This is a genomic window from Paenibacillus sp. FW104-T2 (assembly GCF_058789975.1).
The window spans coordinates 1-57,671 of sequence record NZ_JBYTCE010000005.1 but is presented as its reverse complement, the minus strand read 5'-3'; the positions used below and the strand labels follow the sequence as shown (position 1 = coordinate 57,671).

The 57,671-nt window shown below is 47.6% G+C and carries 48 protein-coding genes, 1 tRNA gene and 2 other annotated features (1 of these 51 running past the window's edge); of the genes, 47 read left to right on the top strand and 2 right to left on the bottom strand.

The features are described from left to right. Positions 1 to 3,194: the 3' portion of a S8 family serine peptidase gene (locus AC3WQ3_RS08120; protein WP_492471938.1), read on the top strand. 766 nt of this gene lie to the left of the window's left edge; 3,194 of the gene's 3,960 nt are visible here — the last part of the coding sequence; the start codon falls outside the window, past its left edge; it ends in the stop codon at positions 3,192 to 3,194. 297 nt (positions 3,195 to 3,491) lie between these two features. On the opposite strand, the gene AC3WQ3_RS08115 is transcribed toward AC3WQ3_RS08120, so the two are convergent. Together AC3WQ3_RS08115 and AC3WQ3_RS08110 are read right to left on the bottom strand one after the other, a co-directional pair. Next, positions 3,492 to 4,730, bottom strand: coding sequence for a CynX/NimT family MFS transporter (locus AC3WQ3_RS08115; protein WP_336782771.1), 1,239 nt, complete (start codon positions 4,728 to 4,730; stop codon positions 3,492 to 3,494). 424 nt (positions 4,731 to 5,154) lie between these two features. Continuing rightward, positions 5,155 to 5,228: transfer RNA gene (locus AC3WQ3_RS08110), tRNA-Arg, on the bottom strand. A 326-nt stretch (positions 5,229 to 5,554) separates the two neighbouring features. Between AC3WQ3_RS08110 and AC3WQ3_RS08105 the strand changes: the two genes are divergently transcribed. The 46 genes from AC3WQ3_RS08105 to AC3WQ3_RS07880 all read left to right on the top strand — a co-directional run bounded on the left by AC3WQ3_RS08105 (position 5,555) and on the right by AC3WQ3_RS07880 (position 57,134). Continuing rightward, positions 5,555 to 6,397, top strand: a complete 843-nt coding sequence (locus AC3WQ3_RS08105) for a hypothetical protein (RefSeq protein ID WP_127541051.1) — start codon at positions 5,555 to 5,557, stop codon at positions 6,395 to 6,397. Between the two features lie 135 nt (positions 6,398 to 6,532). After that, positions 6,533 to 7,873 carry a trigger factor gene (gene tig / locus AC3WQ3_RS08100; RefSeq protein ID WP_127541053.1) on the top strand — a complete coding sequence of 447 codons (1,341 nt, stop codon included), beginning with the start codon at positions 6,533 to 6,535 and terminating at the stop codon, positions 7,871 to 7,873. Positions 7,874 to 8,249: 376 nt separating this feature from the next. Continuing rightward, positions 8,250 to 8,840, top strand: coding sequence for an ATP-dependent Clp endopeptidase proteolytic subunit ClpP (gene clpP, locus AC3WQ3_RS08095; RefSeq protein ID WP_091001992.1), 591 nt, complete (start codon positions 8,250 to 8,252; stop codon positions 8,838 to 8,840). A gap of 12 nt (positions 8,841 to 8,852) precedes the next feature. Further along, complete coding sequence (gene clpX / locus AC3WQ3_RS08090) at positions 8,853 to 10,106, top strand: ATP-dependent protease ATP-binding subunit ClpX (RefSeq protein ID WP_095293292.1); 1,254 nt, start codon at positions 8,853 to 8,855, stop codon at positions 10,104 to 10,106. 121 nt (positions 10,107 to 10,227) lie between these two features. Next, the gene (gene ispG / locus AC3WQ3_RS08085; RefSeq protein ID WP_095293293.1) at positions 10,228 to 11,325 is read left to right on the top strand and encodes a flavodoxin-dependent (E)-4-hydroxy-3-methylbut-2-enyl-diphosphate synthase; all 1,098 of its coding nucleotides are present in this window, start codon (positions 10,228 to 10,230) and stop codon (positions 11,323 to 11,325) included. Positions 11,326 to 11,493: 168 nt separating this feature from the next. Continuing rightward, positions 11,494 to 13,251 carry an ATP-dependent protease LonB gene (lonB, locus tag AC3WQ3_RS08080; protein WP_154896293.1) on the top strand — a complete coding sequence of 586 codons (1,758 nt, stop codon included), beginning with the start codon at positions 11,494 to 11,496 and terminating at the stop codon, positions 13,249 to 13,251. A gap of 87 nt (positions 13,252 to 13,338) precedes the next feature. Next, the gene (lon, locus tag AC3WQ3_RS08075; protein ID WP_336782764.1) at positions 13,339 to 15,678 is read left to right on the top strand and encodes an endopeptidase La; all 2,340 of its coding nucleotides are present in this window, start codon (positions 13,339 to 13,341) and stop codon (positions 15,676 to 15,678) included. A 161-nt stretch (positions 15,679 to 15,839) separates the two neighbouring features. Continuing rightward, complete coding sequence (gene yihA / locus AC3WQ3_RS08070) at positions 15,840 to 16,499, top strand: ribosome biogenesis GTP-binding protein YihA/YsxC (protein WP_127541107.1); 660 nt, start codon at positions 15,840 to 15,842, stop codon at positions 16,497 to 16,499. A 268-nt stretch (positions 16,500 to 16,767) separates the two neighbouring features. After that, positions 16,768 to 17,355 (top strand): non-ribosomal peptide synthetase module, encoded by a 588-nt coding sequence (locus AC3WQ3_RS08065; RefSeq protein WP_127541059.1) that lies wholly within the window; start codon positions 16,768 to 16,770, stop codon positions 17,353 to 17,355. Between the two features lie 336 nt (positions 17,356 to 17,691). Continuing rightward, positions 17,692 to 18,090 (top strand): adenosylmethionine decarboxylase, encoded by a 399-nt coding sequence (gene speD / locus AC3WQ3_RS08060; protein WP_095293297.1) that lies wholly within the window; start codon positions 17,692 to 17,694, stop codon positions 18,088 to 18,090. A gap of 322 nt (positions 18,091 to 18,412) precedes the next feature. Then, entirely contained in the window at positions 18,413 to 19,801 is a 1,389-nt protein-coding gene (gene hemA, locus AC3WQ3_RS08055) for a glutamyl-tRNA reductase (RefSeq protein ID WP_095361417.1), read from the top strand. 15 nt (positions 19,802 to 19,816) lie between these two features. After that, on the top strand, positions 19,817 to 20,644 hold the full coding sequence (ccsA, locus tag AC3WQ3_RS08050) for a cytochrome c biogenesis protein CcsA (RefSeq protein ID WP_419720052.1): 828 nt from the start codon (positions 19,817 to 19,819) through the stop codon (positions 20,642 to 20,644). Between the two features lie 5 nt (positions 20,645 to 20,649). Continuing rightward, positions 20,650 to 21,300: a precorrin-2 dehydrogenase/sirohydrochlorin ferrochelatase family protein gene (locus AC3WQ3_RS08045; protein WP_492471936.1), complete on the top strand. Its 651-nt coding sequence runs from the start codon at positions 20,650 to 20,652 to the stop codon at positions 21,298 to 21,300. A 2-nt stretch (positions 21,301 to 21,302) separates the two neighbouring features. Next, on the top strand, positions 21,303 to 22,259 hold the full coding sequence (gene hemC, locus AC3WQ3_RS08040; protein WP_336782758.1) for a hydroxymethylbilane synthase: 957 nt from the start codon (positions 21,303 to 21,305) through the stop codon (positions 22,257 to 22,259). A 4-nt stretch (positions 22,260 to 22,263) separates the two neighbouring features. Continuing rightward, positions 22,264 to 23,826: a uroporphyrinogen-III C-methyltransferase gene (gene cobA / locus AC3WQ3_RS08035; protein ID WP_336782756.1), complete on the top strand. Its 1,563-nt coding sequence runs from the start codon at positions 22,264 to 22,266 to the stop codon at positions 23,824 to 23,826. A gap of 136 nt (positions 23,827 to 23,962) precedes the next feature. After that, positions 23,963 to 24,964, top strand: coding sequence for a porphobilinogen synthase (hemB, locus tag AC3WQ3_RS08030; RefSeq protein ID WP_336782754.1), 1,002 nt, complete (start codon positions 23,963 to 23,965; stop codon positions 24,962 to 24,964). Between the two features lie 159 nt (positions 24,965 to 25,123). Further along, positions 25,124 to 26,428, top strand: a complete 1,305-nt coding sequence (hemL, locus tag AC3WQ3_RS08025) for a glutamate-1-semialdehyde 2,1-aminomutase (RefSeq protein ID WP_336782752.1) — start codon at positions 25,124 to 25,126, stop codon at positions 26,426 to 26,428. Next, complete coding sequence (locus AC3WQ3_RS08020; protein WP_336782750.1) at positions 26,425 to 27,330, top strand: RluA family pseudouridine synthase; 906 nt, start codon at positions 26,425 to 26,427, stop codon at positions 27,328 to 27,330. The genes hemL and AC3WQ3_RS08020 overlap by 4 nt, the downstream gene beginning before the upstream one ends. Before the next feature lie 138 nt (positions 27,331 to 27,468). Then, positions 27,469 to 29,007: a LysM peptidoglycan-binding domain-containing protein gene (locus AC3WQ3_RS08015; protein WP_336782748.1), complete on the top strand. Its 1,539-nt coding sequence runs from the start codon at positions 27,469 to 27,471 to the stop codon at positions 29,005 to 29,007. Positions 29,008 to 29,167: 160 nt separating this feature from the next. Then, positions 29,168 to 29,456 (top strand) — a binding site (T-box leader). A gap of 58 nt (positions 29,457 to 29,514) precedes the next feature. Continuing rightward, positions 29,515 to 32,181, top strand: a complete 2,667-nt coding sequence (locus AC3WQ3_RS08010; protein WP_336782746.1) for a valine--tRNA ligase — start codon at positions 29,515 to 29,517, stop codon at positions 32,179 to 32,181. Positions 32,182 to 32,259: 78 nt separating this feature from the next. After that, complete coding sequence (locus AC3WQ3_RS08005; protein WP_095361444.1) at positions 32,260 to 33,636, top strand: bifunctional folylpolyglutamate synthase/dihydrofolate synthase; 1,377 nt, start codon at positions 32,260 to 32,262, stop codon at positions 33,634 to 33,636. 5 nt (positions 33,637 to 33,641) lie between these two features. Further along, positions 33,642 to 35,012 (top strand): UDP-N-acetylmuramate--L-alanine ligase, encoded by a 1,371-nt coding sequence (gene murC, locus AC3WQ3_RS08000; protein WP_127541081.1) that lies wholly within the window; start codon positions 33,642 to 33,644, stop codon positions 35,010 to 35,012. 133 nt (positions 35,013 to 35,145) lie between these two features. After that, positions 35,146 to 36,318, top strand: a complete 1,173-nt coding sequence (locus AC3WQ3_RS07995; protein ID WP_492471935.1) for an SPOR domain-containing protein — start codon at positions 35,146 to 35,148, stop codon at positions 36,316 to 36,318. Positions 36,319 to 36,462: 144 nt separating this feature from the next. Continuing rightward, the gene (locus AC3WQ3_RS07990; RefSeq protein ID WP_095293309.1) at positions 36,463 to 36,705 is read left to right on the top strand and encodes a DUF4321 domain-containing protein; all 243 of its coding nucleotides are present in this window, start codon (positions 36,463 to 36,465) and stop codon (positions 36,703 to 36,705) included. Positions 36,706 to 36,796: 91 nt separating this feature from the next. After that, the gene (locus tag AC3WQ3_RS07985; RefSeq protein WP_154896282.1) at positions 36,797 to 37,408 is read left to right on the top strand and encodes a Maf family protein; all 612 of its coding nucleotides are present in this window, start codon (positions 36,797 to 36,799) and stop codon (positions 37,406 to 37,408) included. A 35-nt stretch (positions 37,409 to 37,443) separates the two neighbouring features. Next, positions 37,444 to 38,133: a RadC family protein gene (gene radC, locus AC3WQ3_RS07980; RefSeq protein ID WP_095361429.1), complete on the top strand. Its 690-nt coding sequence runs from the start codon at positions 37,444 to 37,446 to the stop codon at positions 38,131 to 38,133. Positions 38,134 to 38,318: 185 nt separating this feature from the next. Beyond that, positions 38,319 to 39,353: a rod shape-determining protein gene (locus tag AC3WQ3_RS07975; RefSeq protein ID WP_095293312.1), complete on the top strand. Its 1,035-nt coding sequence runs from the start codon at positions 38,319 to 38,321 to the stop codon at positions 39,351 to 39,353. Positions 39,354 to 39,538: 185 nt separating this feature from the next. Beyond that, positions 39,539 to 40,414 (top strand): rod shape-determining protein MreC, encoded by an 876-nt coding sequence (gene mreC / locus AC3WQ3_RS07970; protein ID WP_154896280.1) that lies wholly within the window; start codon positions 39,539 to 39,541, stop codon positions 40,412 to 40,414. Then, entirely contained in the window at positions 40,414 to 40,947 is a 534-nt protein-coding gene (mreD, locus tag AC3WQ3_RS07965) for a rod shape-determining protein MreD (protein ID WP_095361431.1), read from the top strand. The genes mreC and mreD overlap by 1 nt, the downstream gene beginning before the upstream one ends. A 74-nt stretch (positions 40,948 to 41,021) precedes the next feature. Then, entirely contained in the window at positions 41,022 to 41,684 is a 663-nt protein-coding gene (gene minC, locus AC3WQ3_RS07960) for a septum site-determining protein MinC (protein WP_095293315.1), read from the top strand. Between the two features lie 3 nt (positions 41,685 to 41,687). Further along, the gene (gene minD / locus AC3WQ3_RS07955; protein ID WP_024633965.1) at positions 41,688 to 42,482 is read left to right on the top strand and encodes a septum site-determining protein MinD; all 795 of its coding nucleotides are present in this window, start codon (positions 41,688 to 41,690) and stop codon (positions 42,480 to 42,482) included. Between the two features lie 236 nt (positions 42,483 to 42,718). After that, a complete protein-coding gene (locus AC3WQ3_RS07950; protein ID WP_492471934.1) occupies positions 42,719 to 43,597 on the top strand; it encodes a peptidoglycan DD-metalloendopeptidase family protein in 879 nt (292 codons plus the stop codon). Continuing rightward, on the top strand, positions 43,590 to 44,450 hold the full coding sequence (locus AC3WQ3_RS07945; protein ID WP_336782735.1) for a M50 family metallopeptidase: 861 nt from the start codon (positions 43,590 to 43,592) through the stop codon (positions 44,448 to 44,450). Before AC3WQ3_RS07950 ends, AC3WQ3_RS07945 begins: the two co-directional genes overlap by 8 nt. 106 nt (positions 44,451 to 44,556) lie before the next feature. Beyond that, complete coding sequence (locus AC3WQ3_RS07940; protein WP_492471933.1) at positions 44,557 to 45,807, top strand: Rne/Rng family ribonuclease; 1,251 nt, start codon at positions 44,557 to 44,559, stop codon at positions 45,805 to 45,807. A gap of 56 nt (positions 45,808 to 45,863) precedes the next feature. Next, positions 45,864 to 45,948 (top strand) — a sequence feature (ribosomal protein L21 leader region). Between the two features lie 14 nt (positions 45,949 to 45,962). Continuing rightward, positions 45,963 to 46,274 (top strand): 50S ribosomal protein L21, encoded by a 312-nt coding sequence (gene rplU / locus AC3WQ3_RS07935; protein ID WP_095293319.1) that lies wholly within the window; start codon positions 45,963 to 45,965, stop codon positions 46,272 to 46,274. Between the two features lie 13 nt (positions 46,275 to 46,287). Next, entirely contained in the window at positions 46,288 to 46,617 is a 330-nt protein-coding gene (locus tag AC3WQ3_RS07930) for a ribosomal-processing cysteine protease Prp (RefSeq protein WP_095293320.1), read from the top strand. Positions 46,618 to 46,640: 23 nt separating this feature from the next. Further along, entirely contained in the window at positions 46,641 to 46,952 is a 312-nt protein-coding gene (rpmA, locus tag AC3WQ3_RS07925; protein ID WP_095293321.1) for a 50S ribosomal protein L27, read from the top strand. 160 nt (positions 46,953 to 47,112) lie between these two features. Continuing rightward, positions 47,113 to 47,850, top strand: a complete 738-nt coding sequence (locus AC3WQ3_RS07920) for a Spo0B domain-containing protein (RefSeq protein WP_336782730.1) — start codon at positions 47,113 to 47,115, stop codon at positions 47,848 to 47,850. Positions 47,851 to 47,865: 15 nt separating this feature from the next. Continuing rightward, positions 47,866 to 49,176 carry a GTPase ObgE gene (obgE, locus tag AC3WQ3_RS07915; protein WP_251643254.1) on the top strand — a complete coding sequence of 437 codons (1,311 nt, stop codon included), beginning with the start codon at positions 47,866 to 47,868 and terminating at the stop codon, positions 49,174 to 49,176. Positions 49,177 to 49,420: 244 nt separating this feature from the next. Next, the gene (locus tag AC3WQ3_RS07910) at positions 49,421 to 49,858 is read left to right on the top strand and encodes an ACT domain-containing protein (RefSeq protein WP_024633956.1); all 438 of its coding nucleotides are present in this window, start codon (positions 49,421 to 49,423) and stop codon (positions 49,856 to 49,858) included. Between the two features lie 107 nt (positions 49,859 to 49,965). Then, positions 49,966 to 51,252, top strand: coding sequence for a homoserine dehydrogenase (locus tag AC3WQ3_RS07905; RefSeq protein ID WP_095293333.1), 1,287 nt, complete (start codon positions 49,966 to 49,968; stop codon positions 51,250 to 51,252). A gap of 125 nt (positions 51,253 to 51,377) precedes the next feature. Further along, the gene (gene thrC / locus AC3WQ3_RS07900; protein WP_492471932.1) at positions 51,378 to 52,448 is read left to right on the top strand and encodes a threonine synthase; all 1,071 of its coding nucleotides are present in this window, start codon (positions 51,378 to 51,380) and stop codon (positions 52,446 to 52,448) included. Continuing rightward, positions 52,445 to 53,413: a homoserine kinase gene (gene thrB / locus AC3WQ3_RS07895; RefSeq protein WP_492471931.1), complete on the top strand. Its 969-nt coding sequence runs from the start codon at positions 52,445 to 52,447 to the stop codon at positions 53,411 to 53,413. The genes thrC and thrB overlap by 4 nt, the downstream gene beginning before the upstream one ends. Further along, on the top strand, positions 53,410 to 54,291 hold the full coding sequence (gene pheA, locus AC3WQ3_RS07890) for a prephenate dehydratase (protein ID WP_390586742.1): 882 nt from the start codon (positions 53,410 to 53,412) through the stop codon (positions 54,289 to 54,291). Before thrB ends, pheA begins: the two co-directional genes overlap by 4 nt. 142 nt (positions 54,292 to 54,433) lie before the next feature. Continuing rightward, positions 54,434 to 55,318 (top strand): branched-chain-amino-acid transaminase, encoded by an 885-nt coding sequence (gene ilvE / locus AC3WQ3_RS07885; protein WP_095293327.1) that lies wholly within the window; start codon positions 54,434 to 54,436, stop codon positions 55,316 to 55,318. Positions 55,319 to 55,511: 193 nt separating this feature from the next. Beyond that, a complete protein-coding gene (locus AC3WQ3_RS07880) occupies positions 55,512 to 57,134 on the top strand; it encodes a LysM peptidoglycan-binding domain-containing protein (RefSeq protein ID WP_492471930.1) in 1,623 nt (540 codons plus the stop codon). The last annotated feature ends 537 nt before the right edge of the window (positions 57,135 to 57,671 follow it).

Genomic DNA, 57,671 nt, shown 5'->3' with positions numbered 1-57,671 from the left:
GAGGAAGTTCCTATTATACATCCCACGGAACTCACGTAGCAGGAACGATTGCCGCTCGTGAAGCTGGGGATTATGGAGTTATTGGTATTGCTCCTGAAGCTGAAATCTATGCTTACCGTGTATTAGGGCCTTATGGCAGCGGACAAACAGCTTGGGTATTAGGTGGAATTGATCGCTCGGTGAAAGATGGGATGGACATCATCAACCTCTCACTGGGGAATACAGCAAATGATCCGAGCTACATTACTTCAGTTGCCCTCAATAATGCCATGCTGTCAGGTGTAACTGCAGTGGTAGCAAGTGGTAATGAAGGTCCGAACCGTTATACATTAGGTTCTCCGGGAGCATCGGCTATGGCAATCACGGTCGGTAACTCTACGGGACCTAGCCAGACGATTACAGCCAATACGCATTTTTGGATTGGTGAGGAAGGCGAAGGTACATTGCCTGAAGAGTTGCCTGTACCTGAAGTAGAACAAGCGCCAGAACTGGGAATAGCACCAGGAGCTGAAGCTCCAGAAAATCCAGAGCAAGACATTCCTGCTGGAACACCAGATGAAGAAGAGCCAACCGTTGAAAAGCCTGAATCATCAGGCGAAGATGCGTTACCACAACTAGAGCAAGCAGAGACTACTTTGGAAACAACACAAGATACAACTATTCCTAGTACGGAAGAAGAGGCACCTGCTGAAGAGGAGGAAGCTGCAGCTCCAACGGAAACGGACACCCATCCACTAACCGTTACAGAGTCAGTCTATCGTCTGGACGTGATGGGCTGGAATCTGGCGGAGGATCCAGAAACGGTATTGAATGGACAATACGATTTGGTGTACGCCGGCCTGGGCAAACCAACTGATTTTGAAGGAAAAGATATGAATGGCAAGGTTGCTTTCATCCAGCGCGGTGAGCTGGCATTCGTTGATAAGATTGCCAATGCCAAAGCGGCTGGGGCGATTGCCGTTATTGTTTACAATAATATTCCTGGGCCAATTGGCGTTAGTTTGGGGGATGATTTTGAATTTATCCCTACTCTGAGCATGAGCAAGGAAGATGGAGAAGCGATCAAGGCTCAGCTCGATGCTGGTCAAGGCGTTGAAGTCAGCTTCAGTGATTTCGTCAAAGATACGACAGAGGGAGATGAGGTATATTCATCGAGCTCCCGAGGACCGGCCAAGGTAACCCTGGACATTAAACCCGACATCGTTGCACCGGGAACAAGTATCTTGTCTACAATTCCTGCATATGGAAAAGATGAGCCGGAAGCGGAGTACGGGCAAGCCTATGGACGCAAAACGGGTACAAGTATGGCTACTCCGCATGTAGCGGGGCTGATTGCATTGTTGATTGAAAAACACCCGGATTGGACACCTTTCGACATCAAAGTTGCACTTATGAACAATGCCAAGGTACTAAATACAGAGAACTTTGATGTATTCGATCAAGGTGCTGGCCGTATACAGGCAGTAGAGACGATTGATCCCGACACTTTCGTTAAAGTCATGGACGTCACGAAATATACTGAAAACGGCGAGGCAGTAGAAAAAGAAAACATTACAGGAAGTGTCAATTTCGGCAACTTCCTAAGTACAGACGAAAAAACGGTCAGCAAAACGCTCAAAGTACAATCACTAAAAGGGACAGGCGGGGAATATTCTGTATCCGTTAATCCTACTCGTACCATTAATGGTGTCTCAGTTTCCGTGGATAAGACGTCCTTTGAATTGAACGGAGAAGAAGAGGTAACGGTGACGATTACGGTTCCAAAAGGCGTGACGACTGTTGGAGAAGCCCAAGGGTATCTTCAGTTCAGTCATGGAGCGAAAACGTACAGCTTACCGTACGTGGCTCACTTCAATGTTACAGAGGCTGGCGTTAAATACATTGAAACGAAGTATGGTAATGAGACAAATCCATTCCATTATCCGTTAAAAGCTGACGGCACACTGGATACGTTAAATGTAGCGATGGAGTTCCACAATCCCATGAACTTTGCACTTATAGAAATTTTTGATGGTCTGAACCCGGATGGTGGTTTTTATCAGGATGGGTACATTGGAAGTATATTTGGAGATTACTACGACTTCAATGCCAATGCCCGATATAACCTGGCTTGGACCGGAAATTACTTGGATTACGCTACAGAAGAAGCAACGAAAATACCAGATGGTTTGTACACCGTTGATATCACAGCTTTAGGTACAGACGGCAAAAAGTATATTGAAGATACCCCTCCATTCTTGGTGAAAACAGAAGCACCGGTGGTAACCGCTCCAGAGAAGCTGGAATTTAAAAACGAAGAGTCTGCAGTTATTAACGGAAAAGTAGAAGATTTGTACTTCGTTGTCGCTCCTGCGCTCCAAGAAGGGTGGAACATTGAGTTTGACCCTGCAGCATCCCTCGAAGCATCGTATGTTGTGAAAAAAGAGGGTGATTCGATCGTTAAAGAGGGTGAGTTTGAAATACAACAGGATGGTAGCTTTGGGCTTGCTTTAGAGGACATTGAATCCGGCGAATATGTCGTTGAACTGACGGTGAAGGACCAACAGGGGCTTTCGGGTACAGCCAACACATTGTTGAGCTTGGAATCTACGGAGCATGAACCGGAGACTCCGGCAACCAAAGCACCTGGCACGCCTGTACTTTCTCACAATAACGGACATGCTAATGGTCTGCTCGAAGGCTCCTATACCGTGAGCATGAACTTATGGTGGGGCGAAAATGCGACCAGCTATAAACTTTATGAAGACGGAGTATTGATTGACACGCAGAAGTTGACATACAATGCGCCGATGGCACAGTTTGCTCAGACGAAGATTACAGGAAAAACAAACGGCACATATACGTATGTAGCTGAGCTAACGAATGACAAGGGAACAACACGGAGTCAAACGCTGACTGTTCGGGTTACCAATGCATCTCCTGGAAAGGCAGTGCTTTCTCAGGATAATTGGGATGGCGATGGTAATTATAAGGTCACCATGAACTTATGGTGGGGAACCAACGCCACAGAGTACCGCCTTTACGAAAATGATCAGTTAATTGATACCCAAGCACTCAATGCGGCTACACCTTATGCCCAAAGTGCGGTCAGTACGATATCTGGACGCTCTTCAGGCACGTATAAATATCGTGCAGAGTTAAGTAACTCAGCTGGTATTACAAGTACCGAAACGATTACTGTAAAGGTCAAGTAAGTCCAATTATAAGATTCATGTAAGATAGCAGATATAATAAACTATCTATACATGTTGAGTGATGTATTGTATTAGAACTTTGTTCGTTCTCTTAAGAGGCCTTTACCCAGATTTAATAGGGTGAAGGCCTCTTGTTTTGGAGTTTTTAATAAACAGTAGGTTAAATGAAGTATTTATTCTGATTGACAATATTGCATTTACTTGTGATATAAAAGACTCCCCTTATAGTGACTGGTATCTTATCCTGTCATCACAAGGAGAGCAAAATTCAAAAAGATCTGCAATCGAATCAAAATTTTATTTTGAATCACCAATCAAACGATTTTTACTGGCCATGATACCTGTAATCAGCAATACGAAGGCGAGTGCAACCTGTAAAAGCAATGGAATGGTCCAGCCATGCGTCCAATCATGAATTAGTCCGAACAACAAGGGGCCTCCCGCTGCCAGCATATACCCGAACGATTGAGCCATTCCCGATAATCCTGCCGCTTGTCTTGCGTCCGCAGTCCGAAGTACAAAGAACATCGTAACCAGACCGAATGAAGCCCCGCCACCAATACCAGCGAGAACCACTCCGATAGTAACCAGTGAGGAGATCCCGCTTAAGAGGAACGCATACCCCAAGATGAGGCAAGTACAGGTGATGGCTGTCAGAACGCGCTGATCCTTCATTCGCCCAGCCAGGATGGGGATAACGAACGTCACTGGAACGCTGACCATCTGCATCATGGACAACATCAATCCTGCAGAAGATGGGTTAAAACCCTGCGTAGACAAAATTTCGGGCAGCCAGGTAATGGTCGAGTAAAAAATCAACGACTGTAATCCCATAAAAAGCGTGATATACCAAGCGAGTGAAGATGAGATGAGTCGTACCGGTTTCTCGGTATTCCGGGATGCTACATAGACTTCTCCGCGGCGTCCGTTACGAACATGAGGCAGCCACAAGATAAGAGCCAGGATGGAGAGCACAGCCCACATTCCAAGTGAAGCATGCCAACCCATAGAGGTGAATCCTGCTGCCGGAACGCTAATTCCCGAGGCGATGGCACCCCATATGTTCATGGATACGGAATATAGGCCAGTAACCAGTCCCACTCGTAATGGAAAATCCCGTTTAATCAAACTGGGGAGCAACACGTTACTCAGTGCGATTCCACATCCCAGGATGGCTGTGCCTGCAAAAAGTGCAGGGACAGACGGCAAAAAACGCAGTGCAATACCAAACGTTACAATAATGATTGCGGTCAGCAGTGCGGCCTCCAAACCAAATCTTTTTGCCAGCTGCGGAGCAAAGGGGGAAATTGCCGCAAAAGCAAGCAGTGGTAGTGAAGTGAGCAATCCCGCCATGGTATGACTTATCCCTGTATCGGCACGAATTAAATCAACGATAGGCCCTGCCGCTGTAATGGGCGATCGCATCGTGGCTGCAATCAGGATGATGCCTGTAAGGAGAAGTCCGAGTTTCACGGACGCTGTAGAGTTATCCGCAACTGCATGATCAGGCGAATGTTGATGTAAAGAGGATGGCATAGGTAAATCTCCTGTTATTTATTTTTTTCTAATATGTATACTTTGATACATACGTATACCAACAAGCATAACATTCGGTGTCAACATTGGGCAACGAAGTGGAATGAACATATCCCCAGAACGCAAAAAAAGCTTCCCGAAGGAAGCTTTTCCTAATACGTCCCAGAAGGGATACTCTCCTTGCAGTCAAGACTGCGAAGTGGTGCTAACGAAGAAGATGCTTCGACGAACCTTTGGGGTTCTCATCCCCAGAATGCAAAAAAAGCTTCCCATAGGAAGCTTTTCTTAATGCGTCCCAGAAGGGATACTCTCCTTGCAGTCGAGACTGCGAAGTGGTGCTAACGAAGAAGATGCTCCGACGAACCTTTGGGGTTCTCATCCCCAGAATGCAAAAAAGCTTCCCGAAGGAAGCTCTTTTTTAATACGTCCCAGAAGGGATTCGAACCCCCGACCGACGGCTTAGAAGGCCGTTGCTCTATCCAGCTGAGCTACTGAGACATGAATTTTTTCAAGCAAAAATGATTTTATCATAAATAATGATGAATATCAAATATTTTATTTAAATAACTTATTCGTATATGATATTTGGCGGCAGGGAACGTTTTTTTCATTATATTTAAGGTTATGTTAGAATATCAGGAGAACTCAGAAAATAGATCGACACTCGTTTAATATACATCTATTTATGGTTGATTCCGACTGGAGATTAAGGATATAGAGGAGGTGCTCCTATCAAGGAATCCACGACCCCGGAAAACGAGCACAGTAACAATATTGTTCTGTTTCCTAAGACGCTGGACTATTACCAGATTCAATTAACTGTCATGCTTGAAAATGAGCGATATGGGGAAGCCATGAATCTGCTCCGCTTCTTGCTGCAATGTCAGGGACAGGAAGAACGTCATTATGATGAATGGCGGGCTCTGCTGGAGTGGCTTGAAGCTGCCTTCCCTCATTATGCGGAAGATTCCTCTATTGCCCCGGATGTACAAGAAGAAGAGGAAATCAGTGAGGAAGATATGGCACGTCAGCACGCCAGGTCCAAGCTGGAGCAGGATCAAGGATATGCGGATAAGCTGCTTCGAACAGTAATGGAAGAACCGCTATCCGAACAAACGATGCTTGCCTTGGAGCAGCTGGCCTATCTTGAACTTCCGGAGATCGATGAGGCACTCAGTAGCTGGTTGACCGATAAATCTCTTCATCCACTGTTGCAGTTCCGGGTGTTGCAAACCTTGCGGCGTCGCGGTACGCAGGGCTTCATCACGTTCACAAGAGGGGAAGAGCAGGTTGAAGTGGAGATTGATACGGTCCCTCTGCGTCCGGAGGATTTTCCGCTTCAGATCGTGCGCATTCTCGAGCGAGTGGCCGATCAAACGGAAGTTCACGAACCGACACTCTTTTATTTTGCACAGGAACTTTGGATCCAGTTTGTCATGGCGGTGTATGGAACACGAGATTACGATTCCATGCTGGAAGATAATGATTCCATGACAGATATATGGGCAGCAGCACTACATATGACCGTTGCAGACAGCCTGGGAGGCTCCCACGACGAAGAAGATACCCGTTCCATGTATGCTGTAACTGGAGCGATGCGCTTCCGTCTGGAGCAGGCATATCGTTCGATGAAGCAGTTTGTTTCTGCAGGTTTGGGGGGCCAATAAGGGCCGGAAACGTTTACCTCAAACCGCATCAAGGGATTCCCCTTGAAAAAGAATGTAATCTTGTTTATACTAAAATGGTTATTTTGTACGTGATCGCCTACGTGAACATGTGAATTTTGGAGGGGAAAGTATACAATGAAAGCAACTTGGGAAAAGATAGAGAAGAACCTTGGGGTTCTTGAAGTTGAAGTTGGTGCAGATCGTGTAACTGCAGCACTCGACAAAGCTTTTAATAAAGTAGTAAAACAAGCGAACGTGCCTGGATTCCGTAAAGGTAAAGTGCCACGTCCAATTTTCGAAGCTCGTTTCGGTGTAGAAAGCTTGTACCAAGAAGCAATCGACATTTTGCTTCCTGAAGCTTACACAGAAGCTATCGACCAAACGGATATTTTCCCGGTAGATCGTCCGGATGTAGATATCGAACAATTCGCTAAAGGACAAGCATTCAAGTTCAAAGCGAAAGTAACAGTGAAACCTGAAGTTACCCTGGGTGACTACAAAGGAATCGAAGTTGCTGTAGCTAAAGGCGAAGTAACAGATGCAGAAGTAACTGAAGAGCTTGAGCGTCTTCAACAACGTCACGCTGAACTCGTTGTAATTGACGAAGGTTCTGCACAAAACGGTGACGTTGCAGTTATCGACTTCGATGGTTCCGTTGATGGCGTACCATTCGAAGGTGGACAAGCTGAGCGTTATTCCTTGGAACTGGGTTCCAACACATTCATCCCAGGATTTGAAGAGCAAGTTGTGGGTCTGTCCACAGGCGACTTCAAAGACGTTGAAGTAACTTTCCCAGAGAGCTACCACGCAGCAGAACTTGCTGGCAAACAAGCGGTATTCAAAGTGAAAGTACACGAAATTAAACGCAAACAACTCCCAGAACTGGATGATGAGTTTGCAAAAGATGTCAGCGAATTTGATACTCTGGAAGAGTACAAAGCTGATCTGAAAACACAACTGGAATCCCGCAAAGCAGATGAGTTCAAAGCAGCTCAAGAAAATGCGGTAGTAGAAAAAGTAGCAGAAAATGCTGAAGTGGACATCCCTTCTGCAATGGTTGACAGCGAAGTGCAAAACATGATGCGTGATTTTGACAATCGCCTACGTAACCAAGGCATGAACCTGGAAATGTTCCTGAGCTTCTCCGGTCAAACACAAGCTGACCTGAGAGGACAAATGCAAGACGATGCTTCCAAACGTGTTCGCAACAACCTGGTTCTTGAAGCTGTAGGTAAAGCGGAAAACATCGAAGTATCTGATGAAGAAGTGAACCAAGAACTCGAAAAAATGGCTGAATCCTACAAGCGTCCTGCTGAAGAGATTCGTGGCATTCTGGAGAGCAATGGTTCCCTCGACAGCCTTCGCGATGAAGTTAAACTGCGCAAAACGATCGATGTTCTCGTTGAGAACAGCAAAGTTGTAGAGCCAGTTGAAGCTCCTGCTGAAGAAGCTGCTGCAGAATCTGACGAAAAATAAGACAAGCTGTAAGGCAACAAGCAGCTGAATAAAGGATAAGGCACGTGAATCATTGCGTGCCTTATTTTTAAATTATGGCATCCATTTTATAGATGATTCAGTAATAATATGGATGGTTATAATGTTGGGAAGGGTTATACTGTTTCAAGCTCCTATGTACTTTATGCAAATAAAATAAGGTTAAACGGCATAGGATTCCTTCGATTTGCACATACATAGAAAACATGGTTAAATATGATCAGGCTAAAAAGTAAACTAACTTATGCTTGACACTACTTGTGAAAAATGACATTGTCACAGGAACGTGTTAGAATGAATTTGGGTTTGCTTTACAGGTAGCCTATGTCTAATTACATGTAGAAAAGAGGTTGGTCTCATGAGTCTGGTGCCAATGGTTGTGGAACAAACCAATCGAGGCGAACGGTCTTACGATATATATTCGCGTTTGCTGAAGGATCGCATCATTTTTCTAACCAGTGCGATTGATGACGATGTAGCCAATCTTGTCATAGCACAGCTTTTATTTTTGGCAGCCGACGATCCTGAGAAGGATATCAGCTTGTACATTAATTCACCTGGTGGTTCTGTCACCGCAGGGATGGGTATATACGATACGATGCAGTATATCAAGCCGGATGTATCTACCATTTGCGTTGGGATGGCAGCAAGCATGGGTTCGTTGTTGTTAACGGCCGGTGCGCCTGGTAAACGATATGCGCTGACTAACAGCGAAGTGATGATTCACCAACCGCTTGGCGGCGTTCAAGGACAGGCTGCGGATATTAAAATCCACGCCGAATGGATTATCAAAACACGTCAGAAACTGAATCAAATATACGTCGATCGTACAGGTCAGCCCCTTGAGAAAATTGAGCGGGATACGGACCGTGACTTTTTCATGAGTGCGGAAGAAGCCAAAGCGTACGGCATTATTGACCAGGTGCTCAGCAGACCGATCAATTCCTAAAGGGGTGGTTTCATGTTTAAATTTAACGATGAGAAAGGGCAACTGAAATGCTCTTTTTGCGGTAAATCTCAAGAACAGGTGCGCAAGCTGGTCGCTGGACCGGGCGTTTACATTTGTGATGAATGTATCGAACTTTGCACCGAAATCGTTGAGGAAGAGCTCGGTCATGACGAAGAACTGGACCTCAAAGATATACCGAAACCAAAAGAAATCCGCGATATTCTGGATCAATACGTTATTGGGCAGGATCAAGCGAAGAAGTCTTTGTCTGTAGCGGTTTACAATCACTACAAACGGATTAATACACAAAGCAAGATTGAGGACGTTGAACTGCAAAAGAGTAACATTTTGCTACTCGGACCTACAGGTTCCGGTAAAACGTTGCTTGCACAAACGATGGCCAAAATCCTCAATGTTCCTTTTGCTATTGCTGACGCGACTTCATTGACTGAAGCCGGTTATGTCGGTGAAGACGTAGAGAACATTTTGCTCAAGCTGATTCAGGCTGCTGACTATGATGTGGAAAAAGCAGAGCGCGGTATCATTTATATCGATGAAATTGACAAAGTAGCCCGCAAATCCGAGAACCCGTCCATTACACGTGACGTATCGGGTGAAGGGGTACAACAAGCATTGCTGAAAATCCTGGAAGGAACGGTTGCTTCTGTACCACCACAAGGTGGCCGTAAGCATCCACATCAGGAATTTATCCAAATTGATACAACAAATATCCTGTTTATTTGTGGTGGTGCCTTTGATGGTCTGGAGCAAATGATCAAACGCCGGATCGGTAAAAAAGTCATTGGCTTCAATACCGTTGCGGAACAAAAAGACCTCAAACCGGGTGAGTACTTGGGTATGGTCCTGCCGGAAGACTTGCTGAAATTCGGTCTCATTCCGGAATTTGTAGGCCGTCTCCCAGTCATCTCCACGTTGGAGCCACTGGATGAAGATACACTGGTACGGATTCTTTCCGAACCAAAAAACGCCCTGACCAAGCAGTATCAAAAATTGCTTGAGCTGGACAATGTGAATCTGGTGTTTGAACCAGGTGCATTGCTCGCGATTGCAAAAGAAGCAATCAAACGTAACACAGGTGCGCGGGGATTGCGCGCCATCATTGAGGGTATCATGCTTGAAATCATGTATGAAGTACCTTCACGTGAAGATGTTACGAACTGTGTGATTACCGAAGAAGTCGTTGAGAAAAGAGTTGTGCCTGAACTTGGCCAATCGAAGGACGATAAGCAGGAAGAAAGTGCCTAACTGAAGGTAGCATTCCTGCTCAGCTCTGAAATATAGACTTGTCAGTTCTCCACTTTGGCAGAAGGCGAATTCATGTCTCTGTCAGGGTGGAGCTTTGACGTTGTGGGGAGAGAAATCACTCATGTATTTAAGACAAGATACACGTCCCGTAAAAGTAGGGAATATAACGATTGGTGGCAGTAATGAAGTCATTATCCAAAGTATGTGTACTACAAAAACGGCAGACGTTGAGGCTACCGTTGCGGAAATTCTGCGATTGGAAGAAGCAGGATGCCAAATCGTACGTGTAACCGTAAATAATGAGGAAGCTGCTGCAGCCATTAAAGAAATCAAGAAACGCATCCACATTCCGCTTGTAGCAGATATTCACTTTAACTATAAACTGGCCCTTCTTGCGATAGAGAACGGCATCGATAAAGTCCGGATTAACCCAGGCAACATCGGTAAACGTGCTAAAGTGGAAGAAGTCGTGAAAGCATGTAAGGAACGTGGTATTCCCATTCGGATCGGGGTTAACGCGGGTTCACTGGAAAACCATTTGCTTGAGAAGTACGGATATCCAACAGCTGATGCTATGGTAGAAAGTGCATTGTATCACATTGGTATTCTGGAAGAACTCGATTTCCATGATATTATCGTTTCACTGAAAGCATCGGACGTACCGATGGCGATTGAAGCGTATTCCAAGGCAGCTCAGATCATTAAATATCCGTTGCACTTGGGAATCACTGAAGCGGGTACGCTGTTCTCGGGTACAATTAAGAGCTCGGCAGGTATGGGTGCACTGCTCTCCATGGGTATTGGTTCAACCATGCGGATCTCGCTCAGCGCAGACCCGGTAGAAGAAATCAAGGTTGCACGCGATCTGCTCAAAACCTTTGGGCTCATTTCGAATGCCGCCACGTTGATTTCTTGCCCGACCTGCGGTCGTCTGGACATTGATCTCTTCTCTATTGCCAACGAGGTGGAAGAGTATATCTCCAAACTCAAAGTGCCGATTAAAGTGTCTGTACTGGGATGTGCGGTGAATGGTCCAGGTGAGGCGAAGGAAGCGGATATCGGGATTGCGGGTGCCCGCGGAGAAGGTCTCTTGTTCCGTCACGGTAAGATGATCCGTAAAGTGCCTGAGGAAATCATGGTAGAGGAATTGAAAAAGGAAATCGATAAAATCGTCGAAACCTATGAAACAACAGGAGTAATTCCTGGACGTTCGCACTGATCGTTTCATATATGCTTAACCAAGAGCCCGTCAGCAATGGCGGGCTCTTGGTGTCTTGACATCCATAAATTCTGCCAGGACCGTTTACCTGTTGGTGAAACGGCTATACTACCATGTATTAGTATGATTCCGTAGGGAACAGTCAGAAGAACAGGAGGATGTTGAGATATGGGTGATTTAGGCATGGTCTTCATGTTGATACAGTTATTTTTTGGTGTGGTGATTGGTTTGTATTTCTGGAATCTGCTTCGGGGCCAGAAAACCAATCGCAGTGCCGTCGAGCGTGAGTCTCGCAAAGAGCTGGAGAAACTGCGTAAGCTGCGCTCCATTTCACTTACGAAACCACTCGCAGAGAAGACGCGTCCAGCTAGTATCAATGATATCGTGGGGCAAAAAGACGGCTTGCGTGCTCTCAAGGCAGCCTTGTGCAGTGCGAATCCGCAGCATGTAATCATTTATGGGCCTCCCGGAGTTGGGAAGACAGCAGCGGCCAGGGTGGTCTTAGAGGAAGCCAAAAAAAATCCATCATCACCGTTTAAGCCAGATGCCAAGTTTACAGAGCTGGATGCGACAACCGCTCGTTTTGACGAACGCGGGATTGCCGATCCCTTAATCGGTTCAGTACATGATCCGATATATCAGGGAGCAGGTGCTATGGGGGTTGCGGGCATTCCTCAACCGAAACCGGGAGCCGTCACCAAAGCCCATGGGGGCATGTTGTTTATCGATGAGATCGGTGAATTGCATTCCATTCAAATGAATAAATTACTCAAAGTGCTGGAAGACCGCAAGGTCTTTTTGGAAAGTGCGTACTATAACTCGGAAGACACGCATACTCCTGCTTATATCCACGATATTTTTCAAAATGGCCTGCCGGCCGATTTCCGTCTTGTCGGAGCGACGACACGTTCGCCTCATGAACTGCCTCCAGCGCTTCGTTCGCGATGCATGGAAGTATACTTCAGACCATTATTGCCGGAAGAGATCGGGAAAATTGCTGAGGACGCGGTGCAAAAAATCGGCTTCAGTCCTTGCCCGGATGCCGTTGAAGTGGTCAAGCGATATGCCACGAACGGACGCGAGGCAGTGAATATTATTCAGCTCGCTGCCGGACTGGCACTCACTGAAAAAAGGGAGACCCTTCAGGCCTCGGATGTCGAGTGGGTAGCTGGCAGCAGCCAAATCCAGCCGCGTCCGGATCGCAAGGTGCCTCAGCAGCCACAGGTTGGTTTTGTTAATGGCTTAGCCGTATATGGTCCCAATATGGGCACCATACTTGAGATCGAAGTGTCTGCCGTGCCTGTGCTCAAAGATCAGGGCCGAATCAATATTACGGGCGTGGTGGATGAGGAAGAGATTGGAGGCGGTTCGCGTACACTCCGGAGAAAAAGCATGGCCAAAGGTTCGGTTGAGAATGTGATAACCGTGTTAAAAGCCATGGGACTTCGTCCGAATGACTATGACTTGCATATCAACTTCCCGGGAGGAACACCAATTGACGGTCCATCAGCCGGAATTGCGATGGCCACGGCAATTGTCTCTGCTATTCAGGGACGTCCTGTTGACCATGAGACAGCGATGACTGGGGAGATCAGTATTCATGGCCGGGTGAAGCCGATTGGCGGCGTGCTCGCCAAAGTAGAGGCTGCTTTTCAGGCGGGAGCCAAGACCGTTATTATTCCCGCCGAAAACTGGCAGTCCATTTTTGAGAATCTGGATGGATTACGCGTCATTCCGGTAGATACGGTTCAGGATGTTTTTCGTGAGGTATTTGCCTGGGCGCCTGATTCTCAGCAGGCGGAGCAATCAAAGCACGCAGATGAGCCAGCAGCACCCGCTGCAGAGATTTTTCCTCCAGCATCTGCTTCATTTTTACGTGCTGACCTGACCCGTCCGGGACAGGTTACTGATTCGGGAAGCTGCTAAGCGCTTCCCTTCAATTGGTTTTTTATGTGAACATTTGATAGAATAATGAATGACTACAACCTGAGAGCCATTGGAGGTGCGAAAGCGATGGGACCGAGCAAAACGAAAGGTCGTCGTTTTCCTTTACTGCCTTTAAGAGGACTTCTCGTCTACCCGAGTATGGTACTGCATCTCGATGTGGGCCGGGAGAAATCGGTCAAGGCTTTAGAAAAAGCGATGGTAGAAGAACATTTGATTCTCCTATGTTCCCAAGCCGAGGTAAACATTGAAGAACCAACACAAGAAGATATTTTCAGAATCGGAACCGTTGCCAAGGTCAGACAAATGCTGAAGCTTCCAAACGGAACGATTCGTGTTCTGGTGGAGGGCTTGGAACGGGCTGAAATCATTGAATATACGGACAACGAGGAATATTACGAAGTGCTGGCACAGGAACTGCCTGAAGAAGAGAACAGCCATCCAGAGACGGATGCCCTGATGCGTACGGTTCTGAACCAGTTCGAAAATTATATTAATCTGTCCAAAAAGGTAACACCCGAGACACTTGCCGCTGTGTCCGATATTGAAGAGCCGGGCCGACTGGCTGATGTGATCACGAGTCACCTCTCCCTGAAAATCAAGGATAAACAGGAGATTCTGGAGACTATTGATGTTCGCGAACGTCTGGAGAAGCTTCTCGACATTCTCAATAATGAGCGGGAAGTGCTGGAGCTTGAACGCAAAATCAGCCAGCGCGTGAAGAAGCAGATGGAGAAAACCCAGAAGGAATATTATTTGCGCGAGCAAATGAAGGCAATTCAAAAAGAACTGGGTGAAAAAGAAGGCCGTGCGGGTGAGGTTGAGGAACTCCGTAACCAGATGGAGACGCTGGGCCTGCCGGACAATGTCAAGGAGAAGGTCGAGAAAGAGATTGACCGACTGGAGAAAATGCCTGCCAGCTCCGCTGAGGGCGGGGTCATTCGCAACTATGTGGATTGGCTGCTGGCTCTACCTTGGAGCGAGATGACAGAGGATGATCTGGATATTAAAAAAGCTGAAGATGTGCTGAATGCCGATCATTACGGTCTGGAAAAACCAAAAGAGCGTGTGCTTGAATATTTGGCAGTTCAGAAGCTTGTCAAAAAGCTTAAAGGGCCAATTCTCTGTCTGGTTGGTCCGCCGGGAGTAGGGAAAACGTCGCTTGCCCGTTCGATCGCAAGATCGCTGGGCCGGGAGTTTGTAAGAATCTCTCTCGGTGGCGTGCGGGATGAAGCGGAGATTCGTGGACACCGTCGTACGTATGTAGGTGCCATGCCTGGGCGTATCATTCAGGGAATGAAAACAGCCGGCTCACTTAATCCCGTTTTCCTGCTGGACGAGATCGACAAAATGGCATCAGACTTCCGCGGGGATCCATCTGCAGCGCTGCTTGAGGTACTTGATCCTGAACAGAATAGTACGTTTAGCGATCACTTTGTGGAACTGCCTTTTGACTTATCCAACGTCATGTTCGTTACGACCGCCAATACGGTGCACAACATTCCCCGTCCGCTGCTTGATCGGATGGAGATGCTCAATATTCCTGGGTATACGGAGATCGAGAAACTGCAGATTGCCAAAAACTATCTGCTGCCGAAGCAGAAGCGTGATCATGGTCTGGAAGAGGAACAGCTGGAGATTGGCGATGACAGCCTGCTCCGTGTCATTCGTGAATATACCCGCGAGTCTGGCGTACGGAATCTGGAACAGCAGATGGCTTCACTATGCCGGAAAGCGGCTAAAAATATCGTATCTGGTGCGGAAGGTCAGATCAATATCACACCGGATGAAATCAAGGACTACCTTGGACCTGGCAAGTTCCGTTACGGCATGGCCGAACTGGAAGACCAGATTGGTACCGTAACCGGGCTTGCATGGACCGAAGTAGGTGGAGATACGCTTGTTATTGAAGTCACGGTTGTGCCTGGAACAGGAAAGCTGACATTGACTGGTAAACTGGGTGATGTCATGAAGGAATCTGCTCAGGCAGCATTCAGTTATACCCGGTCCAAAGCGGCCCAGTTAGGCATTCCGGCTGACTTCCATGAGAAGAATGATATCCACATCCATGTACCTGAGGGAGCCATTCCTAAGGATGGACCTTCTGCAGGAATTACGATGGCTACAGCTTTGATTTCTGCATTGACGAACAAACATGTGTCGAAAGACATTGCGATGACGGGTGAGATTACGCTGCGTGGTCGCGTGCTGCCTATCGGCGGTTTGAAGGAAAAATCACTGGCAGCACATCGCGCCGGTTACAAAAAAATATTATTGCCCAAGGATAACGAACGGGACCTGCGAGACATTCCGGACAGCATCAAGGAAGATGTGGAATTTGTCCCAGTAGCCCATATGGATCAGGTGCTGCAGCATGCACTCGTGGAGCAGACAGGAATTCACCTGTAGATCCGGTTAACCAAGGGAGCGTGTGAAGAATGAACCGTTCTGCGGAAGCTTCGGCGTCCGCTGGAACGGTTTTTTTGGTATGATAGAACAATGATCCAAGGCATAATACGTTTATTAGCTTCTAATGCAAGAACAAGAGATCCAGAGAGGACAGATATATGATGAAAGTAAACCAATCCGAATTTATTATCAGTGCCGTTAGGCCTGAACAATATCCCGATGATGGCCTGCCGGAGATTGCTTTGGCGGGACGTTCAAACGTGGGCAAATCATCTCTGATTAATCGTTTGATTAACCGCAAAAATTTGGCACGAACAAGTTCGACACCGGGTAAAACGCAGCAGCTGAACTATTATAAAATTAACCAGGACCTATACTTTGTCGATTTTCCGGGTTATGGTTACGCCAAAGTTTCCAAGGAGCAGCGCTTTGCCTGGGGTAAAATGATGGAGAAATACCTGCTCGGCCGCAAGGAATTGAAGCTTGTCATGCAAATGGTGGACATGAGACATGAACCGTCCAAGGATGACAAGATGATGAATGAATGGCTTCGCCATCACGGATTGCCATTGGTAGTCGTAGCAACCAAAATGGACAAGATTCCAAAGACACGCAGAGCTAAACATATTAAAGTTATCAAGCAAGCGCTCGATCTACGTCCAGGAGACTTGTTTGTACCGTTTTCGTCAGAAGAAGGATTGGGTAAAGAAGAGTTGTGGGACATCATCACCCGCCATGCCCGCATAGATAAATATGCACCAGAAGTAATGGATGCAGAAGGTAATCCAGAAGAGGAAGAAAACACCGAAATTAACGGATGATATAGAGATTGTGCCATGTTAATGTGGAAAAGTGAGTAAGCTGGCTGAATAAAGAATGATTAATCGATTTTATCCATATTTTCATGGGATTTTATGAGAATTCACTGTTTTGTTCTGGAGCATATTGGTTTGGCGGTGGTGTATAATGAATGTAGGTGCGTTTATGCCACAGGAACAAAAATACCGGCTTTGCCGGCCTGAAGAATTTTGAGATGACTGCCCATAAGCAGGAAGGCAAAACAATCGGGGAAGAATTGAGGAGATTTGTATGGCTCAGCGGTTAGCCACAGAGTATGTTAATGCCACTTTTAAATTGTCAGAACCCCAGATGCATCAGTTTTTGCGCATATCGGACGATGGCCGGATTCATCACCGGGTTAAGGTGCTTGATAATGGTTGTCAGGAAATTGTGCTTGCAGATGTCAGTGGAGAGGAAGTTCATTTTCCTTTTGACCGTCAGAAAGGGTTTTACATCTGTGAGTTGTCTTGCCGTCTGGTAAACCATCATCTGACCAACGTTGTCCGAAAACTCTTTATGACCTTCAAGGGTGACGGCGTTGTTCATCGGATTTATGAAGAATTCACCATGACGTATGTTTATGCTCAAGGCTCTGTTCGTAAAATTGTAGAACAAAATGGGGAAAATACCCGACTGATTTATGAATACAAAAACACATTGCTTGAATTACAACGTCAGTTCCAGGCTCGGGATGTTGAGCGTGAAATTAACCGATTATATGCAGAGGTGGACACACTTCTGGATACTAGGATTCATACATCCGTTCCTGAAGAGCTTCATCAAATTGATGCGAGACTTGCTCGACACCAAAAACGGCTCTTTGAACTTGAGGCTTAACGAACCTTAAAACGCCCGTTATACGACTTTAAATGCTTGATCCATCCCCTTATTGATTCTGATCACAGGCACTTGCCGGTTCAGGTTCCGAAGGGGATTTTTTGTGAAGAATGCGTTCATTTAGGCTGGCAATAATTTATTTGTTTAACTGTAAAAAAAGGGTTGCATTCCTTTAAAATAGATGTTATTTTTATTCTCGTTGAAAAGAATATAGGAACCAGGATTCACTCAGGACATTATATGTTGCGAGAGGTTTTTCCCTCGGGAAGTGAATGACGTAGGTCCTAGCGGATGAAATTTTCAAACATTTTATTCCTAGGAAGGGGGAACCGAAGGATGGAATATTCAACTTTCGGAAGACACGTTGCTGTTGATGTTTGGGGTGTCGACTTTGATCTACTGAACAGTGCAGAGTATCTGCAAGCCCAACTGGTTGAAGCTGCAGAGGCATGTGGTGCGACAGTAATGTCCGTGCAATCCAAGCAGTTTGAGCCACAAGGAGCGACAGTGCTTGTGCTATTGTCAGAGAGCCATCTCTCCATTCATACGTATCCTGAGAGAGGGTTTGCGGCGATTGACTGCTACACCTGTGGTGAAACGGTAGACCCACAGCTGGCCATTGACTACCTGGTATCCGTTTTGAAACCGGAGAAAACGTACGCTAAGAAATTGGTGCGTGGATTGGGTGAACTGCAGGTCGTAACACCGACAATGCAACCCATCGAACTGGTCTAATTGATGTAGATAAACATGAGTAATGTTCACATATTGGGAAGGAAGCAATGATCCCGAATTATAGATAGTCATGGAATTATTCCATGACTATTTGTTTTAATATTCGAAGAAATGGATTTTAACGAATAACGGAGAAGATTGGTGAGACACTACAATAAATGACAATGCATAGGATAATCTACATGGGGATTTCATAAACATTTCATAAAAATGGCCCGGTCGCGGTCATGATGTGTGATATAATTAACCATGTCAAGCATAAATGGATGGAGATATGTAGAAAACACTTTGATTGGAAATTTATTAGGCAGGTGAACTTGCAATGCACATCGTTGTAGTTGGTTTGAATTATCGCACGGCGCCTGTAGAGGTTAGGGAACGATTCACATTTGCAGAAAAAGACTTGTCTGAAGCGCTGCAGCAGCTCAAGCTGACCAAGAGTGTATTGGAAGGTGTAATCGTAGCCACATGTAACCGTACCGAGTTGTATGTTGTGGTAGACCGTCTTCACATGTGTGGTTATTTTATTCGTACGTTTATGGAACAATGGTTTAATGTTCCACGGGAAGAATTTACGCAACACTTATATATATATGAAGATGATCAAGCCATTCGCCATTTGTTCCGTGTTATTTGCGGGCTGGATTCCATGGTGATTGGTGAAACACAGATTCTTGGACAGGTGAAGCAGGCTTTTTTCACTGCCCAGGAAGAGAAATCGACAGGCACCTGGTTTAACATGCTGTTCAAACAGGCGGTAACTCTGGGCAAGAGAGCACATTCGGAGACTTCCATTGGAGAAAGTGCAGTCTCGGTCAGTTACGCAGCTGTTGAACTGGGGAAACGTATTTTTGGCATGTTTACGGACAAGAAGGTACTTATTCTTGGAGCGGGCAAAATGAGTGAGTTGACAGTCAAGCATCTGTACGCCAATGGAGCCTCAGAGGTCATTGTAGCGAACAGAACTCTTGCAAGGGCTCAGGAGCTGGCTGCCAAGTTCAGGGGAACCCCTTGCACGATGGAGCAGGCTTTGGAGAGACTGAGTGAGGTTGATATTGTCATCAGTTCGACAGGTGCAGAGCGATATGTTCTGGATGCTTCCGTTGTCCGTGAGAGCATGAAGCGCCGTCAATCACGTCCATTATTCCTGATCGATATTGCGGTTCCTCGGGATATTGATCCGGCCATCGGAGAGTTATCCAACGTATTCCTTTATGATATTGATGATCTGGAAGGGATCGTGGAGAGCAATCTGGAGATGCGCAAGGTGGAAGCGGCCAAAATCGAAAAAATGATTGAACTGGAGATGGAAGACTACTATCACTGGCTCAAAACATTAGGCGTTCGCCCGGTGATTCGGGCATTGCAGGAGAAAGGAGCTTCCATTCATGAAGATACGATGGAGAGTCTCTTTAATAAACTGCCTGAGCTGGACGAACATCAGCGTAAGGTGATCCGTCGTTTAACCAAAAGCATCGTGAATCAAATGACGACAGATCCGATCAACCGGATCAAGGAAATGGCTGGCGGCAAGCATGGAGATGAAGCACTACGCATGTTCACCCAAATTTTTGCCTTGGAGGATGCAGTGGAGACGGCCGCAGAAAAAGTAAACCAAAGCGATGCCTCGGCCTTGGGTAAACCGGCCGCCGTTCATCTTAAAGACAACCGGCAAGACGCAATGCCGGCTTATGCTCCGGCAAGTGTATAAGGGCGGGTGAACAGCTTGACCCTTTCTGAACAAATCTATGAAGCTCTGATCTATATGTATGCCCTGAGCCTTCTGTTCTATTTCTCGGACTGCATTCGACGGAATGCGGGGGCGAAGCGAACGGGCACAGGGTTTCTTGTTGTTGTCTGGCTGCTTCAGGTCGTTCATGTGATTTTGCGAATGTGGACCGAGGGCCATTTTCCGATGTATACAACGTTCGATTTTCTGTTTATCTTTTCGTTTAGTATCGTATTGATGTCCCTCGGGATGATACGTGTCCAGCGTTCGGAATTTGTCATCCTGCTATTGAATATCGTGGGCTTCTCAGTTACCGTACTGAATCGATTGTGGTTTACAGCTGGGGAGATCTCGCTGCATAACTGGCAGACCGTTCACGGGCTGCTGATCATGCACATTACGCTGGCAAATCTGGGCTTTGCAGCCCTCACAGTAGCTGCGGTCTTCGCCATGTTGTATCTGTTCCTGCACCGTAAATTGAAAAACAAAAAATGGAATGATACGATGCGGCGGATGCCGAGTCTTGAAGTCATTGGCAAATACATGGATGGCGCAACATTGATCGGAACACCGTTACTTGGCGTCTCCGTGGTGCTGGCCGTATTATCCATTGTCGCTGAGACCAGGTGGTATCTGCTTTTGGATCTGAAAGTCATTGCGACAGGTCTCGCTATCGCGATCTATATCGGTTATTTTGTTTCTAAGCAGAGAAAGCAGTTTTCCAACATCATCATGGCAAGATGGACATTGATTGGATATGGTTTTGTCATTATGAGCTTTTTATCCAATGCGTATTCAGCGTTTCATCGTTGGACAGGAGAGTGAGGACTATGGATCGCTATACGCCGTTATATGTAAATACTTCAGGCAAAACCTGCTGCGTTGTTGGGGGCGGACGTGTTGCCGAACGTAAGATCAAAGGTTTGCTTCACGCCGAAGCACATATTAAGGTGTTTAGTCCGGAAATCACATCGGAGCTGAAACAACTGCATCAGGAGTCCCGAATTGAGTGGATAGCCCGGTCCTACCGCAAAGGTGATTTGCGGGGGGCCTTTCTCGTATATGCAACAACGGATCATGTTGAAGTCAACGCACAGGTAGTACAGGAAGCTAACGATGCGGGCATAATGGTGAATGATGCGATGTCTTCCGAGAACAGTGCGTTCATCACCCCCAGTGTGGTCAGGCGTGGAAGATTGAGCATTGCCATCTCAACGGCTGGAGCAGGACCGGCAGCTGCTGCAGAGATTCGATCTACACTGGAGCAGCAATTTGGAGAAGAATACGAGACGTATATTGAATTTCTGCATCAGATGAGGATTCAAGTGAAGTCACGTGTGTCGTCTCCGCGTGTGCGAAGCGTTTTACTGCGGCGATTGACTGAAATGAATGTGCTGGAGGATATCCGTGCAGGGCAATTTCGGTGGTGGACAGAAGAAGAAATCGGGAGCTGGATATCCCGTAATCAGGAGGAGCTGTAGACATGCGTACAATTAAAGTGGGAAGCAGACAAAGCGCACTGGCTTTGACACAGACAGGCCATGTAATTCAGGATTTACGCAGCATTTGTGAGCGAGAAGGTTTAGCATTTGACTTTGAAGTACATAAGATCGTTACGAAGGGTGACTTGATTCTCGATGTAACGCTGTCCAAAGTCGGTGGCAAAGGTCTGTTTGTCAAAGAGATCGAACAGGCCATGTTGGATCGAACCATTGATATGGCTGTGCACAGCATGAAGGATATGCCGTCCGAACTGCCGGAAGGATTAATCAACGGCGCTGTTCCGCGCCGTGCTGACCCACGTGATGCATTGATTTCCAATGGGGGGTTATCTCTGGATCAATTGCCGGAAGGGGCGAGAGTGGGGACAAGCAGTCTCCGTCGTTCCAGTCAGTTAAAGGCATACCGCCCGGATCTGCAGCTCGAATCCCTGCGTGGTAACATTGACTCACGTCTTCGCAAGCTGGAGACAGAGGGGCTCGATGCTATTATTTTAGCTGCTGCAGGATTGTATCGAATGGGCTGGCAGGATCGGATTACCGAGTATCTGTCCGAAGAGGCTTGCCTTCCTGCCGTTGGCCAGGGTGCACTGGGAATTGAATGCCGTGAGGATGACGCAGAGCTGCTTCATCTGTTGAAGCTGTATAACGATCCGGAGACTGCTTTTCCTGTTATGGCAGAACGTAAATTCCTCAGTGTATTGAATGGGGGATGTCAGGTGCCTATCGGTGCTCATGCCGTCTGGAATCGTCAGCAAGATACAGATTCCCCGAATGGGCAAAACACGTTACAATTAACGGGTATGGTTGGTACGCCGGATGGCGGACTGATTCTTAAAGAAGCTCTGACCGGAACAGATCCGGTACGTCTTGGAGAAGAAGTAGCGTGGAGATTGATTGAACGGGGAGCAGAGCAGATACTGGCAGAAGTTAGGGGATGAGGACATGGTGGGAAAGGTCTTTTTGGTAGGAGCAGGTCCAGGGGATGCTAAGCTGATAACGGTAAAAGGATGGGAGTCTATCGGCAAAGCAGATGCTGTAGTCTATGATCGTTTGGCCAGTCCGAGATTGTTAAAACAGATGAAGCCTGGCGCAGTGAAGATTTACGTAGGCAAGCGGCCTGACCGTCACACGATGAAACAGGAAGAGATTAATCAGCTGCTCGTCGATCTGGCCCTTGAAGGGAAAGTGGTTGTTCGGCTGAAGGGCGGAGATCCAACGATATTTGGACGCGTTGGCGAAGAGGCAGACCTGCTGCGCAAAAACGGCATTCCTTTTGAAATCGTGCCTGGGGTTACCGCAGCCATAAGTGTGCCTGCTTATGCCGGAATACCGGTGACCCACCGCGATTATGCATCATCCATTTCCATTATTACAGGGCATGAAAGCCCGGACAAGCTGGATCGCAGCATCCATTGGGATAAAGTAACGAACGCAACGGGAACACTGGTATTTATGATGGGTGTGGCCAAGATCGGCTATATCAGTGAACAGCTCATCCGTCATGGCCGTCCGGCACAGACACCAGTCGCACTGGTTCGTTGGGGAACAAGAGCTGAGCAGGATACCCTTGTGGGTACGCTTGAAAATATAGAAGCCAAGGTTATTGCAGCCAACTTCCAACCGCCTGCAGTCATTGTTGTGGGGGAAGTGGTGAACCAACGTGAGCAATTGAAATGGGCTGAGGTACTACCGTTGTTCGGCAAACGAATTCTGGTGACGCGCGCTCGCAGTCAGGCGAGTGAGCTGGTGAACCGCATCGAGGAACTTGGTGGTGAACCGTATGAGTTTCCAGTTATCGAAACCGTTATGCCTTCGAGTGAAAAAGGAAAACAAAGTGTCAAGGATGCCTTCGGTGCGTTAAATACATTTGATTGGGTATTTTTCACGAGCGTAAACGGTGTGGAATTTTTCTTCCGTCATCTGGAAGAGCAAGGCAAGGATATCCGGGCTATGCATCAAGCAAGAGTTGCTGCGGTTGGACCTTCAACTGCCGAGGCCTTGCGCAAACACGGTATTTTTGCCGAAGTGGTCAAAGGGCCCTTTCAGCAGGAAGGTATGCTGGAAGCTTTTGAGAGTGAACTGAAAAAAGGTCAGAAAGTGCTGCTTCCCCACGGTGATCTGGCACGATCCTGGTTGCCTGACCAGTTGAAGGAACGTGGACTTGAGGTCACGGAAGCGATCATCTATGACACCGTACTCGCGGGTGAGGATGATGATGAACTTCTGAAGCTGCTGGAAGAAGGCGGTATTCACGCGGTGACGTTCACGAGCTCTTCAACGGTTACGAACTTCATGGAGATGCTTAAACGGATGGGGCTCCAAGATCCATTACCGTTGTTAAAGAATGTCGAGGTTGCTTGCATAGGGCCAGTGACTGCCAAAACGGCAGAAGCAGCTGGCTTGAAGGTAACGCTGATGGCCGCAGAAGCAACGATCGAAAGTATGATCTCTGCGCTGATTGAGTGGAAAAGGACGCCTTCTCCAGAAGGGGCTGTGCCTCGTTGATTTAGGAAGTGTAGCGCTATTGTAATAGATCGTATCCATATACCAAAATGCAGATTGATGAAGCGTGCTGAATTCGTTAGGATACCGGCGCGCTTCCCTTTTTGCTCTACTTTACTCTAAGAGAGGATGTATCTATATGAGTTTTCCAATTGTACGACACCGTCGCTTACGTCAATCTACAGGCATCCGCAATATGGTCAGAGAGACTCATCTGACCGTGGATGATTTTATCCAGCCCATCTATGTAACTTACGGTGAAAACGTAAAATCCGAGATCAAATCGATGCCAGGCGTATTCCGTTTTTCTCTTGACCGTCTGCAGGAAGAGGTAAAAGAGATTGCCGATCTGGGAATTCCGGCCGTGTTGTTGTTCGGTATTCCTGAGACAAAGGATAGTATTGGTTCTTCTGGTTTCGCTGAAGATGGTATTGTGCAGGAAGCAACGAAATTGATTAAGTCCTGGTATCCCGACCTGCTGGTTGTGGCAGATACCTGCCTGTGTGAATTTACGGATCACGGGCACTGCGGCATGGTGCATACCGTGGAAGTTGACGGACATATCTGCGGAGATGTTCTGAATGATGAATCACTGGATCTGCTTGTAAAAACAGCTGTATCCCAAGCCAAAGCAGGCGCGGATATTATTGCCCCATCCAATATGATGGATGGATTCGTCCAGGCCATTCGTGCAGGACTGGATGAGAATGGATTCAGCCATATTCCAATCATGTCATACTCCGTTAAATATGCATCTGCTTTTTATGGTCCCTTCCGTGAAGCAGCGGATTCCACACCACAGTTTGGGGATCGCAAATCATATCAGATGGACCCGGCCAATGCCCGCGAGGCATTGCGCGAAGCCGAAACGGATGTGCTTGAAGGAGCAGACATGCTGATGGTGAAACCGTCACTCTCCTATCTGGACGTGATGCGTACAATCAAGGATCAATTTGACCTCCCGCTTGTGGCCTATAATGTAAGTGGTGAGTATGCTATGGTGAAGGCTGCAGCAATGCAGGGTTGGATTGATGAGAAAAAGGTCGCCATGGAAATTCTGCTTAGCATGAAACGTGCGGGTGCGGATATGATCATTACGTATTACGGAAAAGATGCCTCCCGCTGGTTGGCTGAGAAGTAATCGTTCTTTGTAATTACACGTTTGCTAAGAGAGTCGTTATAAAATGATCAACATATAGCAAGGCCCTGCACGACCCTGTTATGTCGCTTGTATAGATCATTGTATAGATCAGTTTACTGTTCATATAAGAGCGGGGCCTATATATTAAGGAGGATGTTCATGACTGCACAATCAGGAAAAAGACGAAACGATGAGCGCTCACGCAGCGCATTCGAGGAAGCCAAGCAGTACATACCTGGAGGCGTAAACAGTCCCGTTCGGGCATTCAAATCCGTAGGACTTACCCCGATCTATGCAGAACGCGGAGAAGGGTCCAAGATTTACGATATTGATGGCAATGTATTTATTGATTATGTGGGCTCATGGGGACCGCTTATCATGGGACATGCCCATCCTGATGTTGTTGAAGCACTGCGTGAAACAGCTCTGAAAGGAACGAGCTTTGGTGCTCCAACGCTGCTGGAGACCGAGATGGCTAAGCTTGTTTGCGAACGCGTACCATCCATTGATATTGTGCGGATGGTCAACTCGGGTACGGAAGCAACCATGAGTGCCATCAGGTTGGCGCGCGGTGTAACGGGCCGCAGCAAAATTTTGAAGTTTGAAGGTTCATATCACGGACATGCGGACAGCTTGCTGATCAAAGCGGGCTCCGGTGTCGCTACCCTTGGATTGCCAGACAGTCCTGGAGTTCCTGAAGGGGTCGCTACCAATACGATCACGGTACCTTACAATGATCTGGAATCGGTTAGCCTTGCCTTTGAACGTTTTGGTGAGGAGCTGGCTGCTGTCATTGTCGAGCCTGTGGCTGGGAATATGGGCGTTGTACCTCCGGCAGAGGGCTTTCTTGAAGGCCTGCGCAGTCTGACGAGCCAGTACGGCAGCCTGCTCATTTTTGACGAAGTCATGACCGGTTTCCGTGTCGGCTTGAACTGTGCACAGGGGCGATATGGTGTTACGCCCGATCTGACATGTCTTGGTAAAGTTATCGGCGGCGGCCTTCCGGTCGGAGCATATGGTGGTCGTCGGGATCTGATGGAGCAGATCGCTCCAACCGGCCCGATCTATCAAGCGGGAACACTGAGTGGTAACCCACTGGCTATGGCAGCAGGGTATACCACCCTCAAGCTGTTGACACCGGAAGTCTATGATCGTTTGGAGACGTTGTCGGCTCGTTTGCAGGCTGGCTTCGAAAAGAATGCAGCAGAGACGGGTATTGCAGTAACCATTAACCGCGTTGGTTCCATGGTATGTCCATTCTTCAGCAGTGTACCTGTTACCAATTACGATATAGCCAAAGGAAGCAATTTGGATCAATTTGTTCGCTACTTTGCAGCAATGGTTGATCAGGGTGTAAGCGTGGCACCTTCCCAGTTTGAAGGCATGTTTGTGTCTGGTGTGCATACAGAGCAGGACATTGATGATACGATTGAAGCAAACCGCAAGGCTCTTCAATCTCTATGACGATCAAAAGTTGGAAGCGTCGTGGAGAATGGCTGGAGCTGATGCCAGGCAAAGTGGTAACAGGCAGTCCAGACAGACAGCTTGCGGCAGAGCAATGGCTGCTCACTGAACTTTCGTTTCCAGAAAAGCTGCTTCGTCAGCTCAAGGCAAATCACGGAATTCAACTCGCAGGGGACCGGCTTCGGCTGGCCCTTTTTGCATCTCGGCCCATTGATGTTGAACCCCGTTGGGCAGAGATTGAGGTGCTGTACGAGGATGATTTTAGTCTGGTTGTACATAAACCCGCGGGTATGAAGCTCCATCCGGATGGAACTCTTGCCGATCATGCCATTACGCTGGATCACGCTGTCGCCTCTTATTATGAGATCAATGGTATCGACACCAGCGTGCGCCATGTGCACCGCCTCGATGAAGATACAACAGGCCCCGTTCTCTACGCCAAGAATGCTTTTGCTCTGGCAAAATTGGATGAGGCAATGCGTCGCAAAGAAATTGGGCGTCAGTATGTAGCCATTGCGGAAGGGCAGGTACCTCCGGAATGCAGCAAAATTGATGCGCCCATCGGTAAGGACAGGCATCATAAGCAGCGCAGACGCGTTTCCGAGAGTGGGCAGGAAGCAGTAACACATGTAGAGATTGTGGAAGTGTGGGAGCGGGCTACACTTGTGCGTTTAATACTGGATACTGGACGTACACATCAGATCAGAGTGCATCTGAGTTATGCCGGATACCCGCTTGTTGGCGATCAGCTGTATGGAGGAAGGTCAGATGCCATTGGACGCCAGGCACTTCATGGTGAAGTGTTAACGTTTAATCATCCGCTCACGGGAGCGCTGATTGAAGTTCAAGATCCGTGGCCTTCCGATTTTGAACAGCTAGTCCAGCGGGAACGCACAACCTAATAAAAAGGCAAGCTTTGAACAAAGGTGGCATGCTCATCTCATCGATGGCATATAGATGGGGTAACGAAGGATTTGGACCATGGATCAGTCCCATGAGAAGGATCATGGTGAACATATGCCGAAAGGAGGACGCCACCTTTGTTGAATCAACCTTATGGTTTGCGGTTCGATATTTATGAGCGCGTTCATTTGTCCGAGGGAGTCCCTGCCATTGAGGAACTGGAGGAAATTGAGTTATACCCGCGTATTCAAGTCATCGGTCAGGATGATCATGCAACGTTGCGAGGCCATCTTTTGCTTACAGGTGCGTATCGGGGAGAGAACGAGATCTCGGAGGAACTGAAACATTTTATTCCGGTTGAGATCACAGTTCCCCTGAATCGGGTAAGATCACTTGAGGATATCTCAATTGAGATTGAAAACTTTGATGTGGATTTGTTATCCAGCCGAAGCTTGAATATTACAGGTGTGTTGTCACTGCGTGGCATTGAGGGCTTTCCTGTTGAAGAGCCGCAGGCCTGGTCGGCGGAAGAGTTTACCGTGGTACACTCCCCTGATCCGCAGCAGGTTAACCGCTCTCCGGAGGCGGGGGATGCAGATGCTGGCTTGAACACCTTTGCCCAGGAATATCTGCTGCAGCGCAGTGAAGAGGAAGGTCTGCCTATAACGGCCGAGTCTCTAGACACATCTGAATTGCCAGGAAATCCGCAGCAAGCCGCTGAAGAAACTATCCGTTATGAAGAAGATGCGCAGCCGGAAGAGCAGTTAATTCCTGCACCGCAACAGATCTATGCTGATACGCCTGAGAATCAATATGAAGAAGAATATCAGAAAAGACCGGCTGAAGATAACGCTCCTTCATTAATCACCCAAGAAGATGAAGCAACCGGTAATGAAGTGCCCTCCTCACCTTCACCCGTCTCGTCTTTTATGGCGGAGACTGCAGACCGGCTGGCTTCTTATCCGGAGTCAGAGCCATTGCTACCTCTGGCTGAGGAATCACCATCTATCTGGGCCGAGCCTTCCGTGGAGACCTTACATACAAACACGGGGCTGAGCCAACAACCATCGGAAGACGTGGCTGTTTCGAATGTTTGGAACTTCGAATCTTCCAGGTCAGGTTCACCGCAGGAAGATCAGACGGAGGCTGAGAAGCCAGCAGAGAATTGGCAGGAAGTGTTTGGAGCGTCTGAACTGGAATCTGCCGAGGGGGAAAGACCTTCTGCACCGGAAGCAGTGGATGCAGATGAATCTTCAGAGCCTGTTTCGTTCATTCCTGAACCTGTGGCTGAGACAGAAGACAAGCCAGAGCTCAAAGTCGCGTTTGGCAGCAAGAGGGAGTCTTCACCAAGACAGGAAGAAGGGGTGGGTATCTCGTCCCTGTTATCTTCGGGTAGGTCAGTGCGGGATACAGAAACGGATCGGGAGGACGATTCGGTCGCTGGCTCCGTACAGGAAGAAGCCTACCAGGCAGATGATGTTCAGTGGAAGAACCTGTTCTTGGGCACGATTGTGGATCAGACACCATTCCGCAAAGTTAAACTGTGCATCGTCCAGCGGGAAGAGACGTTGGATAGCATTGCTGACCGCTACCAATTGAGCACCCGGGAGCTCCAGTTATACAATCGGTTATCTGAACAGGTCGTTGAAGAGGGGCAGATTCTATACATCCCCTGATCTCTGACTTGTAAAATAACGTCCATACCAACCCGCGATCCAATAAGGATTGCGGGTTTTTGCTGCTTTTTGGCTTAACATGCAGGGCTGCCGCCCGTTTCCGCTGTTGTCAGGTTGACTATCGGGCACGGTCAGGGTATGATGTGTTTAGGTTTTTTAAAGAACAACGTCGAATGGGAGTAGTAGACAGCAAGGCCTTTCAGAGAGCGGGATTGCAGCGCTGAGAAATTCCGCAGGAACCTACTGATCGAAGTCGCCCGGGAGTTGCCTGTTTGAATATGAGGAACGATGAGACATGTCATTGTGATTTGTTTGTTCCTGAAGTAGGATGGGCCGGTAGCAGCCGTTATCTGCTTGAAGTGTCACGATAGCCTCAGAAAGGCATGCTGTTTCTTTCTGTCTGCGTGAAACAAAGGTGGTACCGCGAAAGCTAACCTTTCGTCCTTTGATGGATGAAAGGTTTTTTTGTTTTTTGGCGATGATGATTAAGTAACGGAGGAATGACACATGTCTGAAGAAAAAAAATCAGCGGCAACTGAAATGCCGACGACGTATGATCCGAAAGCTGCGGAGCAGAAATGGTATTCTACCTGGACAGAGCGTGGATATTTCAAGGCTGGTCAGCGCAAGGATGCTGAGCCGTTTACCATTGTAATTCCACCCCCGAACGTAACAGGCATGCTTCATATCGGGCATGCACTGGATTTTACACTGCAGGATATCCTGATCCGCACCAAACGGATGCAAGGATATGACGCTTTGTGGCTTCCAGGTTCTGACCATGCAGGTATTGCGACTCAAACCAAAGTAGAGCAAAAGCTGCGTGAAGAAGGCTTGACCCGCTATGATCTCGGACGCGAGAAGTTCCTGGATAAAGTCTGGGATTGGAAAGACCAATACGCGACAACGATCCGTCAGCAGTGGGGTAAAATGGGGCTCTCCCTGGATTATTCACGTGAACGCTTCACGCTCGATGAAGGGCTTTCCCAAGCGGTGCGCAAAGTGTTTGTTCAGCTATATGAAAAAGGCTTGATTTACAGAGGCAAACGCATTATTAACTGGGATCCGGTGAACCGTACTGCATTGTCTGACATCGAGGTTGAGTACAAAGAGGTTCAGGGACACCTGTATCATCTGAAATATCCACTTAAGGACGGTAGCGGTTATGTTACAGTGGCGACGACTCGTCCGGAGACGATGCTCGGTGATACTGCGGTTGCGGTTCATCCAAAAGATGAACGCTATGCAGACATGATTGGCAAAACGCTGATCCTGCCGATCATCGGCCGGGAGATTCCGGTTATTGCAGATGATTATGTAGATAAGGAATTCGGAAGCGGTGCTGTAAAAATTACGCCTGCACATGATCCGAATGACTTCGAAGTGGGTCTTCGCCATAACCTGCCTCAGATCACAGTAATGGATGAGACAGGTACCATGAATGCGGAAGCAGGCAAATATCAGGGTATGGATCGCAGTGACTGCCGCAAGCAGATCGTTGCAGATTTGCAGGAACTGGGTGTCTTGATCAACATTGAGGATCACACACATCAGGTTGGACACAGCGAACGGACGGGAGCTGTGGTTGAGCCTTATTTGTCCACACAATGGTTTGTTGAGATGAAACCTCTCGCCGAAAGAGCCATTCAAAAACAGCAAAACGGGGAAGGCGTAAACTTCGTTCCGGATCGTTTTGAGAAAACATATCTGAACTGGATCGAAAATGTTCGTGACTGGTGTATCTCACGTCAGTTGTGGTGGGGACATCGTATTCCTGCCTGGTACGACGATGAGACTGGCGAAATTATTGTATCGGCTGAAGATCCAACAACCCTGCCAGAGTACGCTGGTCGTAAGCTGAGACAGGATGAAGATGTTCTGGATACATGGTTCAGTTCGGCATTATGGCCTTTCTCCACGCTCGGCTGGCCTGAAGATGCAGAAGATCTGAAACGTTACTATCCGACAAGTGTGCTTGTAACCGGATATGACATCATTTATTTCTGGGTTGCACGGATGATCTTCACAGCTCTGGAGTTCACGGACGAAATTCCATTCAAAGATGTTCTGATGCATGGTCTGGTTCGTGATGCGGATGGCCGCAAAATGTCCAAATCACTCGGTAACGGTGTGGATCCGCTGGATGTTATTGAGAAATATGGTGCAGACGCGATGCGTTATATGATCTCCACCAGCAGCACGCCTGGCCAGGATCTTCGTTTCCGCTGGGAGCGGGTAGAACAGGCACGTAACTTTGCGAACAAAATCTGGAATGCATCACGTTTCGCACTGATGAATCTGGAAGGCTTTACTTACGAAGATCGCGACATCAGCGGAGAGCTTGGAACAGCCGATTATTGGATTCTGCACCGTCTGAACGAAACTTCCCGCGATATTACGCGTCTAATCGAAGCATACGAATTTGGGGAAACAGGGCGATTGCTGTACAACTTTATCTGGGATGACCTCTGTGACTGGTATATTGAATTTTCCAAGTTGTCCTTCTACGGTGAAGATCCGGTTGCCAAGAAGAAAACACAATCGGTACTCGCTTATGTCCTGGATCATACCATGCGCCTGATTCACCCGTTTATGCCTTACATCTCGGAAGAGATCTGGCAGCATCTGCCTCATGAAGGCGAGACGATTACACTTGCATCTTGGCCAGTGTACGATCCTGCCCTGGAAAATCCGGAAGCCGTTGCCGAAATGAACCTGCTCATGGATACCATTCGTGCCGTACGTAACATTCGTGCAGAAGTAAACGTGCCGATGAGCAAGAAGATTGAATTGATGGTAAAAGCGAACAGTGCCGAGACATTCAGTATTATCGAACGCAACAGCCATTACATTCAACGATTCTGCAATACATCCGAGTTCGACAGCGGACTTGATCTGAGTTCACCGGATAAGGCCATGAGCGCTGTAATTACGGGAGCTGAACTTTACTTGCCGCTGGCGGGACTGATTGATATTGAGCAGGAAGTGGCTCGCCTGGAGAAAGAGCTGCAGAACCTTGAAGGCGAAGTACTCCGTGTAGAGAAAAAGCTGGCCAATGAAGGCTTCGTAGCCAAGGCACCAGCCAAGGTTATTGAGGAAGAGCGCGCCAAACAAGCGGATTATTCGGATAAACGGGATAAAGTCATCGCCCGGATCAAGGAACTGAAAGGTTAATGTTTCTGGGTCGGATGGAGAGCAAGCATGCCATCCGGCCGCTTTTTTCAATCAAACTCGGGACCGAAGGTGAAACATATGACGGAACTTAATGGCACGGGCGTAGATGCCCCTCTGCATACCTATGACGAGGCTGTGGACTGGATCAATGGCCTTATTCCTTTTGGCATCAGACCCGGATTGGAACGAATCACGGAGCTCATGTCATTGCTCGGTAATCCTCATCAGCGTCTCAAATTTATTCATGTCGCGGGAACGAACGGAAAAGGTTCGACTTGCGCTTTTTTGACGTCGGTGCTGCTTCAGGCGGGGTACGATGTAGGAACGTTTACGTCTCCGTATATCACGAAATTCACGAATCGTTTTCAATACAACGGCGAGGATATTCCGGAAGAGACTCTGCTGAAGCTGGCGAATCGACTCCATCCGCTGGTCACAGATATGGCCACTACTGTTCTTGGATCACCTACCATGTTCGAAGTGTCTACAGCCCTGGCACTCTTGTACTATGCAGAAGAGTGTTATCCGGATGTAGTAGTATGGGAGACTGGGCTGGGGGGAAGGATGGACGTAACGAATATCGTTACACCCGTGGTTTCGGTCATTACGAATATCGGTATGGATCATACGGATGTCCTGGGTGATACCATTGAAGCGATCGCGGGAGAAAAAGCAGGCATTATTAAACCAGGCGTACCTGTTGTCACCTGTGTTACACAGCCAGAGGCTGTTAAGGTGATTCAGGAAAAGGCCCAGCAAGTCCGATCAACTGTGTATTTGTCCGGAGAACAATTTTCTTACCATAGACTCCATAGTGATGAGAATGGTCAATCCTTTCATTTTGCTGGACCATTCCGCGAGCTGGATGCTCGCATTCGAATGCAGGGTATTTATCAGATGGATAATGCTGCGGGTGCTCTTATGGTGCTTGAATTGCTCAGACAGTACATGGCATTCATTCTGGATGACAGAGATATTGCCCTTGGATTGGAGAATGCCTTCTGGGCTGGCCGATTCGAGAAGGTCGTTCACGAACCCCGAATTGTACTGGATGGTGCGCATAATCCGGAAGGGGCAGAGTCACTGGCCAAGAGCATTGTCGACGTATATCCTCACAACAAGTTAAATTTGATGATGGGCATGCTGGCGAATAAGCATCACGAAGCGTATTTGCAGCATATACTGCCACTAGTGGATACGCTGATCCTGACCGAGCCAGATTTCCGACGCAAAATGGATGCAGCCGAATTGCTGCAGATCGTCGAGCGGTTACGTCCCGCCATTGCGAAAGAGAATCTGGAAATCATCGTCGAGCCCGATTGGGCGAAGGCACTTGATCTATTGAAGTCACGGACGGAAGCGGAAGATCTGGGGGTGGTGTCCGGCACACTGTATCTCATTGCAGATGTGAGGGCAGCCCTTTTGCATCAAACCGATTCTGAAAAAGGTTGGTGAAAGTTTTGTTAAATACATCAGAACACGTTCATTTTATAGGGATTGGCGGATATGGCATGAGTGCCATCGCACGAGTTATGCTGGAGATGGGATACACCGTTACCGGATCGGACGTCGCTTCACAGGAGTTGACTGAGAAGCTGGCAGCCAAGGGAGCGAAAATATATATCGGACATACGGCTGAACACGTAAATGGAGCAGATCTTGTGGTCTATTCTACAGCAGCTCCGGCGGATAATGTGGAGCGAGTGGCAGCCGAGCAGCTTAATATTCCGATTCTTCACCGTGCACAGATGTTGGCGCGCCTGCTCAATGAGCGCAAAGGTGTTGCGGTTGCAGGTGCCCACGGCAAAACGACGACTTCCTCAATGATTGCACTTGTCATGGACAAATGCGATACAGACCCAACGTATATCATTGGCGGAGAAATCATGAATTTGGGAACCAATGCGAAGGCGGGCCAGGGCGATTGGGTCGTGGCTGAAGCAGATGAGAGTGATGGATCGTTCTTGCAGTATCATCCGTGGCTAGGTATTGTGACCAATATTGAAGCCGATCATTTGGAGAATTACAACAGCGACTTCGAGGAGCTCAAAAAAGCGTATGTACAGTTCTTGAGTCAAATTCGTCCGGAAGGAACAGCCATTGTCTGTGCGGATGATGAGAACGTTCAAAGCATTTTACCTGAGCTGAAATCCCGAGTCACGACATACGGCATTGATCAGAAGGCTGATTATATGGCATCGGATATCGTACTGGGTGACCGCAGAATCTCCTTCACCATGAGCCATCAGGGTAACGCACTGGGAACGGTAGAGCTCTCTGTTCCAGGCAAACATAATGTTTACAACGCCATGGCTACGGTCATTACCTGTCTGGAAGCAGGCATTCCGTTTGAGAAAATCACGGCTGCCATTATTCAGTTCCATGGTGCCAAACGCAGGTTCCAGGTGCTGGGTGAAGCACGGGATATTCTGGTTATCGATGACTATGCTCATCATCCGACTGAAATTGAGGCAACCATCAGTGCAGCGAAAGCGACAGGGAAACGTATTATCGCGGTGTTCCAACCGCAGAGATATACGCGTACCTTCTTCCTGCTGGATGCGTTTAGTCGTGCTTTCGCTGAGGCAGATGAGGTACTTATTACCGACATCTATTCTCCGGCGGGAGAAAAACAGATTGAAGGTGTTCACTCCGCTAAGCTGGTTGAACTGATTGTTCAGAATAGTAATGCTGCTGCTCGTTATTTGCCTACCAAGGAAGAAGTGGTAGCCGATTTGCAGAATCGTCTGCAGCCAGGAGATCTTGTCCTCACGATGGGAGCAGGGGACATCTGGAAGGTTGGCGACACACTTGCCAAAGGACTGAAATAGTCCATTTTATGACCCGCTTTGCTTCGTAAAGAAGCAGGCGGGTTTTTGAATTTCTAGGAATCTTTCATTGTCTCTGGGCATATAGCTGATATAAATGGGACAAAGGAGAGGGTACGGGGTGAGCAATGCTAGAATGACGTTTCGTTTCGGGGAGAACGAGTCGGACAAGCCGAATCATAAGGATGAGAAAGTGATTGGAACCTTTCCACCCTTATCTGATGAGATATCGCACAGTGCTCCGCGGATCGATGTCGCGCCTTCATGGACACCGGAGGATATCCCTGGAGATTGGGGAGAGACCACCCTGAGCGGAACAAGTATACTGGAGCCGGATCAGAGAAAGGACCGGAATCCGGATCCTGTACAGTCGCAGTATGTTTATTCGGATTCTACAGTGTACCCTGACGAAAATGAGAAAGAGCTTCCTGAAGACAGCAATGATGTGGGTCATGACTGGATGGTGGATCGTGATCATTACTCCTACAAGCGAAATCGCCCTCCGAGGGGCTGGAAGATGATTGGTTCGGTTACGGGAGCACTGGTCACCGGTGCCCTTTTCGGTATGGTTATTCTCTCTTTTTTTAATCGGGAAGGAACAGGTCCGGACGTGCTTCCCCAAACCAATCAACCAGTATCGAGTGTGACGGGAGTGCAGGGGGCTTCCGGGACGGACCAACAAGCACAGTCAGCACTTAGCGGAGGCAGTTACTATGCGCTTCAGTACGGTGTTTTTAGTTCGCCTGAACGTGCTGAACAGGCCAAGCTTGAACTCTCACAGGCTGGAATCGCTGCAGGAACGGATCCGGACGATGGGAATCGGGTGTATGCGGGCATCTCTTCCGACCGTGAGGAAGCCAAACTGCTGAGCTCTCGTCTTAAGGCGGAGGGTGTGGAATTGTATGTCAAAGAGATCGCATATCCTGCAGTGGACTCTGCAGCTCTCGGTATGAATGAGGAAGATGTTCAGCTCTTCTTCAGCAGCAGCAATGCATTGGTGGAGCAACTATCCACATTGTCCATCGGGCAGCTTGGTCAAGCAAATCCAGAGCCTGTAGCCTCGGAAACGATGACTGCATTACAGAATCAGCACCAGGCCTGGATAACAGGTGTGGGTAAACTCTCGGCAGGTCTCGGACAAGAAGCAGCGCCGATCGTTTCAACCATGGAAAAATCGATGAACAGTGCAATTACGGCAGTTGCCGAGTATAACAAAAATCCCTCCGATGTACACATGTGGGCGGTACAAGCGGATCTGATGGATTATGTTCTGCAGCAGAAAAAATGGCTTGAAGGGATTAAGCAATAAGTTTTCCTTCCCCTAACACAGCCCCGAAATCCCTGTCCGGCAAGGAACTGGAAATAGTTCCCCTTGCCGGATTTGTGTTTGTATTGACGTACAAAACCCCGTATAATAATGTGGGTGTCAAAAAATGGCGAGGGAAGATAACCGATGAAAAAAAACTTCGGCATGTTAATACTGTTTCTTCTGCTCGGCTGGATGGCCGGAGCGTGGATCGCCAAGGCACTGCAGCCAGTCAAGGCTGTAGCCATTCTAACCAAAGCCACGACCATACGTTGGTCACCGCAGGCTGATCTGGATATTATCAGTTATGACATTTCATTTCAATTTCAAATGAGCCTCCTCAGTTTGATTGGTATTATTGCGGCTGTATGGCTGTATCGCAGACTGTAGGAGAATGACGATTTTTGACGACGAAACTAAGCGAATGACATCTACTATGGTGATGCGACAGATGTCGCCGTAGCATAAGGAGCCGTTTATTTTGAATAAATTACAATCGCGCCCTATTATTCTGGCCTCCACTTCGCCGCGGCGCAAGGATCTGATCGCTTCACTTCAACTAGCTTTCAAAGTAATACCGAGTCACGCGGACGAAGACACGCCGCCGGAATGGACTCCTGAGCAGACGGTTCAGGAGCTCGCCATGCGCAAAGCAATGGCTGTCTATCGTGGGCTTGAAGGTCAGGAACAGGACGCCATCATTGTAGGCAGTGACACTGTCGTTGTGCTGGATGGAGACATTCTGGGCAAACCTGTGGATGAACAGGATGCTGAACGTATGCTCGCCAGACTTCAGGGACGTACACATCGTGTATTCACTGGAGTTGCATGTGTTGATGCTGGAGATGGAAAGTCCGTTGTGCACTATCGGCAGACAGAAGTAACGATGAAGGAGCTGTCCGAGGCAACGATCGGGGCGTATGTTCAGACAGGCGAGCCTATGGACAAAGCAGGGTCGTATGCAATTCAAGGAATTGGCGCTTCACTGGTAGACCGCATTGAAGGATGTTACTTTAATGTTGTGGGTTTGCCTCTTTCCCTGCTCAGCGACATGTTGGATGGATTCGGAGTTCATGTGCTGCCGCGAGCCTGATTGTGGGAAATGAATGATGTGAAAAGAGGGAATATATGGAGTCGCCTCAGTACATGATGCGCGACATCCCCCATGAAGAACGCCCGAGAGAACGCATGATGGAATATGGGGCGGGCGCCTTAAGCCATGCAGAACTGCTGGCTATTTTACTTCGGACAGGTACGAGGCAGGAATCGGCTGTGCACATGGCACAGCGCATTCTCACTGAAGCAGGTGGCATCCGTTCGCTAATGGATATGAGTCTGAACGAGTTGACTGCCATGAAAGGAATTGGTATGGCCAAGGCTGTTCAGCTTAAGGCTGGCATTGAACTTGGTCACCGGATTGCGCAGAGCAGACGGGTGCAGTCTCCTTCCATCCGTACACCGCGTGACGCAGCTGATATTTTACTCGAGCAGCTGCGTTACTTACAGAAGGAACACTTTGTGTGCCTTTTCCTGAATAGCAAAAATCATATTATTGCCCAGGAAACACTCTCCATGGGTAGCCTTAATGCTTCAATTGTACATCCACGTGAAGTGTTCCGTGCTGCCATCAAATGCAGCAGTGCCTCGATCGTATGCGCACATAATCATCCGAGCGGTGATCCTACGCCTAGTCCTGAGGATATTCAAATAACCAAGAGACTGATCGAAGCAGGTTCAATCGTGGGCATAGATGTTCTGGACCACATCATTATCGGCGATGGAACATACGTAAGTTTGAAGGAGAAGGGCTTAGTATAATATAATGGTTGGCGTTGATGTTTTCCTATGAATATTGACGGCGTTGTCCGTAGAAGATAGGTTCACTTTACAGATGCAATACATTTTAATGAATGATGAACCCTGCTGGATTGCAGAGGAAATGAAAACGAAACGCTCTGAACGTTAATAGGGCGGCTATATGAGGCAGAAAAGGAGATTACGTCATGTTTGGTGGTTTTACGAAAGATTTGGGTATTGATTTGGGGACAGCGAATACGCTGGTTTATGTACGTGGAAAAGGTATTGTGGTACGGGAGCCTTCGGTGGTTGCTCTGCGGACAGATACCAAGAGCATTGAGGCTGTTGGGGAATCTGCCAAAAAAATGATTGGACGTACTCCTGGTAACATTCGTGCGATTCGTCCAATGAAGGACGGCGTTATTGCTGACTTTGATACGACGGCAACGATGATCAAATACTTTATTCGCCAGGCGCAGAAACAGCGCTCGATGTTCCAGCGTCATCCGAACGTTATGGTATGCGTACCATCCGGAATTACAGCGGTAGAACAACGTGCGGTTGAAGATGCAACAAAACAGGCCGGCGCGCGTGAAGCATACACGATTGAAGAGCCATTTGCAGCAGCCATTGGTGCAGATCTTCCGGTATGGGAGCCAACAGGCAGCATGGTTGTGGATATCGGTGGCGGAACGACTGAAGTGGCGGTCATTTCCCTCGGCGGAATCGTAACAAGCCGTTCCGTTCGTGTAGCTGGTGATGAGATGGACGAATCGATCATCCAGTATATTAAACGTCAGTATAATTTGATGATTGGTGAGCGTACATCTGAGCAATTGAAGATGGAGATCGGTTCAGCTATGCCACTGGAACAAGTGGAAACGATGGAAATTCGCGGCCGCGATCTCGTAACAGGTCTGCCTAAAACCATCACGATTACATCGGATGAAATCAGCGAAGCTCTGGCAGATACGGTAAATGCTATTGTTGAAGCTGTGAAAGTAACTTTGGAAAAATGTCCTCCTGAGCTTGCGGCAGATATTATGGACCGCGGTATCGTGTTGACTGGCGGCGGCGCGTTGCTCCGCAATCTGGACAAGCTGCTGGCTGGTGAGACAGGTATGCCGGTCATCGTAGCGGAAAATCCACTCGATTGTGTAGCAATCGGAACAGGTAAAGCTCTGGAGAACATCCATTTGTTCAAAAGCAGAAGCAGTTCGGCAGTTCGTTCCAAACGTTAATCCGGCACGGATCGCTTAATGTCACGTTCGAGTTAAGCGTGAGTCGCCAACGAAGAGGACCCGACTTCAGTCGGGAGAGCTATTACCCGCATAACCGGGGAGATCAGCGAATATTCTCGAAGGGACTATCAGTCTGCACGTCTCCCCGCCGGGCATAGCTCGGAAGAGAATATGGATGTTAGAGGGTGTTCGAACTGTTTAAGCTGCTGGGCAACAAAAGACTTTTTGTTTTGCTGGTGGGCCTTGTTACATTTATCGCGTTAATGGGCTTTACGCTCGGTCCGCGAACCGCTCTATCCTGGCCGGAAAAATTCCTGAAGGATTCAGTCGGATTTGTACAATACGTATTTTACAAGCCCGCTTCTGCTGTAGCGGGCTTTTTCAAAGATGTAGCGAACATGCGTGCGGTATATCAGGAGAATGAAGAGCTGCGAATCGCGATGGGGCACTATACCCGGGATCGATTGAAGTATAACGAGATGGAGAAAACCAATGATCGTTATAAGGATTTGCTGAAATTTACGGCTGAACAGAGAAATCGGTATAACTACGAATATCGTATTGCTCAGGTTATCAGTGCCAATTCCGATCCAAATAGCAGAACGATTAATATTGATATTGGGGAGAACGCGGATATCAAGCCAGGCATGGCAGTTACTTCCCAGGAGGGTCTGGTTGGGGTGATCAGTCACGTTAGTGCCTATACCTCAACGGTGAATCTGCTAACCTCGATGGATGCCAACGATCCCAATTCCAATGCCATTGCAGCAACAGCTGTGGGGAAGGAAGATACGGTTTTCGGTATGATCGAGAGCTTTGATCCCAAGACGGGCATGTTCAAGATGACTAAAATTTCGGAAGAGTCTGATATCAAAAAAGGTGACGAAATTATCTCATCAGGTATTATCAATAATTTTCCGAAGTACATGCGAATCGGGGAGGTCAAGAAAATTGAAGTTGGCGAATATGGACTCACGCGTACAGCAACGATTGAACCATATGCGAGCTTCCTGGATTGGAAAGAGCTAATGGTGGTTATTCCTCCCGAGGTGAAGGAGTAATGGTGACACGCAAGCAAGTCTTGTTCCTGTTGCTGTTCGTTTTGTTCATCGCGGAAGGGACGATTTTGCCATTGCTTATTCCTTCCGGATGGCAGCTGCGCATTTCGGCCAATTTGGTCTATATCGTGATTCTGTTTATCGCTGTATATCATCATCGCCACACTGCTCTGGTGCTCGGCATCTTTTTTGGACTGCTTCATGACGTTGTATTTTATGGAGAGATGATCGGACCTTATGGATTTGCAATGGGGTTATCTGCTTATATGATGGGACTTATATTCCAGGCACCGCGTGCACCGCTTCCAGTTATGGTTACAGTCGTCATTTTGGGGAGTCTGCTTAATGACACCATGTTGTTCTTTTTATATAAGCTGTTCCGCCTCAATCACGTGACCTTTGACTGGGCTTTGCTTGAATATATGATTCCCAATCTGTTCATTCATTTCGTGTTTGCCCTGATCATTTATACTCCGCTGCGGAAGCAGCTGGAGCGTATCGGCAAAAGAAAGAGCAAGGTGCAGGAAGCATCCTGATACATTTTATAGAGTGAAAAGCAGGAACTTCGAGGCCCGGGCACGAAATGTAATGAGATGGGAGGGACAGGCTTATGACGGTAAAATCGAATCACGTAACGATTAAAGGCATCCGAGACGGCTTGGTTTTCCTGTTGGACGATCAATGTGAATTCGAGGAATTGCTCTATGAGCTCCGCTATAAGCTGGAACACAGCCATCAAAATATTTTGACCGGACCGATTGTTCATGTGGATATCAAACTGGGCAGCCGCGAAGTGACAGAGGACCAAAAAGAAGCGATATTGGACATATTGAAGCAAAAAGGGAATCTGCTCATTCGCTCCATCGATTCACCAGCCCTTAAACCAGAGGTTAAAGGGCCACCGCCAATTGTTACGATGTGTGGCATGGTGCGTTCAGGTCAAGTGCTTCATCACGAAGGGAATCTCCTGTTTCTTGGGGATATCAATCCGGGGGGCACGGTGACGTGTACCGGAGATATATATGTTTTGGGTTCACTCAGAGGCATGGCTCACGCTGGGATCGGCGGGGATGACGAGTCAATCATTGCCGCATCGGTATTTGCACCGACGCAGCTTCGAATCGCTGATATCATCAGCCGTCCCCCTGACGAATGGGAGAGCCGGGATACCGGGATGGAATTTGCTTATTTACAGGACAATCAGATGCAGATCGACAAGATGAGCAATATCGTTCGGTTGCGCCGAGATTTTAATGTGTTTAAAGGAGTGTAGCTCATGGGAGAGGCGATCGTGATCACTTCGGGTAAAGGCGGCGTTGGTAAAACAACCACCTCAGCAAACATCGGAACAGCGCTGGCGCTGCTCGGAAAAAAAGTTTGTCTGGTAGATACCGATATCGGCCTTCGCAATCTGGATGTCGTGATGGGACTCGAGAACCGGATCATTTATGATCTGTGTGACGTGGCAGACGGGCGTTGCCGTCTGAATCAGGCGTTGGTGAAAGACAAACGCTTCGAAGAATTGTACATGCTGCCTGCAGCGCAAACAAGAGACAAAAACTCTGTATCACCGGAACAGGTTAAGGACATCATTCTGGAATTGAAAAAAGATTTTGAATATGTCATTATCGATTGCCCTGCCGGGATTGAACAGGGATTCAAAAATGCGGTCGCTGGAGCAGATCAGGCTATCGTGGTAACTACACCGGAGAACGCTGCTGTACGTGATGCGGATCGGGTCATCGGTCTACTCGAAAGCTCGCATATTCAATCACCGAAGCTGGTTGTAAACCGTATTCGGAACAACATGGTCAAATCGGGCGATATGCTTGATATTGATGGTATTTTGCAAGTCCTCAATATTGATCTGATTGGCATTGTGCCAGATGATGAACTTGTCATCAAAGCGGCTAACTCTGGAGAACCTACAGTCATGAATCCAGACTCGCTTGCAGCGATTGCCTATCGGAACATTGCTCGTCGCATTCTGGGAGATACGGTTCCACTGATGCAGTTAGAGCAGAAAAAGGGCGCGTTCTCACGCTTTAAAAAGTTTTTTGGTATGGGTTAAATGGGTTAATACAATCGTCCTTATAGATATGAACACTTACCGCCGCGGCCTTTGCAGCCCGGCTTTTTTAATGCTTTCAGCACAGAAATCCCTATCATTTTTCTCCACATTAAACTCCACTCGGCAGGTTGATCTAACCTGGGTGGAGTTATTTTGCTTTGACCCGGAAGCTTGTTCATATTATGAAAGAGCTCTTCATAGGATGTATTAAACAAGCCTCGGCGGGAGGATATTCCATGAATACGAAACTTCGAATCAAGCAAAGAAGAGAAGAACGGATACGGCGGTTGCTGGATGGCGCTGCGATGGAGATTATGCAGGAAGCGAATTCGGGGCCCAGCAAGAAGATTGCCGAGAGCCCAAGACCTACTTCTTCTTTTGATATACAGGATAAGACAAGACAAGTTGGATCACTACTGGCAGAGCAGGAAAGGGATCCTGAATGGCTGTGGAAAAAAGAGAACGGACATTACGGTTCAGGTGGCCATACACGTTTTAACCTAGTGAAATCGTTGGTGCGTAGAACAGTAGTCAGTGCAATGGTTTTTGGTGCCGTATGGGGACTGTTTCAACTCAATGCGTCATGGGCATCTTCACCCAAAACGGTAATTGCAGATGCGCTCCATCGGGACATGGACTTTGCGTCGGCAGCGCTCTGGTATGAACGGCACTTTGGCGGGACGCCGTCTTTCCTGCCCGTGCTGGGCCACACCACAGATGCAGTTAATGGTTCGGGGGTTAGATCACTGCTGGGTAAACCGCTCTCTGGGACAATCGTTCACCCATTTGCACTGAGCATGAAGGGCATAGAGATCGTCCCCGAAGCAGAGGGGACTGGCTTTGTACAGGTGGTCAGTTCGGATGCAGGACGAGTTCTGCAAGTTCTTGGTGATACAGAGAATGGGATAACCGTAGTCATCCAGCATACAGGCAACTTGACTGCGATATATGGCCGACTGAACGAGAGTGAAGTCGAAGTGAATGACTGGGTGGAGGCCGGAAATGTCGTTGGTAGCCTCAAGTCCACAGGCGGAGAACAACCTGCCACGCTATATTTCGCTGTAAAAGAGGGCGAAGAGTATGTAGATCCTGCGGAAGTGGTTGCCCTTGATTAGGTTGTGGGGTGTACGCATTTCGCTGCATCCGTTTTTCGTCATTGTTATGCTGGCCTCCTTGGCTACAGGACATTTCATAGAACTCATCACACTGTTTGCAATCGTATTTATTCATGAATGTGGACATGCTGCGGCGGCAGCCCTTCTGGGCTGCCGTGTCCTGTCGATTCAGATGCTTCCTTTTGGCGGTGTGGCTGTTATTGAAGACGGGGGCCGGCTTACGGCTGGGCGGGAAATTATAATAGCGCTGGCCGGTCCTCTGCAAAACATATTGATGGTCGGGATCACCATGCTGCTGCAGTACGCCAACCTGGGAGATCCAGTATTCTTGGCGTACATTATCCAAGGGAATCTGCTGATTGCCCTGTTTAATCTGCTGCCCGTACTTCCGCTGGATGGTGGTAAAATAGTACAGGCACTCGTCAGTCTGATTGCTCCCTACTATACGACATTAATGTGGACCTATCGGATTAGCATCTTATGTAGTACAGGGGTTATTCTGTTTGCGATCAGCAAATGGATCACTGGAGACTACGGGCTCCCGCTGAATATCTTGCTCATTGGTCTCTTTCTGTTCTATTCCAACGTAACCGATTATCGAAACGTACCTTATCGCTTTATCCGCTTTTTGATGAATCGGGAAGGTGCATTTGCGCATCATGCGGCTACAGGCAGTTTGGCACAGCCGATAATCTCATTTCCGGCGAAACCTTTGGACACTATTCTGCGTCTATTAAAGAGAGAGAAATATCATATGGTATATGTGATGAACAGACAGGGACGAATTATGGCCGTTTTGCCTGAACAGCGAATTATCGGTTCCTATTTCAAGCAGAACACAGACAAACTGTAAAACGGTTGGTGAACTCGTCCAGATTTGGGGTAATACATATACATTGAGAATTGCAAAGACACAGAATGGATGTGGATGAATTGAATTGTCTTCTAGAGGTCAAGCCATGAAACAAATGATCGTACATAATGAACACAACCTCATGCAAATGGCGCTTCTGGAAGAAGGCAAAGCTGTGGAATTTACAGCAGAACGTACACGCGAACGCGGACTGCTTGGTTCGTTTTTCAAAGGACGGGTCGTCAACGTGCTGCCGGGTATGCAGGCTGCTTTTGTGGATATAGGTCAGAAAAAAAATGCTTTTCTATATGTGGATGATGTCCTGCACCCTCATTTGGAGAAACAACCCAAGGTGAAACCTTCAATCTCCGAATTGCTTCGTCCAGGTCAGGATGTCATCGTTCAGGTTCTGAAAGAGCCAGTAGGAAGCAAAGGAGCCCGGGTGACGACACATTACTCACTACCGGGCCGATGGCTTGTCTACATGCCGATAGCGGACTACATAGCCGTCTCGAAGAAGATTGCCCGTGAAGGGGATCGCTCCCGTCTTAAGGCATTGGGCGATCAGCTCAGACGTGGGGAGGAAGGGCTGATCATTCGAACCGTATCCGCAGAAGAGCAGCGGGAGGCCATAGAGGCTGACTTGGAATCGTTGCGTGAGCAGTGGCGTTTGATATGCGAAAAAGCAGACAGTTTGCCTTCACCGAGCCTGTTGCATCGGGATCACAGCATGGTTCAGCGAATTATTCGGGATGTGTACACTCCAGGTAGCGATGAGGTTATTACAGACAGTGAAGGACAAGCCCGCGAGGTGAGGGCTTTACTGGAGGAGATCTGTCCGGGTCATCAGCCAACGGTACAGGTTTACCGGGGCTCAGAGTCCATCTTTGCTGCGTATGGTGTTCAAGAGCAGCTCAATAAGGATTTTGCACGTAAAGTATGGCTCCCCGGCGGAGGTTACATCGTCATAGATCATACAGAGGCACTTACTGTGGTGGACGTTAATACAGGCAAATTCACCGGAGGCGGCGGGGATAGTCTGGAAGAAACCGTTACGGAAACCAACATGCAGGCAGCCGTCGAAATTGCACGTTTAATGCGTTTGCGGGACATTGGTGGCATGATCATTGTGGACTTTATCGATATGGAGGAAGCAGCCAATCGGCAGGAAGTTGCTGCAGCGCTGGAGGCTGAACTCAAAAAAGATCGAACCAAGGCTTTTGTCATGGGCTGGACCAAGCTTGGCCTGCTTGAACTTACACGTAAAAAAGTCCGGGAAGAAAGTACACTTCCTTATGTGGAGCCCTGTTCTTCTTGTCACGGGACAGGTAAAAGATATATTTCACCATTGCATTGATTTTTACTCGCGATGATGATATAATCATCAGGTATGTGTTTAGCCTATTGGTCTTGCACATGCTGTAACCGCACTGGCCGGGTACAAGAACAGCTCCGCAAGGAGGCTGTCACCTGAGACCGGGCGAGTCTGAGACATGAGGAGGTGCAAGGCAAATGTACGCAATTATTGAAACAGGCGGCAAACAGTACAAAGTCCAAGAGGGCGATGTTCTGTTCATCGAGAAATTGACTGCGAACGATGGCGAAAGCGTAACGTTCGACCGTGTCCTGGCTGTATCTAACGATCAAGGTTTGACAGCAGGTACACCATTGGTTTCCGGAGCTACTGTAACGGCTAAAGTGGAGAAACATGGCAAAGGTCAAAAGGTTGTTGTATACAAATACAAACCGAAAAAGAACTACCATGTGAAGCAAGGTCACCGTCAACCGTACACTAAAGTAACTATCGAGAAAATCCAAGCGTAAGAGGGTGCGATAAGTGATTATCGTTCAAATCTTTCGTAACGATGACGAGAGCATCGATCGCTTTTCCATCAAAGGGCATGCCAATTATGCCAAGCGGGGAGAAGATATTGTATGTGCCGGGGTATCCGCTGTTACAGTGGGTACAGTGAATTCGATCGAAGCATTGACTGGTGTCGAAATGGATGCCAAAATGAAGAATGGCTTTTTAAGCGCTTCTTTGCCAGTGCTGGAGAGAGACGGAACTTGGTCCCAGGTGCAATTGCTGCTCGAATCTATGGTTCTTATGCTCACTGATATTGCAGAGTCATACGGGAAGTATATTAAGATAGAGCAACTCAAATAAGTAAAGAAGGAGGACAACCAATCATGTTGAAATTAAATCTTCAGTTATTCGCATCGAAAAAAGGTGTAGGTTCCACGAAGAACGGTCGTGACAGTAGAGCGCAACGCCTTGGCGTTAAGCGTGCTGACGGTCAAACAGTAACTGGTGGTAGCATTCTTGTTCGCCAACGCGGAACAAAAATTCACCCAGGTACGAACGTGGGTATCGGTAAAGATGACACTTTGTTTGCGAAAGTGGACGGCGTTGTGAAATTCGAACGTTGGGGACGCGATCGCAAAAAAGTAAGCATTTACCCTGTGGACGTTGCTCCAGTAGCAGCTGCAGTAAAAGCATAATATCGGCATTCCGCCTAAGGAGCCTTCGGCAATTTTGCCGAAGGCTCTTTGTATTTAGGATGGATAGATGTTTTCGATAATGAACTGGCAGAAAAGACATGTTATACTTGGTTACGGTGGGGTTTAAAACCAACCGAGTTTTGTAGAACGGGGAGAAGCCATGAAATCTTGGAAAAGAGTGCCGTGGATTGCGGCATGTTCACTTCTGATTCCTTTGGTTTTCGTTGTGCTGTATCCGGCAGCCATTTCGAGTGCTGTATGCGCATTGTGGTCCGTGGCCGTAATCTTTGTTTCAATGAATGCGATGAAGAGACAGGCGGAAGCGGAACGCAGAACCATCATACAATCTATGGAAAAGACAGCAATTGCATCACTAAATCATCATCGGCATGATTGGATGAACGATCTTCAGGTGTTATATGGATATCTTCGGCTGGGCAAACTTGATAAATCCTTGCAATGTGTGGAAAGAATAAAAGAACGGGTAACCGAGGAAAGTCGGATTTCCAAATTAGGCATTCCCTCACTCGTTTTTTATCTCCAGTCTTTTCGTGCCAGTGGCGCCGCTCTGGAATTGCATGTGGAAGTCGAGGAAGAATTGCAGCTTAGTGCTCTGATCTCTCCCGAGGATGGCGAGTCGCTTACGGGCGCAATTGCAGATGCAATCAGAGCCTATCAATACGGTGGCGGCCGGTCGTCTTGGGGAGAGGTTCGCAAACTGACCTTGAACTTCGGACAAGACCATGGGGATGTGGTTGTTCGGCTGGACGGGGATCAAACACCCGATCCGGAAACATTACGGCAGCTTAATGCCGTACTTAAAGGAAAAAAAGTCAGAACGGAGCAGCTTCCGTCTGAAGACACGTTTATACAATTTAGAATGCCGTGTGGAATATAGGAAGAAGGGGTAGCCATGTTTGTAGATAAAGCGAAGATTTATGTAAAAGCCGGAGACGGAGGGGACGGAATTATTTCGTTCCGTCGTGAGAAGTATGTACCAAACGGCGGACCTGCCGGGGGTGATGGAGGCAGAGGAGCTGACATCATTTTCCGCGTGGATGAAGGTTTGCGTACATTGATGGATTTCCGTTACCAGCGTCACTTCAAGGCCCCTCGTGGTGAGAAGGGACGCAATAAAAGTCAGCATGGTGCAAACGCTGAGAACATGATTGTGCGTATTCCACCTGGGACTGTGATTTTGGATGAAGACAGTGGAGAGGTATTGGCAGACCTGACGCGTCATGGTCAACAGGTTGTCGTTGCGCGTGGTGGCCGGGGCGGCCGGGGGAATATCCGGTTTGCCACACCAAATAATCCAGCTCCTGAACTTGCTGAAAATGGTGAAGAGGGCGAAGAGCGCTATATTGTGCTAGAGCTTAAAGTTATGGCGGATGTTGGTTTGGTTGGTTTTCCGAGTGTCGGGAAATCTACCCTGCTGTCCGTTGTATCAGCGGCGAAGCCGAAGATCGGAGCCTATCACTTTACGACCATTACACCTAACCTGGGTGTAGTCGGTGTAGGTGAAGGACGCAGCTTCGTTATGGCCGACTTGCCAGGACTGATTGAAGGTGCTCATGAAGGCGTCGGACTTGGACATGAGTTTTTGCGCCATGTTGAACGTACTCGCATCATTATTCACGTTGTGGATATGTCTGGCTCGGAAGGACGCGATCCGTTTGAGGACTGGGTCAAAATCAACGAAGAGCTGAAGTTGTACAATCCGGTACTCGCGGAGAGACCTCAGATTGTGGCAGCGAACAAAATGGATATGCCGGAATCGGAAGAGAATCTGGAGCAATTTATGCAAAAGGTTCGTGAAGTTCAGCCGGATATTGAGATCATGCCAATTTCTTCCTTGACTCGCAAAGGAATTCAGGAACTCCTGTATCGTGCGGCGGATCTGCTTGATCAAATTCCGGACGAAGTCGTAGTGGAAGAAGTAGCGGACATATCTGAACGCAAAGTGTACAGTCTGGATAAGAAAGAGGACGAAGGCTTCCGTATTGTGCGGGAGAATGAGATCTTTGTTGTTGAGAGTGCCAAGATTGATCGCATGATGAAACGGATGCAGCTGAACTCGCATGAGGCCATCCTTAAACTGGCGCGTACACTGCGTCATATGGGTGTGGATGAAGAGCTCCGTAAACGTGGTGCTGAAGAAGGCACGATTGTGCGCATCGGTGATTTTGAATTTGAATTCGTTGAAGGCAGCAGTTACTATTAAGTTTGATATGTAAAATTTAATGTATACCTGCTCAAATATATAGGACATGTAAACGCAGAGAAGTGGGAAATGACCCGCTGCTCTGCGTTTTTTTTGTTTTTTCCTAACATGAGGCAGGGAGAACCTTGTATACTTTGAGAAACGGTTTTCAAAAAAATAGACATGTAACGTATTGCCCTTTTAGTATAGATCCGATATAATGTCCACTATATGAAAACATGAGTCTTTGAGGAGAGGACGTTCTGTGAATGAACGCTATTACTTAGTACGGGAAGACATTTTACCGGAAGCAGTGGTGAAGACGATGCAGGTGAAAGAGCTGCTTGCTTCGGGGGATGTCAAAACAGTGCATGAAGCGGTAGAGCAGGTAGGATTAAGCCGAAGTGCTTTTTATAAGTATAAGGATGGAATTCACCTCATCAACCAATTGGAACGGGAAAGAATCGTCACAATATCAATTGATCTGGAGCATCAGTCTGGTATATTGTCTCGCGTGTTGGGACATGTGGCTGGATATGGAGCCAACGTACTCACGATTAATCAGAGTATCCCGCTTCAAGGAAGAGCCAATGTTGTTATCTCGGTAGAGACGTCACATCTTCACGGAGAAATCGGTGAAATGTTGGATCGGATGCAGGATATGCCGGGGGTTCGGCGTACACGGATTGTAGGTCAGGGCTAACTGGATTTTATCTCATAACGTCCGGATATATGAAAAAAACTGCTTCATTGTACACAGAGAGCGTACAGAGATGGCAGACATAAAAGACATTAGGGGGTAGATCGTTGGTGAAACCGGTAAAAGTAGGATTATTGGGACTCGGAACAGTAGGTACCGGGGTTGTTCGCATCGTGGAAGGGAACCAGGAGGATCTGAGCAGTCAGGTCGGCTCACCGATTGTTATCGAGAAGATTTCTGTAAAAAATACGGTTAAGGATCGCGTCATTGCTGTGGATCGAGCCAAACTGACAGAAGATCCGTGGGAAGTGATTCGCCACCCGGACATCGATGTGATCGTGGAGGTTATGGGTGGTATTGAACAGACGAAGGAGTACATTCTTGAAGCGCTGGAGCGGGGAAAACATATTGTCACGGCCAATAAGGATCTAATGGCTCTCCATGGCTCTGAGATTTTGGCGAAGGCACAGGAAAAGAAATGTGATGTCTTCTATGAAGCCAGCGTAGCTGGTGGGATTCCCATTATCCGCACCCTGATTGAAGGTTTCTCCTCTGATCGGATTACCCGTATTATGGGGATTGTCAACGGAACAACGAACTTTATTTTGACCAAAATGAGCCAGGAAGGCGCTTCTTATGAAGAGGTTCTTGCAGAGGCACAGGCTCTGGGTTATGCGGAAGCCGATCCAACATCGGATGTGGAGGGACTGGATGCCGCTCGCAAAATGGCAATATTGGGAACGCTGGGTTTCCGCACCAATGTCGAGCTCCAAGATGTGGCGGTTAGTGGTATTTCGTCCGTAACCCGTGAGGACATTACGTATGCGAGAAGACTCGGCTATGAGATGAAACTCCTTGGAATTGCGGATTGCCGTGATGACGAGATCAATATCAGTGTTCAGCCTACCATGGTGAGACAGAGTCACCCAATTGCCTCCGTTAATGGCGTGTTCAATGCAGTTTATGTACACGGGGAAGCAGTAGGCGAAACGATGTTTTATGGTGCGGGTGCAGGTGAACTTCCAACGGCCACTTCCGTCGTTGCAGATCTGGTGGCTGTGATCAAAAATCTGAAGCTTGGCGTAAACGGACTTAAAGCCATCGTTCCTTACAAGCAGAAGCGTCTGCAAAGCGATGAACAGATCATGTCAAAGAACTTCATTTTGCTGCACGTGGACGACAAAGCGGGCGTTTTGGCGCAAATCACGCAGATTTTTGCAGAGTATGAAGTCAGCCTGGCTTCGGTCGTTCAACAGCCGAACGAGCATAATCCGGATGCCGAGATCATCATCGTTACTCATAATGCAAGCAAGGCAAGCATGGATAAAGTGTTGAAACACTTTGAATCTCTTAGCGTTATACGCCGCATCAAGAGTGTATATCGGGTTGAGGGTTAAGGGTATTTTTTCTGATCATGTACCGTTCGATTTGCTAGGTTAAATTGAATGTACAATTTTTAATACTATAATTTCATTTCAGGTCTTCATATTCGTATTACTTAATCATAAAGGAGCTTACTACAATGAGATATCAAGGATTGCTGCAAACGTACAAAGAGTACCTTCCGGTTAATGAAAATACACCTATGCTTACACTTCAGGAAGGAAACACCCCACTCGTTCATGCCGAAAACCTGTCCAAGGAACTCGGACTGAATCTATATTTTAAATACGAAGGTTTGAACCCAAGTGGTTCTTTCAAAGACCGCGGTATGGTAATGGCTGTTGCAAAAGCAATGGAAGAGGGCAGCCGTACGATCATGTGTGCCTCCACAGGTAATACTTCTGCTGCTGCTGCAGCATATGCGGCGCGCGGTGGTCTGAACTGCATCGTATTGATCCCTAATAATAACATCGCACTGGGCAAGCTGGCACAAGCCATGATCTACGGGGCCAAAGTGATTGCGATTAACGGTAACTTCGACCGTGCACTTGAAATTGTACGTGAGATTACAGCGAAGCACCCCATCACACTGGTGAACTCTGTGAATCCTTACCGTATTGAAGGTCAAAAAACAGCTGCATTTGAAGTGGTTGATCAATTGGGCCAAGCACCTGATGTACTCGCAATCCCAGTCGGCAATGCAGGGAACATTTCTGCTTACTGGAAAGGCTTCAAAGAATACAAAGAGGCGGGGAAATCGGACTCCTTGCCGCGGATGGTTGGGTTCGAAGCAGAAGGCGCGATGGCGATTGTTAAGGGGGAGCCGATTCTTGAGCCAGAGACTGTGGCGACTGCGATCCGCATCGGTAACCCGGCTAGCTGGAAGACCGCTGTAACCGCGGCTGAAGAGTCTGGTGGACAGATCAATTATGTAACAGACGAGGAAATCTTGACAGCATATCGTACGATTGCAGCACGGGAAGGTATCTTCGCTGAACCGGCATCGGCCGCTTCGGTTGCAGGAGTATATAAATTGAAAGAGGAAGGATACTTTAAAGGCGGAGAGACGGTTGTATGTGTCTTGACGGGTCATGGTTTGAAAGATCCGAACATCGCGATCAAAACGGTAGCAACAGAGCCGCTTGTAGTAGATGATTCGGAAGAAGCGGTTATGGCAGCTATTGCACAGCTGGAGCAGCAATCCGTATGAGTTTGAAGCAAAGTGTTACAGTAAAAGTACCGGCAAGTACAGCCAATCTGGGTCCAGGGTTCGATACCCTGGGCATGGCATTGTCTTTGTATGCCTGGATTGAGATGAAGCCGTCCGAACAGACAGTGTTTCATCTGTATGGAGATCATTTGAATGGTTTGCCAACGGATAAATCCAATCTAATCTACGAAGTCGCACAGATGGTATTCAATGAAGCAGGCGTGTCTGTTCCTGAACTGGAGATTTCCATGTTTTCGGACATTCCTCTTACCCGTGGACTGGGAAGCAGCGCATCTGCCATAGTTGGTGCTTTGGCTGCCGCCAACGCATTAATTGGTTCTCCGCTATCGGACGATAAGCTAATGGATATGGCTACTTCGCTCGAAAAGCACCCGGATAATGTGGGGGCTTCTCTGTATGGGGGTATTATTGCAGCTGCTTGGGATGGCCGTCGTGTGGATCACATCCGTATTGAGCCGCATCAGGATTTGCAGACGTTGGTCATTGTGCCAGACTTCGAACTATCGACTTCCAAAGCAAGAAATGTCATTCCACAGCAATTTGACAAGTCGGATGTCGTGCATAATATCAGCAGGTCTTCCCTGTTGGTTGCAGCGCTGGCAAGCGGGCGACTGGATATGATACAAAGGGCGATGCTGGATCGTATTCACCAACCATACCGGGCATCTTTGGTACCTGGTATGACTGAAATTTTGGAACATGCTGTACAGCATGGTGCTTTGGGAGCTGCACTAAGTGGAGCAGGACCAACTGTTCTGACATTGGTGGATCGGCATGATCCCCGCAAAGCCGAGCTGGAACAGTATTTGATGGAGACCATGGGCAAGGAAGGCATTAATGCAGCGCCACTATGGCTGGATCCGGACCTGGACGGTGTAACCGTACTGCCTGATCAAGATGAACGTCCTTTTTTGGACAGAATTAAAGGGGAAGTAAAAGCATGAAACGAATTGCCGTATTACCTGAAGGCTCCGTTTCCCATGAAGCTGTAGAATTTCTGTTTAATGGGGAACCGCTCGAGCTGCTTCATTCCAAACTGATTTCTGATGTGTTTCGCGCCACGGATAGTGGCAAGTCACAATATAGCGTCATTCCCATTGAAAATACAATTGAAGGCTCCGTTAGTTTGCATATGGACTGGCTGGTTAACGAAGTGGATATTCCAATGCAAGCGGAGTGGGTGTATCCCTCCATACAAAATGTGATTGGACATGGTTCCGAGTTCGCTGATGGGAGCGGTGCATACGACTTCAGCAAAATTACCAAGATCATGTCTCATCCGGTAGCCATCCCGCAGTGCCAGAACTTTATCCGTCTTCATTCCCCGGATGCTGAGCTTGAGGGTGTCAATAGTACAGCAGAAGCGGTCGAGTTGGTAAAAAAGAATCCCGGAAAGGGCTGGGCCGCTATTGGCACCCGCCTTGCTGCACAAAAGCATGGATTGGATATCATGGCTGAACGGGTGACTGATCATGATAACAATTACACCCGTTTTGTACTTATTGGTCATGAGCCAGTGCAGATTCAACGTGAGCCGGATCATGTGAAAACAAGTTTGCTGGTTACACTGCCTGAAGATGCACCTGGTGCTCTGCATCAGGTATTGTCCGCATTCGCCTGGAGAAAGCTGAATTTGACTAGGCTGGAGTCTCGTCCTACGAAGAAAAGGCTGGGCAGTTACTATTTTTATATCGATGTTGAAGAAACCGTAGAATCCGTATTGCTCACAGCAGCCATGGCTGAGATTGAGGCATTGAATTGTCAGGTCCGTGTTCTGGGCAGTTATCCCTGCTATACATATCCTTCATTGAAAACCACCTGATAAACGGTTAGGATTTGCTGAGGATTGGCATTGAGACGGGTAAAACGTGAACGTAAAAGGTTGCAACATGTTGTACAATGTAATGGAACAATTCAAGATTCGGGAGATAATGATTGGAAATTAAACGGAGGTGCAGTCATCCATGTCAGAACAGTGGATTTATTTGGATGGTCAATATGTAACCAAGGAGAACGCAACCGTTTCCGTGTATGATCACGGCTTTTTGTATGGGGACGGAATTTTCGAAGGTATCCGGATTTATAACGGCAATATTTTCAGATGCAAAGCGCATTTGGACCGTTTGTACGATTCGGCAAAATCGATCAGTTTGAACATTCCTTTATCCTATGATGAAATGCTAGAAGTAATGGCAGAAACAGTGCGCCGCAATGATATGCGTAACGGCTATATCCGTTTAATCGTATCTCGTGGACCAGGTAATCTGGGTCTGGATCCGCTGCGCTGCCCGAAAGCGTCTGTTATTATTATTGTAGAGCAGCTGGCAATATATCCTGAGGAAGCATATCTTACAGGGTTAAAGGCTGTATCTGTATCTCAACGCCGGAATATCCCGGATGCACTGAATCCCAAAATCAAATCATTAAATTATCTGAATAACATCCTTGTTAAAATCCAGTCCAACTATGCAGGTGTTGGCGAAGCAATCATGCTGAATTCCCAAGGATATGTTACCGAAGGATCAAGTGACAACATTTTCATTATCAAAAATGGGGTAGTCTACACACCGCCTTGTTACCTCGGAGCTCTGGAAGGTATTACGCGTCAGGCTATTATTGACCTGTGTGGGGAATTAGATCTGGAGTTAAAAGAAGTTCCGTTTACCCTGCATGATGTGTACATCGCTGACGAAGTCTTTTTCACGGGAACAGCCGCAGAAGTCATCGCTGCATATGAGGTGGATGGAAGAACAATTGGATCGGGTGTAGCTGGCCCAGTCACGTTGAGGCTGCTCGAAGCGTTCCGTCAAATTGTAGACAAAGACGGTTATAAGGTTTGGGAAGCCTAACTCTTCTAAACATATTGAAATGCAATATCCTTCTTGTCCAATAAGATCAGCATCCTACATAGGGTGCGGGTTTTGGGGGCGGGGAGGATTTTTTTTGTTTAGATGATGTCATTAGCCCAGTTTCTGCATAGGATGTAGTAACGGTATGGGCGAATGCACTGCCCAAGTAACACGTCTAGGAGGTTAGTTCCCCGTGAAAATACACATGGTGAAAAAAGGCGACACGTTATATTTACTGTCCCAAAAATATAATGTGGGCCTGGACAAAATTATTGCGGCTAATCCGCAAATTACTGATCCCGACAAGTTGGATATCGGTATGAAAGTTAAAATTCCTGCGGAGCCTGTAACACCAAAACCGGAAGGAATACTGCACAGTCACAAAGTCCAGCAGGGTGATTCTTTATGGAAGCTGTCTCAGGCTTGGGGAGTTTCATTAAAGGATATGATCAACGCAAACCCTCAGCTGAAAAATCCGAACGCCCTGCTTGTAGGAGAGACAGTCTATATCCCTTCCCAACCTGTTCAGGGAAATACGATTACAGGAAGCAATACGGGTAATGTTGCTGCTCATGAAAAGCTTTCACCTGAAGGCAAGGAATATACAGGTGTCAAAGAAGAGCCAGCACCACCAGCACCACCAGCACCGGAAATACCTAAGGCAGTAGAAGAGACGCCAGCTCCTACACCAACACCAGCACCATTACCTGCTAATCCTGTCATGCCAAATGTGATGCCTGAATTGGAAGTGCTACCGCAGTTACCAGACCTACCTGTGGTTAAACCGGAGAAGGCGCCTGAGAAAAAAGAACAAGTAGCCCCAGCTGCTGAAGTACAGCCTTTGCCGGAAGTGCCAACCTACACCATGCCTAATCTCTCTCCTGAAATAATGCCGCTACCAGTCATCCCTAATACGAAGTCGCCGTCTGTCGTTTCACCTGCGACCAAATCTCCTTGTGGCTGTGGTAAAAAACTGCATCATGCGCCGGCTGAACATCCGTATGCTCAAATCCCTGTTCCTGTTCAAGAGGTTTATGCTGTTCCTGAATCATCACATATTGCTGGATTTAATCACAATTCTGGGTTCCCAGGGTTACCTGAAGCTACTCCTTATTCGGTGAGCCCTTCTTACCAGGGTCAATGGACAGAGCAGAACCACAATAACTTTACGCCGAATTTGGCTCCTGAACATCAGCAGGATAATGTGTATCCAGCCGCACCCGCTGCACAAGTCAACAGCCCGTTCCCTCCATTTGTTGCAGATACACATATGAACCAGCAGCCGTTTATTTCCCCTTACTCAACACTTCCGTATCCACCTTGTGGATGTGGCGGACATATGCATAACCCGCATTACGGCCACACTGGATACAATTATCAGGATCCTGCGTGGGGAATGTATGGTTCATATGACCCGTACGGTGTACAGACGCATATGGGGCCAAACATTGCACCAAACCAGCCCGTAGAGTATGCATATCAGAATCCGTATCCTTCACAAAACATGGTGCCCCCATCTCCTCTGGGAGCTTTTGGGGAACTGTACCCAGCTCAAGGCAATGTTGGAACTAAAAAAGGCGGACGTGAAGAAGCGGATGTAAGCCAGTCCAATGTATCCGGAGAAGAAGTAACGGATGCAGGAGGAAAAACCAAGCAAGCATCTGCAAAAACCGGCACGGCAAAACGCAGAACAAGCAAATCAAGTGGTAAAAGAACATCCAAAGTGTCTGTTTCTTCTGCAAATGGAAGACGTAACTCAGAGGCAGAGAAACGTAATTTAACCAAAAAACGTCGTAATCCCTGGATACAGTCTTAGTTAATACAGACAGGATCGCAGATCCTGATTGTTAAAAAGAGGCCGGCCTAGTTGAAAGGCTGGCCTCTTGCTTTAAATAAGAGGAGGGGAATGAGGAAACGAAGGAATGTGAACTAGAAGTAAACGAAGAGTTGTAAAATAATTGTTAATTCGTTGAATCTGTGATAATATATCCATACGTTTTATTTTATCCCTATCTATATTATTTCAATTGATTTTGGTAGAGTTATTACTTATATAAAATCTATGAAATAAAAAAAGAAAAAAGTGTTGCATTGATCTGAACGATATGTTATATTATTTAAGTCGCCGCTGAAACGCAGCGCTGACGCGAAAGAGAAACATATTAATCAAGTTTGATCTTTGAAAACTGAACAACGAGTGAGTAATCATCCTGCTTGCAGGATGAACGTGAAGGTTTTTGGTACATGTCATCTGACTGTATGAAAACTGGAACAACAATGAGATTTTTAATCTCGTCAGATTCAAAATGAGCTAATCGCTCTTTTCAATACTTTATTGGAGAGTTTGATCCTG

What these genes read in the sequence shown, in the direction of transcription:
- minD (WP_024633965.1), top strand. Translation starts at nt 41,688, where the DNA reads ATGGGAGAGGCGATCGTGATCACTTCGGGTAAAGGCGGCGTTGGTAAA.
- AC3WQ3_RS08020 (WP_336782750.1), top strand. Translation starts at nt 26,425, where the DNA reads ATGACGATCAAAAGTTGGAAGCGTCGTGGAGAATGGCTGGAGCTGATG.
- clpX (WP_095293292.1), top strand. Translation starts at nt 8,853, where the DNA reads ATGTTTAAATTTAACGATGAGAAAGGGCAACTGAAATGCTCTTTTTGC.
- AC3WQ3_RS08045 (WP_492471936.1), top strand. Translation starts at nt 20,650, where the DNA reads ATGGATCGCTATACGCCGTTATATGTAAATACTTCAGGCAAAACCTGC.
- radC (WP_095361429.1), top strand. Translation starts at nt 37,444, where the DNA reads ATGGAGTCGCCTCAGTACATGATGCGCGACATCCCCCATGAAGAACGC.
- AC3WQ3_RS07950 (WP_492471934.1), top strand. Translation starts at nt 42,719, where the DNA reads ATGAATACGAAACTTCGAATCAAGCAAAGAAGAGAAGAACGGATACGG.
- minC (WP_095293315.1), top strand. Translation starts at nt 41,022, where the DNA reads ATGACGGTAAAATCGAATCACGTAACGATTAAAGGCATCCGAGACGGC.
- AC3WQ3_RS07975 (WP_095293312.1), top strand. Translation starts at nt 38,319, where the DNA reads ATGTTTGGTGGTTTTACGAAAGATTTGGGTATTGATTTGGGGACAGCG.
- thrB (WP_492471931.1), top strand. Translation starts at nt 52,445, where the DNA reads ATGAGTTTGAAGCAAAGTGTTACAGTAAAAGTACCGGCAAGTACAGCC.
- thrC (WP_492471932.1), top strand. Translation starts at nt 51,378, where the DNA reads ATGAGATATCAAGGATTGCTGCAAACGTACAAAGAGTACCTTCCGGTT.
- AC3WQ3_RS08115 (WP_336782771.1), bottom strand. Translation starts at nt 4,730, where the DNA reads ATGCCATCCTCTTTACATCAACATTCGCCTGATCATGCAGTTGCGGAT.
- hemB (WP_336782754.1), top strand. Translation starts at nt 23,963, where the DNA reads ATGAGTTTTCCAATTGTACGACACCGTCGCTTACGTCAATCTACAGGC.
- hemA (WP_095361417.1), top strand. Translation starts at nt 18,413, where the DNA reads ATGCACATCGTTGTAGTTGGTTTGAATTATCGCACGGCGCCTGTAGAG.
- speD (WP_095293297.1), top strand. Translation starts at nt 17,692, where the DNA reads ATGGAATATTCAACTTTCGGAAGACACGTTGCTGTTGATGTTTGGGGT.
- yihA (WP_127541107.1), top strand. Translation starts at nt 15,840, where the DNA reads ATGAAAGTAAACCAATCCGAATTTATTATCAGTGCCGTTAGGCCTGAA.
- hemC (WP_336782758.1), top strand. Translation starts at nt 21,303, where the DNA reads ATGCGTACAATTAAAGTGGGAAGCAGACAAAGCGCACTGGCTTTGACA.
- rplU (WP_095293319.1), top strand. Translation starts at nt 45,963, where the DNA reads ATGTACGCAATTATTGAAACAGGCGGCAAACAGTACAAAGTCCAAGAG.
- AC3WQ3_RS08010 (WP_336782746.1), top strand. Translation starts at nt 29,515, where the DNA reads ATGTCTGAAGAAAAAAAATCAGCGGCAACTGAAATGCCGACGACGTAT.
- pheA (WP_390586742.1), top strand. Translation starts at nt 53,410, where the DNA reads ATGAAACGAATTGCCGTATTACCTGAAGGCTCCGTTTCCCATGAAGCT.
- clpP (WP_091001992.1), top strand. Translation starts at nt 8,250, where the DNA reads ATGAGTCTGGTGCCAATGGTTGTGGAACAAACCAATCGAGGCGAACGG.
- AC3WQ3_RS08005 (WP_095361444.1), top strand. Translation starts at nt 32,260, where the DNA reads ATGACGGAACTTAATGGCACGGGCGTAGATGCCCCTCTGCATACCTAT.
- cobA (WP_336782756.1), top strand. Translation starts at nt 22,264, where the DNA reads ATGGTGGGAAAGGTCTTTTTGGTAGGAGCAGGTCCAGGGGATGCTAAG.
- AC3WQ3_RS07920 (WP_336782730.1), top strand. Translation starts at nt 47,113, where the DNA reads ATGAAATCTTGGAAAAGAGTGCCGTGGATTGCGGCATGTTCACTTCTG.
- hemL (WP_336782752.1), top strand. Translation starts at nt 25,124, where the DNA reads ATGACTGCACAATCAGGAAAAAGACGAAACGATGAGCGCTCACGCAGC.
- lonB (WP_154896293.1), top strand. Translation starts at nt 11,494, where the DNA reads ATGGGTGATTTAGGCATGGTCTTCATGTTGATACAGTTATTTTTTGGT.
- AC3WQ3_RS07940 (WP_492471933.1), top strand. Translation starts at nt 44,557, where the DNA reads ATGAAACAAATGATCGTACATAATGAACACAACCTCATGCAAATGGCG.
- AC3WQ3_RS08105 (WP_127541051.1), top strand. Translation starts at nt 5,555, where the DNA reads ATGCTTGAAAATGAGCGATATGGGGAAGCCATGAATCTGCTCCGCTTC.
- obgE (WP_251643254.1), top strand. Translation starts at nt 47,866, where the DNA reads ATGTTTGTAGATAAAGCGAAGATTTATGTAAAAGCCGGAGACGGAGGG.
- AC3WQ3_RS07995 (WP_492471935.1), top strand. Translation starts at nt 35,146, where the DNA reads ATGACGTTTCGTTTCGGGGAGAACGAGTCGGACAAGCCGAATCATAAG.
- tig (WP_127541053.1), top strand. Translation starts at nt 6,533, where the DNA reads ATGAAAGCAACTTGGGAAAAGATAGAGAAGAACCTTGGGGTTCTTGAA.
- AC3WQ3_RS08065 (WP_127541059.1), top strand. Translation starts at nt 16,768, where the DNA reads ATGGCTCAGCGGTTAGCCACAGAGTATGTTAATGCCACTTTTAAATTG.
- ispG (WP_095293293.1), top strand. Translation starts at nt 10,228, where the DNA reads ATGTATTTAAGACAAGATACACGTCCCGTAAAAGTAGGGAATATAACG.
- rpmA (WP_095293321.1), top strand. Translation starts at nt 46,641, where the DNA reads ATGTTGAAATTAAATCTTCAGTTATTCGCATCGAAAAAAGGTGTAGGT.
- mreD (WP_095361431.1), top strand. Translation starts at nt 40,414, where the DNA reads ATGGTGACACGCAAGCAAGTCTTGTTCCTGTTGCTGTTCGTTTTGTTC.
- lon (WP_336782764.1), top strand. Translation starts at nt 13,339, where the DNA reads ATGGGACCGAGCAAAACGAAAGGTCGTCGTTTTCCTTTACTGCCTTTA.
- AC3WQ3_RS07990 (WP_095293309.1), top strand. Translation starts at nt 36,463, where the DNA reads ATGAAAAAAAACTTCGGCATGTTAATACTGTTTCTTCTGCTCGGCTGG.
- ilvE (WP_095293327.1), top strand. Translation starts at nt 54,434, where the DNA reads ATGTCAGAACAGTGGATTTATTTGGATGGTCAATATGTAACCAAGGAG.